This window comes from Actinoallomurus acaciae, assembly GCF_042429965.1.
GTDB classification, from domain to species: domain Bacteria; phylum Actinomycetota; class Actinomycetes; order Streptosporangiales; family Streptosporangiaceae; genus Actinoallomurus; species Actinoallomurus acaciae.
Map to the genome: position 1 here is coordinate 1 of NZ_JBHLZP010000001.1, position 54,922 is coordinate 54,922.

Annotated in this window: 57 protein-coding genes (1 of these 57 cut by a window edge); 25 read left to right on the forward strand and 32 right to left on the reverse strand. The window is 69.6% G+C overall.

Features of this window, described 5'->3' with window-relative positions:
- The 4 genes from ACFFNX_RS00005 to ACFFNX_RS00020 form a co-directional block, all read right to left on the reverse strand.
- On the reverse strand, positions 1-950 hold a 950-nt coding region (locus tag ACFFNX_RS00005), incomplete at its 3' end, for a protein kinase family protein (protein WP_446678494.1).
- Positions 951-1,134: 184 nt separating this feature from the next.
- Positions 1,135-2,901, reverse strand: a complete 1,767-nt coding sequence (murJ, locus tag ACFFNX_RS00010; RefSeq protein WP_378193025.1) for a murein biosynthesis integral membrane protein MurJ — start codon at positions 2,899-2,901, stop codon at positions 1,135-1,137.
- Positions 2,894-4,975 carry a DUF6049 family protein gene (locus ACFFNX_RS00015; protein ID WP_378193028.1) on the reverse strand — a complete coding sequence of 694 codons (2,082 nt, stop codon included), beginning with the start codon at positions 4,973-4,975 and terminating at the stop codon, positions 2,894-2,896. The genes murJ and ACFFNX_RS00015 overlap by 8 nt, the downstream gene beginning before the upstream one ends.
- On the reverse strand, positions 4,972-5,637 hold the full coding sequence (locus tag ACFFNX_RS00020; protein WP_378193031.1) for an NUDIX domain-containing protein: 666 nt from the start codon (positions 5,635-5,637) through the stop codon (positions 4,972-4,974). The genes ACFFNX_RS00015 and ACFFNX_RS00020 overlap by 4 nt, the downstream gene beginning before the upstream one ends.
- A gap of 243 nt (positions 5,638-5,880) precedes the next feature.
- Here ACFFNX_RS00020 and ACFFNX_RS00025 point away from each other — a divergent pair, with 243 nt between their 5' ends.
- Both ACFFNX_RS00025 and ACFFNX_RS00030 read left to right on the forward strand, forming a co-directional pair.
- Complete coding sequence (locus ACFFNX_RS00025) at positions 5,881-7,305, forward strand: CCA tRNA nucleotidyltransferase (RefSeq protein WP_378193034.1); 1,425 nt, start codon at positions 5,881-5,883, stop codon at positions 7,303-7,305.
- A 25-nt stretch (positions 7,306-7,330) separates the two neighbouring features.
- Positions 7,331-8,608: an adenosylmethionine--8-amino-7-oxononanoate transaminase gene (locus ACFFNX_RS00030; RefSeq protein WP_378193037.1), complete on the forward strand. Its 1,278-nt coding sequence runs from the start codon at positions 7,331-7,333 to the stop codon at positions 8,606-8,608.
- Here ACFFNX_RS00030 and ACFFNX_RS00035 read toward each other — a convergent pair.
- From ACFFNX_RS00035 to ACFFNX_RS00070, 8 genes are all read right to left on the reverse strand, one after another.
- Positions 8,605-9,906: an MFS transporter gene (locus ACFFNX_RS00035; protein ID WP_378193040.1), complete on the reverse strand. Its 1,302-nt coding sequence runs from the start codon at positions 9,904-9,906 to the stop codon at positions 8,605-8,607. The two genes, ACFFNX_RS00030 and ACFFNX_RS00035, sit on opposite strands and share 4 nt — an antisense overlap.
- 83 nt (positions 9,907-9,989) lie before the next feature.
- Entirely contained in the window at positions 9,990-10,934 is a 945-nt protein-coding gene (locus tag ACFFNX_RS00040; protein WP_378193043.1) for an ABC transporter permease, read from the reverse strand.
- Positions 10,935-10,945: 11 nt separating this feature from the next.
- Positions 10,946-11,932, reverse strand: coding sequence for an ABC transporter permease (locus ACFFNX_RS00045; RefSeq protein ID WP_378193046.1), 987 nt, complete (start codon positions 11,930-11,932; stop codon positions 10,946-10,948).
- A gap of 9 nt (positions 11,933-11,941) precedes the next feature.
- Complete coding sequence (locus ACFFNX_RS00050; RefSeq protein WP_378193049.1) at positions 11,942-13,012, reverse strand: ABC transporter ATP-binding protein; 1,071 nt, start codon at positions 13,010-13,012, stop codon at positions 11,942-11,944.
- Entirely contained in the window at positions 13,009-14,097 is a 1,089-nt protein-coding gene (locus ACFFNX_RS00055; protein WP_378193052.1) for an ABC transporter ATP-binding protein, read from the reverse strand. Before ACFFNX_RS00055 ends, ACFFNX_RS00050 begins: the two co-directional genes overlap by 4 nt.
- 181 nt (positions 14,098-14,278) lie before the next feature.
- A complete protein-coding gene (locus tag ACFFNX_RS00060; protein WP_378193055.1) occupies positions 14,279-16,087 on the reverse strand; it encodes an ABC transporter substrate-binding protein in 1,809 nt (602 codons plus the stop codon).
- A 530-nt stretch (positions 16,088-16,617) separates the two neighbouring features.
- Positions 16,618-17,697 (reverse strand): inositol-3-phosphate synthase, encoded by a 1,080-nt coding sequence (locus ACFFNX_RS00065; RefSeq protein WP_378193058.1) that lies wholly within the window; start codon positions 17,695-17,697, stop codon positions 16,618-16,620.
- Positions 17,698-17,743: 46 nt separating this feature from the next.
- On the reverse strand, positions 17,744-18,316 hold the full coding sequence (locus tag ACFFNX_RS00070) for a PadR family transcriptional regulator (RefSeq protein WP_329248714.1): 573 nt from the start codon (positions 18,314-18,316) through the stop codon (positions 17,744-17,746).
- 175 nt (positions 18,317-18,491) lie between these two features.
- Between ACFFNX_RS00070 and ACFFNX_RS00075 the strand changes: the two genes are divergently transcribed.
- The 5 genes from ACFFNX_RS00075 (at position 18,492) to ACFFNX_RS00095 (ending at position 24,548) form a co-directional block, all read left to right on the forward strand.
- Positions 18,492-18,890 (forward strand): DUF5318 family protein, encoded by a 399-nt coding sequence (locus ACFFNX_RS00075; RefSeq protein ID WP_378193062.1) that lies wholly within the window; start codon positions 18,492-18,494, stop codon positions 18,888-18,890.
- A 446-nt stretch (positions 18,891-19,336) separates the two neighbouring features.
- The gene (locus ACFFNX_RS00080) at positions 19,337-21,544 is read left to right on the forward strand and encodes a transglycosylase domain-containing protein (protein WP_378193065.1); all 2,208 of its coding nucleotides are present in this window, start codon (positions 19,337-19,339) and stop codon (positions 21,542-21,544) included.
- A gap of 11 nt (positions 21,545-21,555) precedes the next feature.
- Entirely contained in the window at positions 21,556-22,977 is a 1,422-nt protein-coding gene (locus ACFFNX_RS00085; protein WP_378193068.1) for a glycosyltransferase family 87 protein, read from the forward strand.
- Complete coding sequence (locus ACFFNX_RS00090; protein WP_378193071.1) at positions 22,978-24,078, forward strand: glycosyltransferase family protein; 1,101 nt, start codon at positions 22,978-22,980, stop codon at positions 24,076-24,078.
- A gap of 50 nt (positions 24,079-24,128) precedes the next feature.
- Entirely contained in the window at positions 24,129-24,548 is a 420-nt protein-coding gene (locus tag ACFFNX_RS00095; protein ID WP_378193074.1) for a barstar family protein, read from the forward strand.
- 29 nt (positions 24,549-24,577) lie between these two features.
- Here ACFFNX_RS00095 and ACFFNX_RS00100 read toward each other — a convergent pair whose 3' ends face one another.
- Positions 24,578-25,333 carry a deoxyribonuclease IV gene (locus tag ACFFNX_RS00100; protein ID WP_378193077.1) on the reverse strand — a complete coding sequence of 252 codons (756 nt, stop codon included), beginning with the start codon at positions 25,331-25,333 and terminating at the stop codon, positions 24,578-24,580.
- A 57-nt stretch (positions 25,334-25,390) separates the two neighbouring features.
- Positions 25,391-25,768 carry a hypothetical protein gene (locus ACFFNX_RS00105; protein ID WP_378193080.1) on the reverse strand — a complete coding sequence of 126 codons (378 nt, stop codon included), beginning with the start codon at positions 25,766-25,768 and terminating at the stop codon, positions 25,391-25,393.
- A gap of 134 nt (positions 25,769-25,902) precedes the next feature.
- On the opposite strand from ACFFNX_RS00105, the gene ACFFNX_RS00110 reads away from it, so the two are divergent.
- From ACFFNX_RS00110 to ACFFNX_RS00145, 8 genes are all read left to right on the forward strand, one after another.
- Positions 25,903-26,040: a hypothetical protein gene (locus tag ACFFNX_RS00110; RefSeq protein WP_378193082.1), complete on the forward strand. Its 138-nt coding sequence runs from the start codon at positions 25,903-25,905 to the stop codon at positions 26,038-26,040.
- A 139-nt stretch (positions 26,041-26,179) separates the two neighbouring features.
- Positions 26,180-26,470, forward strand: a complete 291-nt coding sequence (rpsF, locus tag ACFFNX_RS00115) for a 30S ribosomal protein S6 (protein WP_378193085.1) — start codon at positions 26,180-26,182, stop codon at positions 26,468-26,470.
- Between the two features lie 47 nt (positions 26,471-26,517).
- A complete protein-coding gene (locus ACFFNX_RS00120) occupies positions 26,518-27,096 on the forward strand; it encodes a single-stranded DNA-binding protein (RefSeq protein ID WP_378193088.1) in 579 nt (192 codons plus the stop codon).
- A 72-nt stretch (positions 27,097-27,168) separates the two neighbouring features.
- Positions 27,169-27,405, forward strand: a complete 237-nt coding sequence (gene rpsR, locus ACFFNX_RS00125; protein ID WP_141956231.1) for a 30S ribosomal protein S18 — start codon at positions 27,169-27,171, stop codon at positions 27,403-27,405.
- Positions 27,406-27,422: 17 nt separating this feature from the next.
- Positions 27,423-27,869, forward strand: a complete 447-nt coding sequence (rplI, locus tag ACFFNX_RS00130; RefSeq protein ID WP_378193091.1) for a 50S ribosomal protein L9 — start codon at positions 27,423-27,425, stop codon at positions 27,867-27,869.
- Positions 27,870-29,946: 2,077 nt separating this feature from the next.
- Positions 29,947-30,612 (forward strand): peptidoglycan recognition protein family protein, encoded by a 666-nt coding sequence (locus ACFFNX_RS00135; protein WP_378193094.1) that lies wholly within the window; start codon positions 29,947-29,949, stop codon positions 30,610-30,612.
- 58 nt (positions 30,613-30,670) lie between these two features.
- Positions 30,671-31,159 (forward strand): GNAT family N-acetyltransferase, encoded by a 489-nt coding sequence (locus ACFFNX_RS00140; protein ID WP_378193097.1) that lies wholly within the window; start codon positions 30,671-30,673, stop codon positions 31,157-31,159.
- A gap of 113 nt (positions 31,160-31,272) precedes the next feature.
- On the forward strand, positions 31,273-31,686 hold the full coding sequence (locus ACFFNX_RS00145) for a GNAT family N-acetyltransferase (protein WP_378193101.1): 414 nt from the start codon (positions 31,273-31,275) through the stop codon (positions 31,684-31,686).
- Between the two features lie 3 nt (positions 31,687-31,689).
- On the opposite strand, the gene ACFFNX_RS00150 is transcribed toward ACFFNX_RS00145, so the two are convergent.
- Complete coding sequence (locus ACFFNX_RS00150; protein WP_378193104.1) at positions 31,690-32,262, reverse strand: TetR/AcrR family transcriptional regulator; 573 nt, start codon at positions 32,260-32,262, stop codon at positions 31,690-31,692.
- Between the two features lie 86 nt (positions 32,263-32,348).
- Between ACFFNX_RS00150 and ACFFNX_RS00155 the strand changes: the two genes are divergently transcribed.
- Positions 32,349-32,720, forward strand: coding sequence for a DUF4267 domain-containing protein (locus tag ACFFNX_RS00155; RefSeq protein WP_378193106.1), 372 nt, complete (start codon positions 32,349-32,351; stop codon positions 32,718-32,720).
- 85 nt (positions 32,721-32,805) lie between these two features.
- On the opposite strand, the gene ACFFNX_RS00160 is transcribed toward ACFFNX_RS00155, so the two are convergent.
- The gene (locus ACFFNX_RS00160) at positions 32,806-32,994 is read right to left on the reverse strand and encodes a hypothetical protein (RefSeq protein ID WP_378193108.1); all 189 of its coding nucleotides are present in this window, start codon (positions 32,992-32,994) and stop codon (positions 32,806-32,808) included.
- Positions 32,995-33,137: 143 nt separating this feature from the next.
- Positions 33,138-34,670: an FAD-dependent monooxygenase gene (locus ACFFNX_RS00165; protein ID WP_378193111.1), complete on the reverse strand. Its 1,533-nt coding sequence runs from the start codon at positions 34,668-34,670 to the stop codon at positions 33,138-33,140.
- Positions 34,671-34,752: 82 nt separating this feature from the next.
- Between ACFFNX_RS00165 and ACFFNX_RS00170 the strand changes: the two genes are divergently transcribed.
- Complete coding sequence (locus tag ACFFNX_RS00170; RefSeq protein WP_378193113.1) at positions 34,753-35,373, forward strand: TetR/AcrR family transcriptional regulator C-terminal domain-containing protein; 621 nt, start codon at positions 34,753-34,755, stop codon at positions 35,371-35,373.
- On the opposite strand, the gene ACFFNX_RS00175 is transcribed toward ACFFNX_RS00170, so the two are convergent.
- Positions 35,351-36,667, reverse strand: a complete 1,317-nt coding sequence (locus ACFFNX_RS00175) for an MATE family efflux transporter (protein WP_378193115.1) — start codon at positions 36,665-36,667, stop codon at positions 35,351-35,353. The genes ACFFNX_RS00170 and ACFFNX_RS00175 overlap by 23 nt on opposite strands.
- Positions 36,668-36,996: 329 nt before the next feature.
- On the opposite strand from ACFFNX_RS00175, the gene dnaB reads away from it, so the two are divergent.
- On the forward strand, positions 36,997-38,334 hold the full coding sequence (gene dnaB, locus ACFFNX_RS00180; protein WP_378193315.1) for a replicative DNA helicase: 1,338 nt from the start codon (positions 36,997-36,999) through the stop codon (positions 38,332-38,334).
- A 37-nt stretch (positions 38,335-38,371) separates the two neighbouring features.
- On the opposite strand, the gene ACFFNX_RS00185 is transcribed toward dnaB, so the two are convergent.
- Together ACFFNX_RS00185 and ACFFNX_RS00190 are read right to left on the reverse strand one after the other, a co-directional pair.
- Positions 38,372-39,286 (reverse strand): CU044_5270 family protein, encoded by a 915-nt coding sequence (locus ACFFNX_RS00185; protein WP_378193118.1) that lies wholly within the window; start codon positions 39,284-39,286, stop codon positions 38,372-38,374.
- On the reverse strand, positions 39,279-39,851 hold the full coding sequence (locus ACFFNX_RS00190; RefSeq protein WP_378193121.1) for an RNA polymerase sigma factor: 573 nt from the start codon (positions 39,849-39,851) through the stop codon (positions 39,279-39,281). Before ACFFNX_RS00190 ends, ACFFNX_RS00185 begins: the two co-directional genes overlap by 8 nt.
- Positions 39,852-40,082: 231 nt before the next feature.
- Between ACFFNX_RS00190 and ACFFNX_RS00195 the strand changes: the two genes are divergently transcribed.
- On the forward strand, positions 40,083-40,682 hold the full coding sequence (locus ACFFNX_RS00195) for an acyl-CoA-like ligand-binding transcription factor (RefSeq protein WP_378193124.1): 600 nt from the start codon (positions 40,083-40,085) through the stop codon (positions 40,680-40,682).
- A gap of 132 nt (positions 40,683-40,814) precedes the next feature.
- Here ACFFNX_RS00195 and ACFFNX_RS00200 read toward each other — a convergent pair whose 3' ends face one another.
- Together ACFFNX_RS00200 and ACFFNX_RS00205 are read right to left on the reverse strand one after the other, a co-directional pair.
- Positions 40,815-41,213 carry a hypothetical protein gene (locus ACFFNX_RS00200; protein WP_378193126.1) on the reverse strand — a complete coding sequence of 133 codons (399 nt, stop codon included), beginning with the start codon at positions 41,211-41,213 and terminating at the stop codon, positions 40,815-40,817.
- Between the two features lie 163 nt (positions 41,214-41,376).
- Entirely contained in the window at positions 41,377-41,868 is a 492-nt protein-coding gene (locus ACFFNX_RS00205; protein WP_378193129.1) for a TetR/AcrR family transcriptional regulator, read from the reverse strand.
- A gap of 85 nt (positions 41,869-41,953) precedes the next feature.
- Here ACFFNX_RS00205 and ACFFNX_RS00210 point away from each other — a divergent pair, with 85 nt between their 5' ends.
- On the forward strand, positions 41,954-43,009 hold the full coding sequence (locus tag ACFFNX_RS00210; RefSeq protein WP_378193132.1) for an FAD-dependent monooxygenase: 1,056 nt from the start codon (positions 41,954-41,956) through the stop codon (positions 43,007-43,009).
- 162 nt (positions 43,010-43,171) lie between these two features.
- On the opposite strand, the gene ACFFNX_RS00215 is transcribed toward ACFFNX_RS00210, so the two are convergent.
- Positions 43,172-43,825 (reverse strand): haloacid dehalogenase type II, encoded by a 654-nt coding sequence (locus tag ACFFNX_RS00215; RefSeq protein WP_446678495.1) that lies wholly within the window; start codon positions 43,823-43,825, stop codon positions 43,172-43,174.
- A gap of 88 nt (positions 43,826-43,913) precedes the next feature.
- Here ACFFNX_RS00215 and ACFFNX_RS00220 point away from each other — a divergent pair, with 88 nt between their 5' ends.
- Positions 43,914-44,234, forward strand: coding sequence for an ArsR/SmtB family transcription factor (locus ACFFNX_RS00220; protein ID WP_378193138.1), 321 nt, complete (start codon positions 43,914-43,916; stop codon positions 44,232-44,234).
- A gap of 35 nt (positions 44,235-44,269) precedes the next feature.
- Here ACFFNX_RS00220 and ACFFNX_RS00225 read toward each other — a convergent pair whose 3' ends face one another.
- On the reverse strand, positions 44,270-44,542 hold the full coding sequence (locus ACFFNX_RS00225) for a hypothetical protein (RefSeq protein WP_378193141.1): 273 nt from the start codon (positions 44,540-44,542) through the stop codon (positions 44,270-44,272).
- Positions 44,543-44,748: 206 nt separating this feature from the next.
- Between ACFFNX_RS00225 and ACFFNX_RS00230 the strand changes: the two genes are divergently transcribed.
- Positions 44,749-46,275: a GNAT family N-acetyltransferase gene (locus tag ACFFNX_RS00230; protein ID WP_378193144.1), complete on the forward strand. Its 1,527-nt coding sequence runs from the start codon at positions 44,749-44,751 to the stop codon at positions 46,273-46,275.
- Here ACFFNX_RS00230 and ACFFNX_RS00235 read toward each other — a convergent pair.
- The 3 genes from ACFFNX_RS00235 to ACFFNX_RS00245 form a co-directional block, all read right to left on the reverse strand.
- On the reverse strand, positions 46,236-47,168 hold the full coding sequence (locus tag ACFFNX_RS00235) for an NAD-dependent epimerase/dehydratase family protein (RefSeq protein WP_378193147.1): 933 nt from the start codon (positions 47,166-47,168) through the stop codon (positions 46,236-46,238). The genes ACFFNX_RS00230 and ACFFNX_RS00235 overlap by 40 nt on opposite strands.
- A 143-nt stretch (positions 47,169-47,311) precedes the next feature.
- Complete coding sequence (locus ACFFNX_RS00240) at positions 47,312-47,668, reverse strand: nuclear transport factor 2 family protein (protein WP_378193150.1); 357 nt, start codon at positions 47,666-47,668, stop codon at positions 47,312-47,314.
- Positions 47,669-47,752: 84 nt separating this feature from the next.
- On the reverse strand, positions 47,753-48,370 hold the full coding sequence (locus ACFFNX_RS00245) for a GrpB family protein (RefSeq protein WP_378193152.1): 618 nt from the start codon (positions 48,368-48,370) through the stop codon (positions 47,753-47,755).
- A 191-nt stretch (positions 48,371-48,561) separates the two neighbouring features.
- On the opposite strand from ACFFNX_RS00245, the gene ACFFNX_RS00250 reads away from it, so the two are divergent.
- The gene (locus ACFFNX_RS00250) at positions 48,562-49,533 is read left to right on the forward strand and encodes an aldo/keto reductase (protein ID WP_378193155.1); all 972 of its coding nucleotides are present in this window, start codon (positions 48,562-48,564) and stop codon (positions 49,531-49,533) included.
- Positions 49,534-49,685: 152 nt separating this feature from the next.
- Positions 49,686-50,192: a hypothetical protein gene (locus ACFFNX_RS00255; RefSeq protein ID WP_378193157.1), complete on the forward strand. Its 507-nt coding sequence runs from the start codon at positions 49,686-49,688 to the stop codon at positions 50,190-50,192.
- Between the two features lie 9 nt (positions 50,193-50,201).
- On the opposite strand, the gene ACFFNX_RS00260 is transcribed toward ACFFNX_RS00255, so the two are convergent.
- The 5 genes from ACFFNX_RS00260 to ACFFNX_RS00280 form a co-directional block, all read right to left on the reverse strand.
- Positions 50,202-51,413, reverse strand: a complete 1,212-nt coding sequence (locus ACFFNX_RS00260; RefSeq protein ID WP_378193160.1) for a HEAT repeat domain-containing protein — start codon at positions 51,411-51,413, stop codon at positions 50,202-50,204.
- Positions 51,414-51,440: 27 nt separating this feature from the next.
- Positions 51,441-52,121, reverse strand: coding sequence for an NAD(P)H-dependent oxidoreductase (locus ACFFNX_RS00265; RefSeq protein WP_378193163.1), 681 nt, complete (start codon positions 52,119-52,121; stop codon positions 51,441-51,443).
- A gap of 34 nt (positions 52,122-52,155) precedes the next feature.
- Positions 52,156-52,488 (reverse strand): ArsR/SmtB family transcription factor, encoded by a 333-nt coding sequence (locus ACFFNX_RS00270; RefSeq protein WP_378193167.1) that lies wholly within the window; start codon positions 52,486-52,488, stop codon positions 52,156-52,158.
- A gap of 73 nt (positions 52,489-52,561) precedes the next feature.
- Positions 52,562-53,698 (reverse strand): serine hydrolase domain-containing protein, encoded by a 1,137-nt coding sequence (locus tag ACFFNX_RS00275; RefSeq protein WP_378193170.1) that lies wholly within the window; start codon positions 53,696-53,698, stop codon positions 52,562-52,564.
- A 100-nt stretch (positions 53,699-53,798) separates the two neighbouring features.
- Positions 53,799-54,353, reverse strand: coding sequence for a helix-turn-helix domain-containing protein (locus ACFFNX_RS00280; protein WP_378193173.1), 555 nt, complete (start codon positions 54,351-54,353; stop codon positions 53,799-53,801).
- A gap of 71 nt (positions 54,354-54,424) precedes the next feature.
- Here ACFFNX_RS00280 and ACFFNX_RS00285 point away from each other — a divergent pair, with 71 nt between their 5' ends.
- Positions 54,425-54,922 carry the 5' portion of a B3/B4 domain-containing protein gene (locus ACFFNX_RS00285; RefSeq protein ID WP_378193175.1) on the forward strand. Its footprint extends 147 nt past the window's final position, so only the first 498 of its 645 coding nucleotides appear in the window; its start codon is at positions 54,425-54,427; its stop codon lies beyond the right edge, outside the window.

Here is a 54,922-nt window from a genome sequence, read left to right on the forward strand (position 1 = left end):
TGGCGCGGCGGCGGCGCGGACCGCAGCGGGTGGTGCGTGGCCTGGGTGCGCGCCTGCGGCGGGTCGGGCACGGTGCGCGAGAGCGGGTCGACCGGAGAGGTCGTCGTGCTCGTCGAGCGTGGCTGGTCGGGCCGGTTGATCACACCGGGTGGCGTGGAGCCCGTCAGCGGCACGAAGGGCAACGGAGAGCGCGGCACCCTGCTCAGGGCGGAGACGAACGCCGACGGGGCGTCCAGCGGCTCCTGACCGGCTCGTGCGGGGATGTGGAGCGCCCGGCAGACGATGTCGTCGAGATCGGGCGGCACGCCGGGCCGGACCTGAGAGGGCGGGACCGGGCGACCGTCCGGGCCGCTCGGCGCGGCCGGCAGCTGGGTGCCCTCCGCGCCGCACCAGTGCCCGGTGAGCGAGGCGTACAGCAGCTCCCCGAGCCCCTGGGTGTCCTCGGCGGCCGGCGTGTCGGAGCTGGAGTCGGCGAGCACGGCCTCGACGCCCAGGCCGGTGACCTTGACGGTGCCACCGCTGGTCCAGACCAGGTTGTGCGGCGTGATGCACAGGTGGGCCAGGCCCGCGCTGTGCGCCGACGCGAGCGCCTCGGCGGCCTCCATGAGGAACGCGGCCGCGCGGCCGGGCTCCATCGGGCCCTCGGCCAGCAGGTCCTCCAGCGTCTCACCGGTGACCCACTCGCTGACGACGTAGGCGTTCTCGCCGCTGTCGTCCGCGTCGAACACCTGGGTGAGACGGGGGTCGGTGAGCCGGCTGGCGGCTCGGGCGGCGGTGACCACATCGTGCACCCGGGGAAAGCCGGGGGCGAAGGTGAGCACCGCGACGGGGCGGGCGAGGATCTCGTCCGTCGCCTTCCAGAACGTGGAACCACCCGCTTCGCTGACGCGGTCGTCCAGACGGTAACGACCGGCGAGGCGGGTGCCGGGTTCGATGACGGACGTGCTCAACGCGGCGTCCGGCGCAGGTAATCGCGTCCCATATGTGCCGTGGCTCCCTTACGCCTTCGACCCTCCCTCGATACCTCGTGGGCGGTGTTGTGCGTGCACCCGCCCGTAGGTAGGACGCTCGAGGAGCGTCTTTGGGTTACTACCCGTAGACGGTTGCGCTCTCCCACCATACGGGCACCCTCTCCTAACTCGAGACACGTCCGGGCAACCTGCGCATCACGGTTCCCGTGAGCGTTTCCACCTCAGAGATCCGCAGTCGGCGCGCAACCAGCACATACAGCACGGCGGCTCCCGCGCCTCCGACGGCCAGCGCGGCTACCGACGTGATCAGCCGATAATAGAAAAGTTTGAAGAACAGTTCGTGGACTCCGAGCGCGAACACGAACGCCGGTATGGTCGCCACCGCGATCTTGATGTGGGTACGCACCATCAGCCGCGCGCCGAGACCGTTGAGCCGCCGGCGCAGGATCAGCCCGGCCACCAGGCACCCGACCGTCCAGGAGATGCCGAGGGCGATCGCGATGCCTTCGACGATCATGTCGGTGGGCAGGATCTTGTAGCCGACGAGACCCAGCGTGATGCTGATGACGATGGTGCCCATCGCCATCAGCGCCGGCGTCCGCGTGTCGGCCAGCGAGTAGAAGACCCGCAGAAACAGCTGCTGCACGGCGAACGGCACCAGGGTCAGCGCGAACGCCTGCACGACGTTGGCGATCATCAGGCCGTCGGCCACGCCGGTCGCGCCGTGCGAGAAGAACGCGGTGACCAGCTCCGGGCTGAGCGCGAACAGCAGCGCCGCCGACGGGACGATGATCACCGAGGTCAGGTTGAGACCCGAGGCCAGGTCGTCGCGGACCAGGTCCGTGCGGTTCTCGGCGGCGTGCCGGCTCATTCGCGGCAGCAGCGCGGTCATCACCGACACGCCGACGATCGCGTACGGGAGCTGGAACAGCAGGTAGGCGTTGTTCCAGGGCGTGAGCCCGACGCCGTAACCGAGATGCTCGTGCTCCCCCCGCACTCCGGCGCGCACCGCGATGTTGGTGTTCACCACGAAGCCGATCTGCATGATCGCGACGTACAGCAGGGTCCACAGGGCCATGCCGCCGACCGGGGCGAGCTCCTCGCGGCGGAAGTCGAACCGCGGCCGGAACCGGAAGCCGACCTTGCGCAGCGAGGGCCACATCGCGATGGTCTGCACGATGATGCCCAGCGTGGTGCCGCCCGCCAGGAGGACGACCTCGTTGTTGCCGATGCTGGACGGCGTGACGCCGGGGCCCGCGACGAGCAGGAACGCGCCGCCGATGACGATCACGACGATGCTGTTGAGGACCGGTGTCCACATCGGCGCGGCGAAGCTGCCACGGGCGTTCAGCGAGGCGCCGGCCAGTGCCCCGACGCCGTAGAAGAAGATCTGCGGCAGGAAGAACAGCGCGAAGATCACCGCGAGCTTGTGCTGCGTGGGCGTGAAGCCGCTGGCGTACAGGTCGACGAGCAGCGGCGCGCAGAGCATCGCGATCGCGGTCAGGGCCAGCAGGCCGCCGAGCACGATCGTCAGCAGCCGCGCCTCGTACTCCTCGCCGTACGCGCGGTCCTTCTCCAGCGCGCGGACCAGCATCGGGACGTGCACCGCGGTGAGGATGCCGCCCAGCAGCAGGTCGTAGACGACGTTGGGGAAGGTGTTCGCGACGTTGTAGACGTCGCCGAGCGGCCCGGTGCCCAGCGCGATCACGATGACGGCGTTGCGGATGAAGCCGAGTGCCCGTGACGCCACGGTGCCCAGCGCCATGACGGCGCTGGACTTCAGCAGGCCGCCGACACGAGAGCCCGAGGACTCGGCCTGCTCCGCCCGGACCTCCTCGGCGGTCTCCATGATCTGTGTGCTCGGGTCGACGATCGGGATGTCAGGCAGCGTGCTCGCTGCCTCCGATCGGCCCGGCTCCAGGTCACTCAACGGACTCCTCCGCTCGCTCGGCTCTGCGGCGTACGACGCGTATGGCGACGCCGACGAAGAGTACGGCAAGTGAGACGCCGGTGATGAGCAACGCGGTTCGGCCGTACGCGGTCGTCCGTACGTGCAGCACGTGCGGACCGGTGCCGAGCGGGTGGCCGTCCGGGGTCAGAAGATCGAGATTGATGTAGGCGATGCCGTTGGCGGACGCCTTCATGTCGAGGGTGACCTGGTCCTTGTGGCCGTGTTCGAGCGTCAGGACCCGGTCGACGGAGTCCACCCGCAGACGTGACTTGTTCTGGGAGTAGGCGCGCAGCCTGACGACCACGGTGCCGTAGTCGAGCCCGTTGGAGATGGTGATCGCGGTGCGGCCCGACTTGCCGGCCATCGTGATGCCGTCATTCAGCACCTTGATCTTTCCGATGTCGCGGTCGAGCTCGTCCGTGAGCGTGTCGCGCAGTCGCGTGCCCTTCCGCGACTGGCCGTTCCACGCCGAGGACTCGGTGCGGGCGACGCCGAGGGTGAAGCCGCTGGTGGGCGGGGTGAAGATCGAGGTGAACTGCTGGATCCGCGAGCGGAGGTCCCGGACCTGGTGCAGGTAGTTCTTGCCCAGCCCGGAGCCCTTCTGCGCCTGGAAGACACGGCCGGCGGGCGGGGTGTTGGCCGCCGCGGCCAGCGGGACGGCCTGCAACCAGGGCGCCTTGGCGGTGTAGTTCAGCACCGCCTTGGCAAAGGTCGGGCTGGGATTCCAGCGACGCGGCGGAGTGATGACGATCGTGCGGGACTTCTGGGGCGCCTCGCTGGTGATCATGGCGGTCTCGGCCAGGAACCGCTGCTCGGCGATGATCGTGCCGCCGGGCTCGGTCGTGGAGGTGCCCAGGATCTTGCGCAGGGTGTCGTCGTAGGCGACGAGCTTGACGTTCGTGCCCGAGACGGTCTTGTGGGCGACCGGGTCGACGGTGTAGGTCGTGGCGCGGGAGTCCGGCAGCACCGAGCTGCTCAGCAGGATCGTGCGGGAACCGCCGGCCACGAGCGAGGAGAGCGTGGCCTGGTCGGCGAGGCCGTCCGGAGGCATCGCCACGACCGGCGTCGCGCCACTCAGCTTGGCCGCCGCCAGCGTGCGCGTGCCCTCCTGAGCGGCGAGCTTGACGTCGCCGCTCATGCCGCGCTGCGCGAGGGCCATCACGTCGGGGTCGGCGTACGGCGTGGCGATGAGCTGGTCACCGGGGGCGAGCGCCGTGTGCAGCGACCGCAGCCAGTCGTTCGCCGCCACGCTCTGGGGCCGGGCCGTGCCCTTGATGGAGTAGCCCTCGGTGTCGCCCATGCGGGTCGCGTCGTCGACCAGGCTCGGGTCGATGAGCCAGCTCACCGGGGTGGTCGTACGCCCTGCGGCGGTGACCAGATTCGACAGGCGGCCGCCGGCGCCGAGCTGACGTTCGAGGCCGTCGTCGACGAACGTGGAGTCGTCGGCGCGGTGCGGCTGGTCGATGACCGGCCAGACCCAGGAGACCTTGGTCTTCTGCGGGGCGCTGCCCGTGGGGTAGTAGGTGACGAACGTGCGCACGTGGCCGAGCACCGTGCCCGCGGCGCCGAGCACCTCCACCGAGATCGGGTAGACGCCGAACGTGGTCAGGCCCATCTGCCGCACCGGCAGGGACACCGACCAGGGCTGCTGGCCGCCGACCGGCAGGGTCGCCGTGGCGAGCCGTGGCTGCCCGGCCCGTTGCGGGTCCAGGCCCTTGCCGTCGGCGTACGACTCCAGTTCGCCGCGGTTCGTCATCGGCTGGGAGCTGAACCGCAGCCGTACCGAGACCCGCTGGTAGCCGCTCTCGGACTGGTTGACCATCCGGCCCTTCACGCGCAGAGTCGAGTTCGCCTGGAGGTACCCGCCGGGACTGATCGAGGACAGCTTCACGTCCACGGGAGCCTTGGGCGTGGGCTCGCGGTCACGTGAGGCCCGGGAGACGTGGGATGAGGCGTGGGGGTGCGCTGAGGACGGCGGGGGCTTCGGCGTCGCGGCGAACGCCGGTGCTCCGCCGAGCAGCAGAGGCAGGACCAGGGCGATGAGTCGTCTCACGTGATGGCCGCGAGGAGTTCGGGTACGTGGGCGACGAGCCGGCGCTCGTCGGCGTGGGCGAGGCGGCCGACCACCTCGGCGAGCGGGACCCAGGCGACCTTCGCGACCTCCGGGTCGGCGTCGGACAGGATCCCGCCGGTGGCCAGCAACAGGTGGTGGTGCACGGTCTTGTGCACCCGCCCCCGGCCAGGGGAATGCCAGGGAGGTCGGTCGGGGTCGGTTGGTTGGGGGAAGGCGCGAGGTCGGTCGGGGTCGGTTGGTTGGGGGAAGGCGCGAGGCCGGTCGGGATCGGCTGGTCGGGTCAAAGCGCGAGGCCGATCGGAGTCGGTTGGCTGAGGGAAGGCGCGGGGCCGGTCGGGGCCAGACGACCGGGTATGGCGTACGAAGAACCAGTAGTCGATGGCGCCCAGGGGAGCGACGATCCGGCCGCGGATGCCGGTCTCCTCCTCCACCTCGCGCACCGCCGCCTCCTCGATCGTCTCTGCGCCTTCGATGTGTCCTTTGGGCAGTGACCACCGCAGCCGGCCATCACGGTCGTACCGGGCGATCAGTGCAGCTCGCGCCGCGCCCGCGATGTCGACGACCAGGCCGCCCGCCGACGTCTCCTCGCGATGAGGACCGGGCGGACCGGCGAGCCGTCGACGATTACGCGGGCGGGGCACGGCGTTATGGTAGTAGCCAGGCATGCGTAATCGGTCATTGCTCGGGGGGATTTCGCCGGGCCCGTCGCAGAGCCGTCTGCCGGGCAGCCGGTCGGGGCCGGTCGGTCGGGGGAGATACGACGGTAGGCCGACCCTGTCACCTGACATCTCATCGCCTAGCCTCCCGTACCGGAACAAATGAGGATCGGCAGGTAGGCGATTCTCGTTTTGCCTGCCACCTGCGAGGATCTACGCTCGATTGCCGTGTCGAACGAACTGACCTCCAATCCGGCCGCCGCGATCAGCGAACTGCTGAACCGCGTGGCCCCACTCGCCAACGACCTGGGCCGGGTCTTCGCCACGGCCGGCCACGAGTTGGCGCTGGTCGGGGGGCCCGTACGCGACGCCCTGCTCGGGCGTACGGTCAGCGACCTCGACTTCACCACCGATGCCCACCCGGAGCGCATCCTGGAGATCGTCGACGGCTGGGCCGACGCGGTCTGGACGATCGGCATCGAGTTCGGCACGATCGGCCTGCGCAAGGGCGATCACCAGATCGAGATCACGACGTACCGCAGCGAGTCCTACGACCCGAAGTCGCGCAAGCCGGAGGTCGCGTACGGCACGTCGCTCACCGATGACCTCGCGCGCCGCGACTTCGCCGTGAACGCCATGGCCGCACGGCTGCCCGGGCACGAGTTCGTCGACCCGTACGGCGGGCTGGCGGACCTGCGGGCCAAGACGATCCGGACGCCCGGCCGTCCGGAGGACTCCTTCGGCGACGACCCGCTGCGGATGCTGCGCGCCGCCCGGTTCGCCTCCCAGCTCGGCTTCACCGTCGACCCCGCGGTCCTGGCGGCCATGACGGAGATGGCCGGCCGGATCGAGATCATCTCGGCCGAGCGAGTTCGCGACGAGCTGTCCAAGCTGCTGACCGGCACGTATCCGCGCCAGGGCCTGACGCTCCTGGTCGACACGGGCCTGGCCGCGCGAGTGCTGCCGGAGCTGCCCAAGCTCCGGCTGGAGATCGACGAGCACCACCGGCACAAGGACGTGTACGAGCACTCGCTCATCGTCTTGGAGCAGGCGATCGCGCAGGAGGAGGACGGCCCGGACCTGATCCTGCGGCTGGCCGCGCTGCTGCACGACATCGGCAAGCCGAAGACCCGCTCGTTCGTCGACGGCGGCCGGGTCACCTTCCACCATCACGAGGTGGTCGGCGCCTCGATGAGCAAGGCGCGGCTCATCGCCCTGCGCTACCCCAAGGACGTCGTCGCGGACGTTTCCCGGCTGGTCGAGCTGCACCTGCGGTTCCACGGGTACGGCACGGGCGAGTGGACCGACGCCGCGGTGCGGCGCTACGTACGCGACGCGGGGTCCCTCCTGCCCCGGCTGCACAAGCTGACCCGCGCCGACTGCACGACGCGCAACAAGCGCAAGGCGGCGGCGCTGGCCCGCACCTACGACAACCTCGAACGGCGGATCGCGCGGCTGGAGCAGGAAGAGGAGCTGGCCAAGATCCGTCCCGAGCTCGACGGGCACGAGATCCAGCAGATCCTCGGCCTGGCGCCGGGACCGGCCGTCGGCCGGGCCTACAAGTTCCTGCTCGACCTGCGCCTGGACCAGGGGCCGATCGGCAAGGAGGCGGCCACGAAGGCGCTGCGCGAGTGGTGGCGTGACCAGGGCTGACCCGCCCCTGCCATCATTGGGACGCATGTCCGCCGACGAACTCCTCGCCTTCGACCGCGAGCACATCTGGCATCCGTACGCCCCCATGCCGGCCACCACGCCGGTCCATCCGGTGGTCTCGGCCCAGGGCGTACGCCTGACGCTGGCCGACGGCCGTGAGCTGGTGGACGGGATGGCGTCGTGGTGGGCGGCGATCCACGGCTACCGGCATCCCGCCCTCGACGCGGCGGTGTCCGGGCAACTGCGGGACATGGCGCACGTGATGTTCGGCGGGCTGACGCATCCGTCCGCGGTACACCTGGCGCGGCTGCTGGTATCGCTCACGCCGGAGCCGCTCACGAAGGTGTTCTTCGCCGATTCCGGATCCGTGTCGGTGGAAGTCGCGATCAAGATGGCGTTGCAGTACCAGCGTTCGCGCGGCCGCGCGTCGAAGTCACGGCTGATGACGGTGCGCGGCGGCTATCACGGCGACACGTTCGGGGCGATGGCGGTGTGCGACCCGGTCGGCGGGATGCACCACCTGTTCGCGGACCTGCTGCCGCGCCACGTGTTCGCGCCCCCGCCGCCGAGCGCGTACGAGCCGGAGTACGCCGCTGAGCTGTCGAGTCTGGTGGCGACACACGCGGACGAACTGGCCGCGATCATCGTGGAGCCGGTCGTGCAGGGCGCCGGAGGCATGCGGTTCTACGATCCGGCGTGGCTGGGGCTGCTGCGCTCGCTCGCGGACGAGCACGACGTGCTGCTGATCCTGGACGAGATCGCCACCGGCTTCGGCCGGACGGGAACGTTCTTCGCCTGCGAGCACGCGGGCGTGTCGCCCGACATCATGTGCGTGGGCAAGGCGTTGACCGGCGGATACCTCACTCTGGCGGCGGCTCTGTGCACCGACCGGGTGGCGCGCGGGATCAGCGACGGCGAGGCGGGCGTGCTCATGCACGGACCGACCTACATGGCCAACCCGCTCGCGTGCGCGGCCGCGGTGGCATCGATCGAGCTGCTGCTGGAGCGCGACTGGCGGACCGAGGTCGCCGCCATCGAGAAGGGCCTCACCCAGGGCCTCGAACCGGCCCGCGCCCTCCCGGGCGTGCGCGACGTACGGGTGCTGGGCGCGATCGGGGTGCTCGAGATGGTCGAGGAGGTGGACGTGGCGGCCGTCCAGGAGACGGTGATGCGCGAGGGCGTGTGGCTCCGTCCGTTCCGCAACCTGATCTACACGATGCCCCCGTACGTCACCGACGCCGACGACGTGGACCGCATCACCACCGCGATGCTCGCCGCCGCCCGCGTCCGGCCCGCGCCCTAGACGTCTGCCCGGGCGGTGGCAGCATCTCTTCTCTGGTTCTTGGCCCCCAGCCAGTACACCCCCGCGGCCAGGGCGTAGCCGCAGCCGATCAGCATCAGGGCCGCGTAGGACTTGCCGGTCGGCGGGAGGATGATCGCGGCGATCGCGAAGCCGGCCACGTACAGGCCGTTGAAGATCATGTCGTAGAACGAGAACACGCGGCCTCGGTAGGCGTCCGAGATGATCGTCTGGACGATCGTGTCCACGCACAGCTTCACGCCCTGGGCGGCGAGGCCCAGCAGGAAGCCGCCGACGATGAACGGGAACGCCGCGAACGGCGCGCCGAGCACCACCTCGGCCACGGCCGCGAAGGCCAGCTGCACGGCGATCCACACTTCCTTGCTGATCCGCTCGGTGACCAGCGGCGTGACCACGGCGGCCAGGAAGTAGCCCGCGCCGGAGACGACCAGAGCCAGCGCGAAGCCGCCCATGCCCGCCTCGGCGCTGCCGGTGAAGTAGTTCCGGAACAGCAGCACCGTCATGATCGTCGTGATGCCGTACAGGAAGCGATGCGCCCCGATCGCGCCGAGGGCGAACGCGGCGGGACGGCGTTCGCGTACGTGCCGTGCCCCGTCGAGCAGGCCGCGCAGCACCTGTCGCACCGCCTCGCGGGTCTCCGGGCGCGCCGTCCGCAGCTCGGGGCCGAGCAGGTCGCGGCCGAGCGTCGTGGCGATGGCCGACGTCGCGACGTACGCCGCGGCGGCGGAGAGGAGGATCAGCGCCGTGCCGTGCCGGTCGGCGCCGAACATCAGCCGCAGCAGATAGCCCAGGCCCGCGCCGACGAACGAGGCCATCGTCCCAGAGGTGACCGAAACGGCGTTCGCGGTGATCAGCTCTTGGCGGCCCACGACGTGCGGCAGCGCGGCCGAGAGCGCGGACAGGAAGAACCGGTTGACCCCCAGCACCAGGAGCGCCGCGAACAGGAACGGCACGTCGCCGCGCGCGTACACCAGCAGCGCCGCGGTGGCGCCCAGCAGGAGCGCCCGGATCAGCGGCGCGTAGACGAGGATCTGCCGGCGCCGCCAGCGGTCGATGAAGACGCCGGCGAACGGTCCGAGCACGGAGTAGGGCAGCAGCAGCACGGCCGCCGTGGCGGCCGCCTCCGCGGCCGTCGCCTCCTGCTCCGGGGAGAACAGGACGTATCCCGCGATGCCCACCTGGAACACGCCGTCGGAGACCGCGGAGACGATCCGCGTCGCGAAAAGGCGGCGAAAGTCCCGGCCTTTGAGGACCAGCCGCAGATCCGACGCGTATGACACCAGCACAGCTTAGGGGAGGGGGCCGAACGCGAAGCGGCCGGTCGCCCCGCACGGGGAGACCGGCCACTTCGGGCGAAACGGCGTCAGGAGAGCCGGACGCGCGGGTCGAGGAAGGAGTAGACGACGTCGACGACCAGGTTGCCGAGCACCACGAAGAACGAGGCGATCAGCACGACGCCCATGATGACCGGCAGGTCGCCGGTGGTCAGCGACTGGACGGTCAACTGGCCGATGCCCTGCAGGCCGAAGACGGTCTCGGTGACGAGCGTGCCGCCGATCAGGACGCCGATGTCGACACCCGCCTGGGTGACGACCGGCGTCAGAGCCGACCGCAACCCGTGCCGGTAGATGACACGCCGCTCGGGCAGGCCCTTGGCGCGGGCGGTGCGGATGTAGTCCTCGCCGAGCACGTCCAGCAGCGAACCGCGGGTCAGCCGGGTGTAGATGGCCGACTGCAGCAGCGCCAGCGTGATCCAGGGCAGCACCATGTGCTCGAACCACTGCAACGGGTTGTTCTGGATCGGGATGTACTGGGTCTGCGGGAAGATCTGCAGCTTGACCGCGAAGACGTACGACAGCGTCAGACCGACGATGAACGCCGGCATCGAGATGCCGATCAGCACCGCGAAGGTGATGCCCCGGTCGAGGAGCGTACGCGCCCGCGTGGCGCTGATGACACCGGCGATGAGGCCCACCGCCAGCCACAGCACGGCCGCACCCAGGATCAGCGAGAGGCTGGCGGGCAGCGCCTGCTTGATCATGCCGGTGACCGGGCTCTGCGTCGCGAAGGAGTAGCCGAGGTCGCCGCGGAGCAGCCGTGTGAGGAAGTGCCAGTACTGCACCGGCAGCGGGTCGTCCAGGCCCAGCCGGTGGCGGACGAGGGCGAGCGTGGCCGGGGTCGCGGACTTGCCGGCGAAACGGGCGGCCGGGTCCTTCGAGGTGGCGAAGAACAGGAGGAAGACGCCCAGCGTGACGATCCACAGGACCAGAATTCCGAAGAGGATCCGCCGGATCAGGAAACGAAACATATCGGTGTTCCCTACTTCCTCTTCTTCTTCCGGTTGGCCTTCTGAGCGGCGAACAGCCGCTCGGCCCTCGGGTCGAGAGCATCCCGGACGGCGTCCCCGAGGATGTTGAACGCCAGCGTGGTGACGAGCAGGAACAGCGCCGGTACGAACAGCGTCCACCACGCGACCGTGTACGTCTCTGTCGCGTCGGAGAGCATGTTGCCCCAGGTCGGCGTGCGGGGGTCGGTGCCCGCGCCGAGGAAGGACAGCGTCGACTCGAAGATGATCGCGGTCGGGATGGTCATGGACGCGAGCACGGTCACCGGGGCGACGAGGTTGGGGATGATGTCGACGAACATCGTCCGTACCCGGCTCGCGCCCAGCGACTTGGCCGCCTCGATGAACTCCCGTTCCTTGATCTGCAGGACCTGTCCTCGGACGATCCGGCCGATCGATGCGAACTGGAAGAACGTGATGACGAAGATCGTCAGTGGCACGCTGGCGCCGAACGCCGCCGCGAGCGCGAGGGCGAACAGCAGATACGGGAACGACAGCGTCACGTCCATGAACCGGGCCAGAACGGTGTCGATCGCGCCGCCGTAGAAACCAGCGGACACGCCGACGACGAGGCCGATGATCACTGCGAGTGCCGTCGAGACCAGGCCGACGAGCAGCGAGACGCGTGCTCCGTAGACGCTGCGGACGAGGATGTCGCGGCCGAATCGGTCGGTGCCGAGGACGTGGTGACCGTTGGGTCCGACCGGCAGGCCGTCGGCGGTCTGGCCCAGTTTCCGGTCGCCGAACTCGGGCTCGTAGCCCACCCATTTGGCGATGAGCGGCGCCATCAGCGCCATGACGATGAACAGGATGATCACCGCGAGGGAGATCATCGCGGCCTTGTCCTTGCGGAGGCGGGCCCAGGCTAGCTGCCAGGGGCTGCGGCCCTCGATCTTGCGTCCGCCGGGCACCTCGCTCGCGGGCGGGACCGAGGCCTCGGCTTCGAGATCAGTGAGGCTCATGATCGATACCTATGCACTCGGGAGCGTGGGCTCGGTGGACAACTGCTCGATCGCCGCGTGCTCGGTCGCGAGGTTCTCGGCGGAATCGACGGGATAGTGGCACGCGGTCACGTGCCCGGCGGGGTCGCCGTCCCGGACGGTGAGCTCGGGGACGAGCTCGACGCAGTTCTCCTGCGCCTTCGGGCAGCGCGGGTGGAACCGGCAGCCGGACGGCGGCCGGATCGGCGAGGGCACGTCGCCGGTGAGGACGATGCGCTCCCGGCTCTCGGCGGCGTCGGGGTCGGCGATCGAGGCCGCGGACAGCAACGCGTTGGTGTACGGGTGGCGCGGCTTCTCGTACAGGTCCTCGCCCTCGGAGTACTCGGCGATCTTGCCGAGGTACATCACCGCGACCCGGTCGCTCACATATCGCACGACCGACAGGTCGTGGGCGATGAACACGTAGGTCAGGCCGAGCTCTTCCTGCAGGTCCTTCAGCAGGTTGATGACCTGGGCCTGGATCGACACGTCGAGCGCGGAGACCGGCTCGTCGCAGACGATCAGTCTCGGCTTGAGCGCCAGCGCTCGCGCGATGCCGATGCGCTGCCGCTGTCCGCCGGAGAACTCCGCCGGGAACCGGTTGTAGTGCTCGGGGTTCAGGCCGACGAGCTCCATCAGCTCCTGGACGCGCTTCTTGCGGTCGGCGCCGGAGGCGATGCCGTGGATGTCGAACGGGTCACCGATGATCGCGCCGACCCGGCGGCGCGGGTTCAGCGAGCCGTACGGGTCCTGGAAGATCATCTGCACGTCGCGGCGGAACGGCTTGAGCTGCCGTCCGCGCAGCCGCGAGATGTCCTGGCCGTCGAAGACGATCCGGCCCTTGGTGATGGGGTGCAGGCCGGTGATGCAGCGGGCGAGAGTCGACTTGCCGCAGCCGCTCTCGCCCACGATGCCGATCGTCTCGCCGCGTCGGATCTGCAGGCTGACGCCGTCGACCGCGTGCACGCGGGCGACCTCGTGCTTGAAGATGATCCCCTGCTTGATCGGAAAGTGCTTGTAGACGTCGTCGATCTCAACGAGGACGTCAGCGTCCTGGCTCACTGCGCCTCCCCGGCGTCCACGACGGTAGCTGCGGGCGAATCTGCCGACCGGCCGAGCGCGGCGGCCTCCTGCCGCACGTGATCGGCCTCCGCGTCGAGACCGGCGGCCTCCTTGGGCAGCCAGCACGCGGAGGTGTGCCCGAGGTCCGGGAAGCCGTCCTTGTCACCCACGGCCGCCAGCGGCGGCTCCTCCTGGACGCAACGGTCCATGACGTACTCGCACCGGGGGTGGAAGGCGCATCCCGTCGGGAGGTTGATGAGCGAGGGCGGCTGCCCGGCGATGGGCTTGAGCCGCGTCTTGGCGCCGGTCGACCCGGGGATCGACTCCAGCAGGCCCTTGGTGTACGGGTGGTGGGGACGGTAGTAGAGCGAGCGCCGGTCCGCGTGCTCGACCGGCTTGCCGCCGTACATCACCAACACCTCGTCGGCGAGGTCGGCGATCACACCGAGGTCGTGCGTGATCATGATGAGCGCGGTGTCGAACTCACGCTGCAGCCGCAGCATGAGGTCGAGGATCTGGGCCTGGACGGTCGCGTCAAGCGCGGTGGTCGGCTCGTCCGCGACGATGAGCTTCGGGTTGAGCGCGAGGGCCATGGCGATCATTGCGCGTTGCCGCATACCCCCGGAGAACTGGTGGGGGTAGTCGTCGACGCGCTGGCCGGGCTCGGGAATGCCGACCGTGCCGAGAAGTTCGATCGCCCGCTTGCGGGCCTGGGCCTTGGTGACGTCCGGCTCGTGCTGCCGGATCATCTCGACGATCTGCTTGCCCACTTTGTAGAGCGGGTGCAGGCTCGACAGGGGATCCTGGAAGATCATCGCGATCTCCTTGCCACGGACGCGACGAAGCTGCTCGTCGGTCATGGCCAGAAGATCCTGGCCCTCGAAGAGGGCCTCCCCATCGATCAGAGCGCCTGCCGTCAGGCCGAGGAGCGTCTGGGTGGAGACGCTTTTCCCGGATCCGGACTCACCGACGATCCCAAGTGTCTTTCCTCGCTCGACGGTGAACGACACTCCACGAACGGCCTGGACCAATCCGTCAGATGTGTCGAAAGAGACCTTTAGGTCTCGAACCTCGAGAAGGCTCATGTCCTCCCCTTCGAAAAACTAGCGCCTCATCTAAGAGCCACAGCATGTCTACCTGATAACGGCTCTGCCTGCGACATCACCGTCTCGCGAGTACGAGGCCCGCCTCATTGGAGCCGTCGTACAGCACTGCGGCCGGGCTCGCCGTCACCGACGCGCCCGGCCGCCATATCGCTGTGGTGCGTCAGCTACCGCTTCCGCTGAGCCACAGGTTGGTGTAATCGAACTGCTGAGCGATCGGCAGCCACGTGGCGCCCTTGACCCGCGAGGAGTGGTACCACGGGGTCTTCTGCGCCATGAAGGGCACGATGGCCGCGTCCTTCATGATCTGCATGTCGGCCTGGTGCCAGTAGTTCTGCGCCTCATCGAGGGTCTTGGCCGTGAGGGCCTTGTCGATGAGACCGTTGGTGATGGGGCTGTCGTAGTCACCGTAGTTCGAGGTGCCGTCGGCCCAGTTGCGGCCGTCGAACAGCGGGGAGACGACCGAACGGCCGTTGTTGCCGAACCAGTCCGGCACCCAGCCCGGGGCGGCGACGTCCCACTTGCCGGCGGTCGTGTTGTCCGTCTTCTGCAGGAACTGCGTGTAGAAGTCGGCCTGCGGAACCGGCACGCCCTCGACGGTGATGCCACACGCCTTCAGGTCCTGCGCGTAGCTCTGGAAGATCGCCGGGTGGTTGCCCGCCTGGCGGTAGGCGGCCTTGATCTTCAGGCCGTTCGCGTAGCCGGCCTCGGAGAGCATCTGCTTGCACTTGGCCGGGTCACCCTGGCTGCCGTTCGTCGGGTACAGGTTGTAGTCCTGGTAGCCGACGCTGTCCGGCGGGATGACGGTGTTCAGCGGCGTGTTGTACTTCGGGCCACCGTAGATGCGGGCCAGCGCCACCTTGTTGATGGCGTACTCGATCGCCTGACGCACCTTGAGCTTCGACATCGCCTTGTTGGCGTTCGGGCTCTTGAAGTTGAACACCAGGTACGGGTTGGAGATCGGCGGACCGTTGACCGTCAGGTTCGGGTCGTTCTTGGCCGCGAGGCGGCCGAGCGCCGACGCCGGCACCGGCTGGTCCAGGGAGATGTCGGCGCTGCCGCCCTCGAGCTGCTGCTGGACGGTCTCGGGCGACTCCTGGCCCTCGGTGACCTCGATGCGGTCCACGTACTGGTGGCGCAGCGGGTCGGTGTCCTGCTTCCAGTTCGGGTTCTTCTCCAGCACGATCTGCTTGCCGGGGTTGAACACCGTGACCTTGTACGGACCGGCCGACACCAGGTGACGGAACTGGTCAGGGCTGCCCGGCACGTACTTGTAGTACTCGACCGGCACGGCCGAGGCGAAGGTCATGCCCAGCAGGCTGATGAAGTCCGAGGCGGGCTTGGTCAGCGTGAACTGGATGGTGTAGTCGTCGAGCGCCTTGACACCGGAGATGTCGTGGCCGTTCTCGTAATTCTCGATGCCCTTGGGGTCCTGCTGGAGCTTCTTGTCCTTCAGGAACGGGTCGCAGTAGGCCTGCATCCCCTTGATGTTGGGCACGTAGTAGTTCGGCGCGCCGACCGGGGAGGCCGGGTTGCACATGTGCTTGAAGGCCCGCACGAAGTCGCCGGCGACCATCGGCCGCGGCGGCTGCGAGTCCCACATGACGCCCTGCCGGACCTTGATCTTGTAGGTCAGGCCGTCCTTGCTGATGCCGCCGTTGTCCATGGTCGGCATCTCGGCCGCGGCGTCCGGCACGGGGGTGCTGGCGGCCTTGGCGTCCTTCGACGCCGGGTAGGCGAACAGCTGGCGCGAGTAAGTCCGCTGGAGGGCGCTGGAAGTCGTGCTGTAGGCACTGGTCGGGTCCAGGTTGTCCTGACCGCCGGCACCGACGAGCTTCAGCGTGCCGCCCTTCTTGGGCTTGCCGTCGTCCGAGCCGCCGCTGCCGCCGCTCCCGCCGCCACACGCGGCAAGGCCGACAGCGAGCACGCCGATGGCGGCCGCTGCCTTGAGCCCCGTCGTTCTACCAGTCATGTACGCCCTCCTCCGGCCTTGCGGCCGTCTTACGCTATGGGGTCAAAGCATGCCGGGGCAGGCACGCCTCAAGGTGCGAGAACACCCTGAGCCGGAGTCACTGTCCAGCTCAGATTGGTAAAGAGTGGGACTGGTTACTCAACCGTTCAGATCGCGAGACAAGCCCGTGACAACGTGACGACATACCGTTAATGGGGCATCGCGCTACGTGTCGCAAATAGCTGGGGGAGTCCTGGCCGGCGTATCCGCTCTGATCGAGCCCTTTCCTCTCTCGCATTCCCGTCGCGACGGACGGCCGACGCCGAGGCGCCTGGGGTATGACCATTGCGTTGTAGCAGGTCACGGCCGTCCATCAAAGGGATTGTAGGCCGGTCCTCCCAGAACGCGGACACCAGGAGGCCCGTACGCGAATCGCGTACGGGCCTCCTCGTGTGTCGCGGCGCCACCGCGCACCTCTCCGGCGACGGTGACTCTCCGCTTCCTCGCTTCGCTACCGTTCGTGTCCTCGGACGCGGGTAGCCGTTCGCTCGTTAGCGCTCCACCTTGCCGGCGATGAAGTCCTCGACCGCCTGGTTGGCCTGGTCGTCGTTGTACTGCACGGGCGGCGACTTCATGAAGTAGGAGCTCGCCGACAGGATCGGGCCGCCGATGCCGCGGTCCTTGGCGATCTTCGCGGCGCGCACCGCGTCGATGATGACGCCGGCGGAGTTCGGGGAGTCCCAGACCTCGAGCTTGTACTCCAGGTTCAGCGGCGTGTCACCGAAGGACTTGCCCTCCAGGCGGACGTAGGCCCACTTGCGGTCGTCGAGCCACGGCACGTGGTCGGACGGGCCGATGTGCACGTCGGCCTTTGCCATCTCGTGCGGGATCTGCGAGGTGACCGACTGGGTCTTGGAGATCTTCTTGGACTGGAGGCGCTTGCGCTCCAGCATGTTCATGAAGTCCATGTTGCCGCCGAAGTTGAGCTGGTACGTGCGCAGCAGCTCGACCCCGCGCTCCTCGAACAGGCGGGCCATCACGCGGTGCGTGATGGTGGCGCCCACCTGGGACTTGATGTCGTCGCCGACGATCGGGACACCGGCGTCGGTGAATTTCTGAGCCCAGGTGGGGTCGCTGGCGATGAACACCGGCAGGGCGTTGACGAACGCGACCTTGGCGTCGATGGCGGCCTGCGCGTAGAAGCGGTCGGCGTCCTCGGACCCCACCGGCAGGTACGACACGAGCACGTCGGCCCGGGTGTCCTTGAGCACCTGCACGACGTCCACCGGGGTCTCGTCGGACTCCTGGATGATCTCGCGGTAGTACTCGCCGAGACCGTCGAAGGTGTGGCCGCGCTGCACGGTCACGCCGGACGGCGGGACGTCGCAGATCTTGATCGTGTTGTTCTCGCTCGCCACGATCGCCTCGGAGAGGTCACGGCCGACCTTCTTGGCGTCCACGTCGAACGCCGCGACGAACTCCACGTCACCGACGTGGTAGTCGCCGAACTGGACGTGCATCAGGCCGGGGACGCGAATGTCGGGCGAGGCGTCCTTGTAGTACTCGACTCCCTGGACGAGCGAGCTCGCGCAGTTGCCGACACCGACAATGGCGACGCGCACTGAACCCATGCGGGGTGCTCCTTTTTCTCTTGATGCCGGGACGCGCTCGCGTCTCTCAGCGGTTCTCTTCCTCTTGTTGCTGTGCGCGCTCGCGCCCGATCAGCTCGTTGAGCCACCGGACCTCGCGCTCGACCGACTCCAGCCCGTGCTGCTGCAGCTCGAGCGTGTAGTTGTCGACTCGCTCGCGAGTCCGGGCCAGCGCGGCGCGTACGCCCTCCAGCCGTTCCTCGAGGCGGCTGCGCCGGCCTTCGAGGATCCGCAGCCGCACGTCGGCGCGGGTGTGGGCGAAGAAGGCGAAATGAACTCCGAAGCCCTCGTCCTCCCAGGAGGCGGGGCCCGCCTCGGAGAGGAGCTCCTGCAGGCGCTCCTTTCCTTCGGCGGTGAGCTTGTACACGATCTTTGAGCGGCGGGTCGCGGCCGGCCGGACCACGGCGGGCTCCTGGTCGTCCTCGGTGATCAACCCCTGCTCGAGCAGTTGCTTCAGGCAGGGGTAGAGCGAGCCGTAGGAGAAGGCGCGGAACATGCCGAGCAGGGCGTTGAGCCGCTTGCGCAGCTCGTAGCCGTGCATCGGGGACTCGTGGAGCAGCCCGAGCACCGCGAGCTCGAGCTCGCCACCCTTGCCTCTCATGCGCCCCTCCGTCCGCGACCAGTCGCCTCGATGTATCGCTCGAATGTATCGAACCGATACATCAGAACGATACGGCGACGCGTAGACGGCCGCAAGCGCTTGCGCGCCGGGGCTTCCGGCCGGAGTGGCGTCCAGAGACTGGGGGGAGCCTTGCGGGGCGTCGTACTCTGCTGGCATGTGGTCGCAGCGAATGGTCGTCGACTACGGGCTCGCCCGGCGGGCCACCCTGTCCGACCTGTTCTCCGGCGGGCTGACCGTCGACGATGCCTGCGACGCGCACCCGTACCTGCTCAGGGCCGCCAAGTACCACGGGGAGCCGACCGACAAGGTGTGCCCCGTCTGCCAGAAAGAGCGGCTCACCCATGTGACGTACGTCTACGGTGACCAGCTGGGTCGCTACGCCGGACGCGTCAAGGCCACTCCGGAGCTCCTGGAGATGGCCCGTGAATTTGGGGAGTTCCGGGCGTATGTGGTCGAAGTGTGTCAAAGTTGTGGCTGGAACCACTTGACTCTGTCGTACGTACTTGGACATGGGGAGGCCAGTTCCGGCAAGGGCAGGACCGCACGTACGTGACCGCGTCTCGGCGCGGAACCCCGACAGACGGTCTCGATCAACTGCCCGCCCCAGTACTGTCGGACGGATAGCCGTACCCCAGTGAACGAGGTCGCGTGAGTTACGGAAGCGATTACGGGCCAGAGTACGGGCAACGGGGAAACCAGAGGCCCTCCCCGCCGACCCGGCCGCAGACGCCGGTCGGACGGTCGGATCGACCGTCGCTGCCCAGCGGCTCGCCGCAGGGCGGCGTCGAACGCTACGGGGGTCCGCCGCGTCGCCCTGGCGACCCGCCGCGACGCCCCGGTGGGCCCGGTGGCCCCGGAGGACGTTCCGGCGGGCCCGGTGGGCCTGGTGGACCCGGTGAGCCCGGTGGTCCGGGACGGCGGCGCGCCGGCAACGGCAGCACCGGAGGCGGACGCGGCCCGCGTGGTGGCGAACCCCCCCAGACCGGCTGGCGGCGCTTCATGCCGTCCTGGAAGCTCGTGCTCGCCACGATGGGGATCGGGACTCTCGCCAGCATCTGCGGGGTCGGGGTCGCCTACGCGATGGTGAAGGTGCCCACGGTCAACCAGGACAGCACTGAGCAGGGCGCCACCGTCTACTGGAACGACGGCTCGCAGATGATGAAGATCGGCAGTTCTCGTACTGTCGTTCAGCTCAACGACATCTCCAAGCCGATGCAGCAGGCCGTGGTCGCCGTGGAAGACCGGAACTTCTACCACGAGTCGGCGGTCTCACCGACCGGCATCACCCGGGCGTTCCTCAACGACCTCAAGGGCGGCTCCACCCAGGGTGGCTCCACCATCACCCAGCAGTACGTCAAGAACGCCTACCTGAACCAGGAACAGACGGTCACCCGGAAGTTCAAAGAGATCTTCATCGCGGTCAAGGTCGGTAAGCAGCAGGACAAGAACATGATCCTGCAGAACTACCTCAACACCATCTTCTTCGGCCGTGGGGCGAACGGTGTCGAGGCGGCGGCGCAGGCGTACTTCGGCGAGAAGGCCAGCGCGCTCACCGTGCCGCAGGCCGCGATCCTCGCCTCGCAGGCCAAGCAGCCCGGCTACTACGACCCGGCGATCAAGTCGCACCTGCAGGACACGGTCAACCGGTACGACATCGTCCTCCAGGCCATGGTGCGGTCCGGCTCGATCTCCCAGACGGACTACCTGAAGTACAAGGACCACCTGCCGAAGGTCAAGAAGCTGGCGAAGGGCAACGCGCTGGGGGGCCAGAAGGGCTTCCTGTACGAGCGTGTGAAGAACGCCCTCAGCGGCATGGGCTACTCCGAGCAGCAGATCGAGAACGGCGGCCTGAAGGTCTACACGACCTGGGACAAGACGCTGCAGTCAAAGGCGCAGCAGACCGTCGAGGCCGACCTGAGGGCCCATCACATGCCCAGGGACACCCGTGTGGGCCTGGTCACGATGGATCCGACCAAGGGTGAGGTCCTGGCCGCCTACGGCGGTGCGGACTTCGTCAAACGCCAGGTCGACGACGCCTACTACTCGACGGCGCAGGTCGGATCGTCCTTCAAGCCGTACGTGCTCGCGACCGCCCTGAAGAAGGGCATCAGCCTCAAGACGGTGATGAACGGCAAGTCGCCGCAGTACTTCAACACCGACGGCGACAGCGTCGCGGCCGGCACGCCCGGCGCGACGAGGTTCATCAACGACGAGGCCAACGCGCCCAACCCGTACGTCACCCTCGTCCAGGCGACGGCGGACTCGCTCAACACCGTCTACGTGCCACTGGGCTTCAAGGCGGGCTACCAGGACGTCTACGCCCTCGCGAAGGCGTCCGGACTGCCACAGCAAGGGCTACGAGACGGACATCCCGGTGAAGGTGGCTTCTTCCTCGGCCAGTCCGACATCGCGCCGGTCTACCAGGCGAGCGGCTACTCCACCATCGCCAACGACGGCAACTACATCACGCCGCACAGCATCAGATCGGTCATCGAGCCGAGCGGCAAGACCAACCACCCGAAGATCGAGCGTCACTCTGCCTTCAGCGGGGACGTCGCGCATGACGTGCAGTACGCCATGCAGTCGGTCGTGACCCGCGGAACGGGCAAGAACGCCGCCATCCCCGGGCGTGAGGTGGCCGGCAAGACCGGCACCACCAACGACAACGTCGCCGCCTGGTTCTCCGGCTTCACCCCCAAGCAGCTGGTGACGACGATCGGCATGTGGCGGTTCCAGGACCGCACCAAGAAGCACGCGGCCAAGACGATCCCGCTGCAGAACGTCGGGGGCTATCCGGCGATCAACGGTGGTGACCTCCCGGCGACGATCTGGCACGACTACATGTCGCAGGCGCTGAGCCTCGACAAGTACAAGGACGTCACGCACTTCCCGCCGCCGGCGTACGTGGGTGACACCAGCGAGTCGCAGACACCGCCGCCGAGCGTGGCGCCGACGCCGCAGGACACCCCGACGCCGACCTGCCTGCCGAACCAGAACCCGATGACCGACCACTGCAAGCCCAGCGACAACCAAGGGCAGCCGGACTGCACCCTGCACCCGCGGAATCCGCAGTGTCAGGACACCTCGCCGCCGGCATCGCCGACCTGTAAGCACATCGTCGGCTGTGAGTCGCCGCCGGGCGGGAACAACGACGGCGGCGGAGGACAGGATCCGAACGCCCGCGCCGCGAGGCCGATCGACGAATAGCCTGACCATCGATGCAGGAGCCCCAGATCACCGACGGGGCCGGAGGAGCCGTACGCTCCTCCGGCCCCGCCGCCGTACGCACCGGACCGTGGCACGCCGTGCCCGCGCTGTTCGCCACCACCGTCGTCGTCTCGGTCCTGGGGTATCTGCAGAAGCTGCCCTGCCGTGGCGTCGGCTTCGACTTCGTGCCGACGGTGCGCAACGCCTGTTACACCGACATCTATCCGCTCTATTTCGGGCGCGGCCTCGCCGACGGCAAGATCCCCTATCTCGACAAGATCCCTGAGCCGGTCGAGTACCCCGTGCTCACCGGCGGGTTCATGCACGTCATGGCGGTGATCTCCCGCTGGTTCGGCGGCCCGGACGCCGTCTCGCGCGGCATGTGGTTCTACGACCTGACGGCCGTGGCGCTCATGCTCTGCGCCGTCGTCACCGTCATCGCCACCGCGTACTCCTCGGGCCGGCACGGCCTGCGCGCCGGCCTGCTCGTCGCCGCGTCGCCCGCACTGCTGCTGTCGGCGTACATCAACTGGGACCTGCTCGCCGTCGCGCTGTCCGCGCTCGCGCTCGCGGCCTGGGCGCGCCGCCACCACGCCACCGCCGGCGTGCTGCTCGGCCTCGGCGTGGCCGCCAAGTTCTATCCGCTGCTGTTCCTCGGACCGCTGTTCCTGCTGTGCCTGCGGGCCGGCCGCTGGCGGGAGTTCGGCCGCATGCTCGTGGGGGCCGTCGTCGCGTGGCTCGTCGTGAACGTGCCGATCATGCTGGCGGCCTTCGACAGCTGGAGCCGCTTCTACACCTTCAACCAGGAGCGTCCGGTCGACTGGGGCTCGATCTTCTTCATGGCCGGGCGCGAGGGCATGTCCTCCGTCGACAAGGTGCCGACGCTGAACCTCATGGGCGAGGCGGGGTTCGCGGTGCTGGCGCTGCTCATCGCCCTGCTCGTGCTGCTCGCGCCGCGGCGCCCCCGGCTGCCGCAGGTGCTGTTCCTGGTGCTCGCGGCGTTCCTGCTCACCAACAAGGTGTGGTCGCCGCAGTACGTCCTCTGGCTGCTGCCCGTGATCGCGCTGGCCCGGCCCAAGCTGCCCGCCTACCTGCTGTGGCAGGCCGGAGAGATCGTCTACTTCTTCGGCATCTGGTGGTACCTGATGGCCGGATCGCTGCAACAGCCGGGAATGGGCCTGTCGGACACGCTGTCGGCCGTGCTGTCCGGGCACGCGCCCGCCGGCGGCATCAACGACAGCGTCTACTACATCGCCCTGCTCGCCAGGTTCCTCACCGTGCTGATGCTGGCCGCGCTCATCGTCGTCGACATCCTGGTGCCGCGGCTCGACCTCGTCCGCCGTGACGGCGTCGACGACCCGGCCGGCGGTGTCCTCGACGGCGCCGAGGACCGGTTCGTCCTGCTCCGGCGCCCGGCACCCCAGGCAGCATGAGTGGCCGTTCGCACGGGTAAGGGCGTCGGCCTCGCCCCCGGTGTCGACACCGACCGGGCCGTGCTGGGGGCCTGGGCCGGCACCCGCCTGGGCGTGCTCGTCCTCTCCGTCGCGGTCGCGGCCGTCTGGTCGTACGGAGACCTGAAGGACTCGTTCCTCGACCGGTGGACGCAGTGGGACGTCGACCTGTTCATCGAGATCGCCAAGTACGGCTACCGGGGCGATCCGAGCCAGCCGCAGGACGCCGGGCTGCCGGCGTTCTTCCCGGGCCTGCCGATCCTGATCCGCGGCGTGCACTACGTGATCCCGAGCTGGGAGCTGTCGGCGCTGCTGATCAGCCTCGTGGCCGGGGCGGTCGCCATGGTCGCCCTGGCGCGGCTCACGGACACGGGCGTGAAGGCCGTCGTGGCCCTGCTGCTCAGCCCGTACGCGGTGTTCCTGTTCGCCGGGTACTCCGAGTCGCTGTTCCTGGCCTTCGCGATACCCGCCTGGCTGTTGGCCCGGCAGCGCCGCTGGGAGCCGGCCGCCCTGTGCGCGATGGGGGCGGCGTGCGTACGGATCACCGGGATCTTCCTCGCGGTGGCGCTGATCGTGGAGTTCCTGATGGTGGATCGGCGGTGGCGGTCGGCGCCGTGGCTGGTGCTGCCGTTCGCGCCCGTGGCCGCCTACTCGCTGTACCAGTGGCGGCGTACGGGTGACTGGCTGGCGTGGCAGCATGCGCAGCAGGAGGGCTGGGGCCGGTCGCTGGCGTGGCCGTGGGACGCGTTCCGTACGACGTGGCAGGCGGCGTTCGGGGAGCATAACGAGTTCTCCGGGGCGTTCCGGGTGGAGATCGTCGCGGCGATCGTCGGGGTCGCGCTGACCTGCTGGCTGCTGGCCCGGCGTCGCTGGTCCGAGGCCGTGTACGTGGGGCTGCCGCTCGCCTCGCTGCTGACCTCGGCGTTCTATCTGTCGATCGGGCGGGCGGCGCTGCTGTGGTGGCCGCTCTGGCTGGGCATCGGCAGGCTGCGGTGGCCCGCGTACATCCTGGTGCTCGTGGTGTTCGTGCCGCTGCTCACCGAAGAGGTCATCCTCTTCACCTCCGGCCACTGGGCCGGCTGAGGCTTCCGAACCGGCGTCTTCGGGCGCATGATCGGGGTAGGGAGCTGCGAATGATCGAGGAACTGCTGACCGGGAGCCGGGAGCCGGGCGTGCACTCGTGGGTCGCCGACCGGCGTGAGGCGGCTCGCGGCGCCACCGAGGCCGAGCGCGCGGGCTGGCGGGTGTTCTGGCTCGACGGAGCCGGCGTGCGCGACAAGCGGACGCTGCTGGCGCGGTGTGCCGAGGAGTTCGCGCTGCCGTCGTACTTCGGGCACAACTGGGACGCGCTTCAGGACTCTCTGCGCGACCTGTCCTGGACGCCGGCCAACTGCGGATACCTCGTGGTGTACGACCACTGGGGCGAACTCGCGGACGCCGATCCGGCCACGCACCGCATGCTCGTGGACGTCTTCGAGACCGCCGTCGACTACTGGCGGCGGACCCCGACGCCGATGGCCGTGCTGCTGCTGTCGCCTCCCGAGTCCGCCTGAGGCCACGGGCTCGGTCGGCCCCATCGGCCCTAGAGGTTGTCGCGGAGCCAGGCGATGTCGGCGGCCTGCCCGTCGCCGGGCGTCTCGACGATGACCGGCGCGCCCGCCTCGCGGACGACCTTCAGGATCAGCTCGGGGTCGATCTTGCCGTCGCCGAGGTTCGCGTGCCGGTCGGCGCCGGAGCCGAACGCGTCACGGCTGTCGTTGCAGTGCACCAGGTCGATCCGGCCGGTGATCGCACGAACCCGGTCGACGATGTCCGCCAGATCCTCGCCCGCCGCGTGCGCGTGGCAGGTGTCGAGGCAGAATCCCACGTCGAAGCCGTCGAGTGAGTCCCAAAGACGCGCGATCCGCTCCAGCATGCGCGCCATGGCGTTGTCGCCGCCCGCGGTGTTCTCGATGAGCACCGGGATGGGGCACTCCATGCGCTCGAAGACCTTGCGCCAGTTGTCGAAGCCGGTCTGCGGATCGTCGTTCTTCAGCACATGGCCGCCGTGCACGATCAGGCCCTTGGCGCCGATCTCGGCCGCGCCGTCGAGCTGCTGGGCAAGGATCTTGCGGCTCGGGATGCGGATGCGGTTGTTCGAGGTCGCGACGTTGACGACGTACGGGGCGTGGATGTAGACGTCCACGTCGGAGTCGCGGATCGCCTCGTGTTTCTCCGGGAGCACGGGGGCCTTCCACCCCTGCGGGTCGCCAAGGAAGAACTGCACGGCCTCCGCCTTCTTGGCGGCGGCCGAGGCGAGAGGGTCGGTCTGGTCCACGTGGGCTCCGATACGCACCATGGCGACGAGCCTACGCGCAAGAGCCCGCCCGGAGCCCCCTGCTCACCAGGAGCCTCCTCAGATCATGAACCCGCCGTGCCTGAGCCCGAGTCCGAGGCCCAGGAACGCCAGTCCGAGGCCGATGACGTTGACCCAGCGCTCCGCCGTGGTCGCCGACACCAGCTGGGAGTAGAGGCCGAACAGCACGGTCACGATGCCCACGCAGACCGCGATGAAGTGCAAGGGCTGTATGGCGCCGCACACGAACGCGATCACCCCGCCGACGATGGTGACGAACGCGAGCGACGTCTCGCGCGGATGCTCGGACGCGTGGGCCCGGTGGTGCACCGGCCGCTCGTGAGGGGCCTGGACGTCGGCGGCGCCGCGGTCGGCCCGGTCCTCGGCGGTGTGGTGGTCGGGTCGCCGATGGTGACGCCTGGCGAGAACGTTCCGCATGGTTCCTGTCCCCCGTGATTCGTCCGTTTCCGGGGTGATTCCCGCGCTGGCCTGGGCCCATGTCGGTGCGGGAGGGCCCGATTCTGTCCGACCCACCCGATACCCTCGAACGTGGTTTCGAACGGAGGCCTGAGATGATGACCCGCGACCTGACGGCCGTCGACGACGTCGAGCTGATCGAGGAGCTGTCCCTGCTGACCACCCAGACCGCGCGCATGCGGTCGCGGATGGCCGACATCATGTCCGAGCTCGACCGGCGCAGGGAGAGCTGAGTCCTCGCGTCTCGGACGATTGAGCTGCTGGTTGTTGATAGCCTGTGTCGATCGCGCGGAGCCGATCCGCACGAGACGCAAGGCCCTCCTGTCACGGAGAGACCGTGACCGCACCAGTCCAAAGGAGGTTGGGATCCGCATGCGTCGTTACGAGCTTATGGTCATCCTCGACCCGAACATCGAAGAGCGCACCGTCGCTCCGTCGCTCGACCAGTTCCTCACCGTCGTGAAGACCGACGGCGGCAGTGTCGAGAAGGTCGACGTCTGGGGCCGCCGGCGCCTTTCGTACGACATCGACAAGAAGTCCGAGGGCGTCTACGCGGTGATCGACCTGACGGCCAACCCCGCCACGGTCAAAGAACTCGACCGGCAGCTGAACCTTCAGGACTCCATCCTGCGCACGAAGGTCATCCGGCCCGAGGCTCGCTGAGCCCCCCGGCCGCCCAAGTAATCCGAATCTGTTAGCTGGAGAGCCGCATGGCAGCAGGCGATACCCAGATCACGATCGTCGGCAATCTCGTCGAGGATCCGGAACTGCGCTTCACCCCCAACGGCCAGGCGGTCGCGCGCTTCCGCGTGGCCTCCACCCCCCGTTTCCGCGACCAGCAGTCCGGTGAGTGGAAGGACGGCGAGAGCCTCTTCCTCACCTGCAACGTCTGGCGGCAGGCGGCCGAAAACGTCGCCGAGAGCCTCCAGCGTGGCATGCGGGTGATCGTGCAGGGCCGGCTTCGGCAGCGGTCGTACGAGACCCGCGAGGGTGAGAAGCGCACCGTGTACGAGGTCGAGGCCGACGAGGTCGGTCCGTCTCTGAAGAACGCCACCGCGAAGGTCAACAAGACCCAGCGGCAGGGCGGCGGAGGCGGCGGCTTCGGCGGTGGCGGCAACCAGGGCGGCGGCTTCGGAGGCGGAGGCGGCGGCGGCCAAGGCGGCGGCTTCAGCGGAGGCGGCGGCGGCCAGGGTGGCGGCGGCGGCTTCGGCGGGGGCAACCAGCCCGCCGACGACCCGTGGGCCACCGGAGGCGGAGGCGGCGGATTCTCCGACGACCCGCCGTTCTAACCTCTGCAAGATCACTCTTCATCCAACCGACCATTCCCGCGCGAGCGGGGCTCTCCTAAGAGGAGCACCACGATGGCGAAACCTCCACCGCGCAAGCCGAAGAAGAAGGTTTGCCTGTTCTGCCAGGAGAAACTCTCCTACGTCGACTACAAGGACACGGCGCTGCTGCGCAAGTTCATCTCCGACCGCGGCAAGATCCGCGCTCGCCGGGTGACGGGCAACTGCACCCAGCACCAGCGCGACGTCGCCACCGCGATCAAGAACGCCCGCGAGATGGCGCTGCTGCCGTACACCAGCACGGCTCGCTGAGAAAGGAGACCCTGATCATGAAGCTCATCCTGACTCAGCAGGTCTCCGGGCTCGGCGCCCCGGGCGAGGTCGTCGAGGTCAAGGACGGCTACGGCCGCAACTACCTGATCCCGCGCGGCTTCGCCATGCAGTGGACCCGCGGCGCGGAGAAGCAGATCGCCTCGATCCGCAAGGCCCGCGCCGCCCGCGAGATCGCCAGCATCGAGCAGGCGGAGTCCATCCGCGGCGAGCTGGAGCGTCTCAAGGTCCGCCTGCGCACCCGCGCCGGCGAGAGCGGCCGCCTGTTCGGCGCCGTAACCCCGGCCGACATCGCGGGCGCGGTGAAGGCCGCGGGCGGCCCGGAGCTGGACAAGCGCCGCATCGAGGTCGTCAACCCGATTAAGACGGTCGGCGCCCACTCGGTCGCCGTCCGCCTGCACTCCGAGGTCAGCGCCAAAATCAACATCGAGGTCCTCGCCGGCTGACCGCCGACAGCACCTGATCGAAGGGCCGGGTCCCCGAGGACCCGGCCCTTTGGCTGTACCCTCGTCGTCCGGCGGGGTCCCTGCTGACGGAGATTTCCCTGGGCCACGGACCTCGGGGACGCGCCCCGCCCGCCATTCGCTGGCCGGGCGAGGCTCCGCGGACCCGTTCAACGAACTCCGGTTTCGCGGCGGCGGCGAGCTTGAAGGCAGTTCCAGGGCGCGTGGTGGTGGTGAGGCTTCGCGGTCTGGTCCAGCGCGTTGGGGATCCGTGGTCGCGGCGGGGCTTCGTGGACCTGTTCAGCACGTCCCGGGTTCGCGGCGGCGGCCGGGCTTCGTGGAGCGTCCGGGTTCGTGGCGGTGGCGGACTTCGAGGTACGTCCAAGGTGCGTGGCAGTGGTGAGGCTTCACGGTCTCGTCCATGGCGTTCGGGAGTCATGGTCGCGGGGAGGTCTCGCGGACACGTTCAGCGTGGTCGAGGCTCCGGTCCTCGCTCGCACGGCGATGGCGCCTGCTCGCCGCCGGCAGGCTGGCCGACGACTCCGGCTGCCGACGGGGGTTCGCCGTCGGCTCGGCAGAGCCGGCCGTCGCGAGAGGGCTGCGCGCTCGTCCGGACCGCCGACGGCACCACCGCTCGCGGTCCGCTCGGTCGTGATGGACAGCGGCGGCGGGACTTCGCGGACGCGTTCAGGGGGTCCGGGCTTGATGATGGCGGGCGAAGTTCGGCCGCATGCCCAACGCGTCTCGGGGTTCGTGGTCGCGGCGGGATTTTGCGGGTGGTTCCAGTTCGGCTGGGGGCGGCGGTGTGTGGGTTCCGTGGGTGCGTCTACGTGCCCGGGGTTCGTGGTGGCGGGCAGAGCTTCGGCCGCATGTCCAGCGCGTCCCGGGATTCGTGGTCGCGGCGGGGCCTTCGCGGGTACCTCCAGTTCACCTGGGGCGTGGCGGCGTGTGGGTCTTACGGGTGCGCCTACGTGCCCCGGATTCGTGGTGGCGGGTGGAACTGCGGCCGTACGTCTAACGTGTCCTGGGATTCGTGGTCGGCGGGTACCTCCATTTCGTTCGGGGGCGTGGCGTGTGGATCTCACGGGTACGTCTACGAGCCCCGGATTTGGGGTCGCGGCGGAGGTTCGCGGGCATCGGCTGTGCGTTCGACGTTCGTTCTCCACAGACTGTGGAAAACTTTTTCGGGAGTGGTGACGCGAGATGTGTGGGACATCGCGGCGTGGTGTCCTTGCTGTCCGGGGCCGGGGAGCCTGTCGTAGCCCGGGCGGTGTCTTGTGGTTCCCGTCTCGCCCAGGTGCATTCGCGAAGTTGATCGCCTCTAGGAAATAAGTCGCGGACTACGCGAAATATCCTGCTCTCGGCTGCCCCGATTCCTCCCGTTCGGCCCCTGCTCCGCCTCGCGCGGCCTGTCGGCCTTCTCATCTCACCGGGGCACCAGCCATGGCGAGGCACGCCTATTCCCGCTGGTGAAGACGCCCATGGCAAGGTTTACGGCAAGCGTCTGACGAGGAGAAGACCTCCCTTCCGCGCCGATCGACGAATCACCTGCCACGAGCCTCTCGGAAGGGACGCGCGATCTCTTCGACAGGCTCGGCGGCTGACAGGTCATCGCCGCGCGCTGTCCGCCGAGCACCCATGCCAGTGGGCCACGGCGAAGACGGGAAAGACGATCACCGGGCGATGACTTGGGGACGGCGGCTCCTCGAGCCAGAGGAGCACAAGGACCATCGAACAGGATCCTGAAGGGCTGTGGGTAACTCCACCGCAGACTGTGGATAACTCCGCAGATGCTGCTCGAGGGCCTCTCAACCCTCCCACCACCCGCGTCCGACCGGCGTGGGGTCGCTCCCATTCCCCCTGGATGAAGTTTGCGTGGGGGTGTTTTCGGGTTTATCCGTCGTTCCACGTGAAACGCCCGCGCTGGATGTGCTCGCAATTTGTGATCACGCGGTTACGCTGGCGGTCCAGTCGCGGACCGGGGGTGATCGCGATCGGCGCCGAGGGGATACTCCGCCGGCATCTGCTGCGTACGGCTATCGGAGTCGCCGCTGCGGATGTGATGCTTGCCGGGGGTTCCATGCAAGCGAACGCGGACGGTATGCCGAAGCTCTACACGCGCAAGGACTGGGGTGCGGTCGCGCCGAAGCGGCCGCCCCGTGTGCTCGAGCGGCCGCCGGACCACATCATCGTCCATCACACCGCCTCTCCGAACGTGAGCGACACCTCGCGGGCGCACGCGTTCGCGTTGTCGCGGCAGATTCAGCGGTTTCACATGGAGACGCGAAACTGGGACGACATCGGGGAACAGCTGACGATCAGCCGTGGCGGCTTCGTCATGGAGGGCCGGGCGGGCACCCTGCAGGCGATCGCGCGGAACGAACTCGTCGTCGGCGCGCAGTCGCTGCACCACAACCAGCACACCCTCGGAATCGAGAACGAAGGCACGTACGTCAAGGACGAGGTACCCGCGAAACTGTGGCGGTCACTGGTCGAGACGTGCGCCTGGCTGTGCACGGCCCACAACCTCGATCCCGCCACCGCGATCGTCGGCCACCGCGACTACAACGACACCGACTGCCCCGGTGACGTGCTCTATCGCAAACTGCCCCGCCTCCGCAGGGAGGTCGCCCGCAAGATCGGCTCCGACGCCCGCCCCCCGGAGGACGACGACGTCGACTCGGAGGCCAGCAGGCGATCCTTCCTCGCTCGGCATCGGCATCGAGGTGGCAGACACCGGCCCTAGATGGGCACGGTTCGTAACCCGGTTGCGGCCCCTGACCGGCTGACCCATGCTGGCGGCCATGCTGATCCGAGAGGCGACGCCGGACGACTGGCCCGGGATGTGGGCGTTCATGGAGGGCATCGTCCGGGCCGGTGAGACGTTCTCGTGGGATCGGGACACCACCGAATCCCAGGCCAGGCAGATGTGGTTCCCAAAACCCCCGGGTCGCACCTTCGTCGCGGTGGACGCGGACGGAGGCATCCTGGGCACGGCCGACAGCGTTCGCAACCACAGCGGCGGCGCCGCGCACATCTCCAGCGCGAGCTTCATGGTCGATCCGCGTCACTCCGGCCGGGGCGTCGGCCGGGCGCTGGGTGAGCACGTCTTGGCGCAGGCGCGCGAGGACGGCTTTCGAGCGATGCAGTTCAACGCCGTCGTGGAGACCAACACCCGGGCGGTGGCGCTGTGGAGGTCACTGGGCTTCGAGGTGATGACCACCCTCCCGGAGGGCTTCCGCCATCCGGCTCACGGCTACGTCGGACTGCACATCATGTACCGGCGGCTCTGATGGACCGCGCGCCATCACGACACGACGGCGGTCCGGCCGTACGACCGCTCACCGGGACGCACCTCGCATGGGTACGGCAACTGTTCACCCGGCGGTGGGGAGGAACCCTCTCGGTGAGCCGAGGCGTCGCCCACGAGACGACCGTCCTTCCCGGATTCGTCGCCTACCTCGACGAGGAACCCGTGGGCGTGGCCACCTACCGGGTCACCGGCCGAGAGTGCGAACTCATCACGCTCGACTCCGTACGGGAAGGGGCGGGTGTGGGCACCGCCCTCGTCGACGCGGTGGTCGAGGCGGCACGCGCCGCCGGCGCGGGGCGGCTGTGGCTGGTCACCACGAACGACAACCTTCGGGCGTTGCGGTTCTACCAGCGGTACGGCTTCGACCTCGTCGGCGTACACCGTGACGCCGTCGCCGCGTCCCGAGCGCTCAAGCCGTCGATTCCCGAGATCGGCCTCGATGGCATCCCGATCCGCCACGAGCTCGAACTGGAACTCTCCCTGCCGTCGTCCACCGAGCCCACCTGACCGCTACCGGGTGAAGCGGGCCAGGAGGATCGCCAGCCTGCGGTCGTGCTGCTCGCGGGGGAGCCTGCCGGCGCGCGTGAGGGTCACCAGGCCGTGCAGGGCCGCCCAGAAGGTCTCGGTCAGCAGGCCGAGGTCGTCGTCGCCCGCGTGCGGACGGATGGCCTCCGCGAACTCGGCGAACCCCGCCTGCAGGGCGGCCGGGGCCTGCGGTGTGGCGAATGGCAGGTCGACGGCCTGGCTGAACATCGCGTCGTAGAGCGCCGGACGCCGGTCGGCGAACGCGGTGTAGGCCTTGCCCACCTCGGCGAGGGCGCAGGCCGCGTCCGGCGCCGAGGTGCGGGCGGTGCGCAGATCGGCGGCCAGGTCGGCGAAGCCCTCCACCGCGACAGCCGCCATGATCGCGTCTTTGCCCTTGAAATGGCTGTAGAGCACGGGCTGGCTGTATTCGATCCGCTCGGCCAGCCGCCGGGTCGTCACCGCCTCCCAGCCCTCGGCCTCGGCCAGGTCCCGGGCCGCCGCAATGATCATCCGCTCCCGTTCCGCACGTTCGCGCTGTCGGCGCGTCTGGATCGACATGCGCCAACTCTAGCAGCGCTAGCGTTCTTGTCGACGCTCTGCTAGCGTCGGCCACGTTCCTAGCGGTGCTAGATACGGAGAGAAACGTGCTCACTCCCCTCGCCTACGGCCTTGCGATCGTCCTCAACCTGCTGATCCTGTTCATCGGAGCCCGCTTCCTGTTCGTGCCACGCCCTGCGGCCGCCGGCTACGGCGTCCCGGCCAAGAAGGACGGTGACGCCGCCTATCTCACGATCAAGGGCTTGCGTGACGGCGGCTACGGCCTGCTCGGCCTGGCGCTGCTGGCCTTCGCCGGCGCTACCGCCGAGGCGTGGTTCATGCTGGTCGTCGCCCTGGTCCCCCTGGGCGACACCGTGATCGTGCTGCGCAACGGCGGCACCAAGGCGGTCGCGTTCGGCATCCACTTCGCCACCGCCGTGATCGTCCTCGTGAACGCCGTCCTGCTCTTCGCCCTCTGACGTCCCCCGACCCCGCCTTCGGGCGAGAGCGGGGTGCCGTAAGGCCCGGGGGTGGGCCTTACGGCCGCCGCGTCGGCGAGGGCTGTCAGGAGTCGACGGTCGTGTAGCGGGCGCGCCGCCGGGCGACGTCGGGATCGAGGCCTTCGACGAGAGCCCAGATGCCCGCGACCCGCTCGGCCCAGGCGTCGGGTGGGAGACCGCCGAGGCCCTCGGCCGCGAGGTCGTCGATCGCTCGGGTGAGGCTGGCCAGCCGCTCGCCATGAGTAGAACACATGTTCGAAGTCTAGCGTGGTTCACCGACATCTGAGTGGCTTTACGAGACTGGTGAAGCGACGTTCAGCGCGGACGCGAGGTGCCCAGATGGTCGAGAACAGCCTGCCGTCAGGCACCGACAGATCCCACCGGCCACGGGCCTGATCACCTGGCCGGAGTCGTCGGCTCGCCGAACCACCGGCGTACGGCTTCACCGAGCTCGGCCACATCGGCGCCCGCCCAGGCGACATGGCCGTCGGGCCGTACGAGCAGGGCGTCCGGAAGGTCCCCGGGCTCGGGATCCTCCGAAGACGCGACCCCCGTGACGACCTCGACCCGATCCGCCCACGGGCGTACCGCATCGCGGACGTCCCCGCGGTCGGACAGGTCGAGCAGCAGCGCCCTCGCACCGCGCGACAGGTCGGCGACCCGTGTGTCCCCGGAAGCGGTCTTCAGCGCGAGATCAGGGCAGTACAGGCCGGTGAGCGGATGGTCACCCGTCCCCGCGTACCGTACGTCCAGCTCGCCCATCAGGTCCGTGAGCAGGCGGTTCGCCTCCGGCGTCTCCGCCAGCATCGTGAAGATGTCCCGCAGTGCGTCCACGCGCGGCCCCGGCTGTAGCAGCGCCACCTGGGCCCGCGTGTTGTGCAGGACCCGCTCGGCGACCGGGTGGCGTTCGGTGGAGTAGGTGTCCAGCAGGTCCGGCGGCGCCCATCCTCGTACGGTGGCGGCGAGCTTCCAGCCGAGGTTGATCGCGTCCCCGAGGCCAAGGTGGAGGCCCTGGCCGCCGAAGGGCGGATGGATGTGCGCCGCGTCGCCCGCCAGCAGCACCCGCCCCCGCCGGTACGCCGAGGCCTGCCGCGTGTTGTCGGTGAACCTCGTCACCGAGTGCACCGCCGTGATCGTCACCGACGTCTCCGACACGCGTCGTACGGCGGCCTCCAGCTCCGCGCGGGTGATCGGGGCGTTCCGGTCGGTCGGCGGCCCGTCGAACTCCGCGACGAGGACCCGCTGGGGGTGCGGCCCGTGGACCATGAGGCCGCGGGGCATCCGGTGCCAGCCCATGGGCGCGAACTCCGGGTCGTCGAAGTCGGCCATCGCCTGGTACGCGGTCATGACGCCGTCGAGGCCCGGGAAGTCGAAGCCCGCGGCCTTGCGCACCGCGCTGCGTCCGCCGTCGCAGCCCACGAGCCACCGCGCCCGCAGGTCGTACGGGCCGTCCGGCCCCGAGACGGACACCGTGACGCCGGAGTCGTCCTCGTCGAACGCCTCGACGGCGTGGCCGCGCCGGATGTCCGCCCCCGTCGACCGCGCCTGAGCCTCCAGCGCCTCCTCGATGCGCTGTTGCGGCGCGAACACGAGCGCGCTCGGCGTGGATGAGCCGCCGCGCAGGATCCACAGGCCCGCGAAGTGGCCGCGCGGCGCCCCGCCGGCCGGGGCGGTCTTCGACTGCAGGCTGCCCGCGCCGGGCTTGCGGCCGCCCATGAGGTCGGCGATCGAGGGCAGGTCGCCGAGCAGGTCGACGACGCCTCTGCGGGTGAGGATGTCGGCTCCGCGGCCGCTCACCGCGCCCGCCTTGAGCGTGGGATCGATCGCCTCCCGGCGTTCGATTACGACCGTACGGATCCCGTACGCGCGCAGCTCGCAGGCGAGGAAGAGCCCGATGGGGCCGGCCCCCGAAATGATCACGTCGTACATCAGTGCCCCCTTAACGCTGTTAAGGACTTAACGCCGTTAAGGATCCCTGAACGGTGTTAAGTTGTCAACGAGGGAGGTGGCGATGGCGCTCGACCGCGAGAAGGTGCTGGACACGGCCCTGCGACTCATCGACGAGGTGGGGCTGGACGGCCTTTCACTGCGCCGGCTCGCCAAGGAGCTGGGCGTCCAGGCACCGGCGCTCTACTGGCACTTCTCCAGCAAGCAGGACCTGCTCGACCACCTCGTCGCCCTCGCCAACGAACGCGCCGAGAAGGGCACGACCGGCCGCCCCGCGCCCGGTCAGACCTGGGACGACTGGCTCGCCGAGGGCATGCGGGTGCGGCGGCGCGCGATGCTGGCCCACCGCGACGGGGCGCGCCTCGCGTCCGGCAACCGGCCCACGCCCGACAGCTTCTCGCGCATCGAGCGCACGCTCGCCGTGCTGGTCGAGGCCGGGTTCACCCCCGATGACGCGATAAGCGCCGTCCTCGTCCTCGGCCACTACGTGAGCGGATTCGTCCTGGACGAGCAGGGCGACGCCGAGCGTGCGGACGACGAACCACTCACTCTCGACCCCGAGGAGTTCCCCCTCCTCGCCTCCGGAGGCAGCGTCGCCCTCGACCGCGACAGGCTGTTCGAGTACGGCCTGCAGCGCCTGCTCGACGGGATGCGCGCCCAGGTCAACGGCGTACGGCACCCATGACGAGCCATGAGTCGTCGCGGGCCCGCAGGCCCAGCGTGACCAGCCGCGCGGCCATCCACACCCCGATCGCCAGCCACAGCGCCACGAGCCCGCCACCGTAGGCGTGCACGAGCCAGGCGGCCGGCAGGAACGCCACGGTCTGGATCACGCCCGCCACCGCCAGATAGCCCTGGTCACCCGCGCCGATCAGCACGCCGTCCAGCACGAACACCACGCCCGCGATCGGCTCCAGCAGCGCCACCACCACGAGCGCGGCGAGCAGCTGGGACCGTACGGACGGGTCCGAGGTGAACAGGTTCGGCAGCCAGGGGCGGAAGGCCAGCACGAGCAGCGCGAACAGCACACCGGCGACGATGCCCCACTGGATCATTCGCCGGGTCGCCGCGCGTGCTCCGGCGGCGTCCGAGGCGCCCAGGTATCGGCCGGTGATGGCCTGCCCGGCGATCGCGATGGCGTCGAGCGCGAAGGACAGCAGGTTCCAGACGTTCGAGGCGATCTGGTGGGCGGCGATCTCGACGTCGCCCATCCGCGCGGCCACCGCCGTGCCGAGGATGAGCACGACCCGCAGGCTCAGCGTGCGGATCATCAGGTTGACCCCGGCGCTCGCCGACGCGCGTACGCCACGCGAGTCCGGCCGGAGCGGCGCGCCGTGCCGCCGGGCGCCGCGTGCGACCGCCCCGGCGTACAGGATCGCGCCGCCCGTCTGCGCCAGCACCGTCCCCCAGGCCGACCCCGCGATGCCCCAGCCGAGTACGAGCACGAAGACCGCGCCGAGCGCGGCGTTGACCGCGAACATGCCCACGGACACGTACAGCGGCGTTCGGGTGTCCTGCATCCCGCGCAGGACGCCGGTGCCGGCCAGGACGATCAGCATCCCGGGCGTCCCGAACAGGCTGATATGCAGGTACGTCACCGCCTGCGGCGTCACCGCGGCCGACGCTCCGAACGCGTCGACGACGGCCGGTGCCAGCGGCCAGCCGACCGCGATGACGACGGCGCCGATGAGCGCGGCGAGCCAGATGCCGTCGACCCCCTGGCGGATCGCCGCGGTCAGGTTCCCGGCGCCGATCTGCCGCGCGACCGAGGCCGTCGTCCCGTACGCGAGGAAGACGCACACGCTCACGAACGTGGACAGGACCTGGCCGGCCACGCCGAGCGCCCCGAGCGGAACGGTGCCGAGATGCCCGACGATCGCCGAGTCGGTGAGCAGGAACAGCGGCTCGGCCACCAGCGCGCCGAACGCGGGCAGCGCGAGCCGCAGGATCTCCGCGTCGTGCGGGTGCCGAAATGCCACGATTCGCCACCGTAACCCACAAAGACCTGTTGTCGCTTACCGGGTGCTGTGGGCAGCCTGTGGATGACGCGGCTTGACGGTTTCTTCAACTCACAGGCGGTGGACGGTGTTTCCGCAGCTCACAACGGCTGTTCGCAGGGGCGGTGCGGAAATCCACAAGTTGTCCACAGGTGCTGTGCACAGCCGCTTCGGCGTGTATGCACAGGCCGTCCACAGGCCCCTCCACAACCGCCTTTGCGTAAGGACGAGACAGCGCCCAAACTGTCGGAGCGGTGAGATAGATGTGAACACGGGGGCGACAGGGGGGTGTGGATGTGAGTGTCTCCGACATGTCGACGCGCGAGAGCGAGTTCGAGCGCACGCCACCGCACGACCTGGCGGCGGAGCAGTGCGTGCTCGGCAGCATGCTGCTCTCCCAGACCGCCATCGCCGAGGTCATCGAGATGGTCCAGACTCGTGACTTCTACCGTCCCGCCCACCAGACCGTCTACGACCGCATCCTCGACCTGTACGGCCGCGGCGACCCGGTCGACGCGATCACCATCAAGGACGAGCTGCTCAAACGCGGCGAGCTGAGCCGCATCGGCGACGCGCCCTACCTCCACACCCTCGTCGCGTCGGTGCCCACGGCCGCCAACGCCGGCTACTACGCCAAGATCGTCCAGGAGAAGGCCGTCCTGCGGCGGCTGGTCGAGGTCGGCACGCGCATCGCGCAACTCGGCTACAGCACCGACGGTGCCGACGCCGACGACCTGCTCGACCGCGCCCAGGCCGAGGTGTACGCCATCGCCGACAAGCGGTCCGGCGAGGACTACGCGCCGCTGAGCGACATCATGCCGGGCGCCCTCGACGAGATCGAGGCCATCGGCAGCCGCGGCGGCCAGATGGTCGGCGTCCCGACGGGCTTCACCGACCTCGACGCCCTCACCAACGGCCTCCACTCCGGCCAAATGGTCATCATCGCCGCCCGTCCGGCCATCGGGAAGAGCACGCTCGCCCTGGACCTCGCACGGGCCGCGGCGATCAAGCACCAGCTGGCCACGGTGGTCTTCAGCCTCGAAATGGGGCGCAACGAGATCACCATGCGCCTGCTGTCCGCCGAGGCCAGGGTCGCCCTGCACGCGATGCGGTCGGGCTCGATGAACGACGAGGACTGGACCCGCCTGGCCCGCCGCATGAGCGAGGTCGCCGAGGCGCCGCTGTTCATCGACGACTCGCCGAACATGTCGATGATGGAGATCCGCGCCAAGTGCCGGCGCCTCAAACAACAGCACGACCTGCGCCTGGTCATCATCGACTATCTGCAACTCATGCAGTCGGGCAAGCGCGTCGAGAGCCGCCAGGTCGAGGTGTCGGAGTTCTCCCGGTCACTGAAGCTTCTGGCGAAGGAGCTGGAAGTGCCGGTCATCGCGCTCTCCCAGCTCAACCGAGGCCCTGAGCAGCGAACAGACAAAAAGCCCATGGTGTCCGACCTACGCGAATCCGGATCGATCGAACAGGACGCCGACATGGTGATCCTGCTCCACCGCGAGGACGCGTACGAGAAGGAGTCGCCGCGCGCCGGCGAGGCCGACCTGATCGTGGCCAAGCACCGTAACGGCCCGACCGCGACCGTCACCGTCGCCTTCCAGGGGCACTACAGCCGCTTCGTCGACATGGCCCACTGACCGTCTTCCCGAGATACCTGCGGTCCTGTCTCGGTCTTCAGGGGTTCTGTCCGGCTTCCTGCTGGTTCTGCTGCTCGATGTAGGGTTCCTGCTCTTTCCAGGGGACGATCCGGCCGGGCAGCCGGTCGGTCCACTCGGAGGTCGTCCGCGACGGGCCGACCGGAAGCGCCCCGTCGCCGAACCCGGCCCATCCCTCGACGCGCAGGCGTGTGGATTTCGGGTCGACGACGAGCGTCTCGGTGCCGTCGACGCGTGAACCGGTCTCGTTCAGGTACGAGATCCTCAGCCGGTAGCCGTCCTTCGTCCTGCCGAGGTTGGCGATATGGGGCAGTGCCGCGAGCGCGCGGTACGCCGCGGCGCGGACCTTCGGCGGCGCGGGCGCCTCGGACAGCACACTTTGGAGCAGACCAATGACGGCGATCGGCCGCTGGTCGCGGGCGGGCCGGATCTCATAGCTCTTGAGCAGCGCGGACTTGAGCTTCTCGGGGTCGGTCGGCAGCCGCTGGATGTGGGCGTAGTCGAGTGAGGTGAACTCGATCATCGGCCGTGGCTTCACCGGGCTGACCAGGCCGGGCTCGGCGCTCAGCCACGTACGGCCGTCGCGTCGGATCCACGTCTCGGTGACGTCGGTGTGTTCGCCCGTGCGCAGGACCAGCTTGGTGTGCCAGTACGTGCCCGTGCCCGCGGGCTTGGACGCCGCCGAGTCCGCGGCCGTGAGCATGACCTGCTGCCCGGACGGGAGTGGCCCGTCATCCGGCGCGTACTCGACGTAGGCGACCGCGGCCGCGGCGGCCGTGACCACGACTCCAGCAGCGATCCAGCGCCTGGTGCGCCTCGGCTTCGCCCGGCCGCCGCGCATGACGTTCTGTAGTCGGTGCCTGCTGCGGTCGACGGCCTCCGGCGACGGCTCGGGACCGGCGAGCGCCGTACCGAGGATCTTCAGTTCATCCATGGAACGCCTCCGGGCGGATCGTCTTGTGCAGTTTCTTCCGTGCGCGGGAGAGCCGGGAGCCCACGGTGCCGGTGGAGATCCCGAGTGCGTGGGCGACCTCCTCGTAGCTGAGCCCGGCGAGCGCGATGAGGAGCACGACGTCGCGTTCGCCGCGGGACAGCGTGGTGAGTGCCCTGGCGAGCCGGGGCCGCATGAGTTCGGCGGTCACGTCGGTGACGACGTGTTCCTCGTGGCTGCCGACCGTGTGCTCGGCCGGCAGCCGCGCCAGCGCCCGGTAGCGGCGCGCCTCGGAGCGCCGGTGCTGTGCGATGAGGTTCGTGGCGATGCCGAACAGCCAGGCTCGCAGGCCGCCCCGCCCGGCATCGAACCGGTCACGCTGCCCGAACGCACGGCAGAACGTCTCGGCCGCGATGTCCTCTGCGACGTCCAGGTCCAGTCGCCCCGCGACGTAGCGGTAGATGTCACGGAAGTACCGGTCATGGACGGCGGTGAACAGCTCCGGGTCCCGCCGGAAACCGGCCGCGAGGTCGGTGTCGGTCAACGAGTCGCTCACGTCGATGACCACGCCTCTGTCTCTTTCATGGGGAAGGAGCTCCTCGATTCTCGGACGGCGATCACCCATACTTCGCCGGACGGCGCGTTCTTCTTCCACGGCGACGAAGGAGGTAATCCGCATATGGAGAACGGTCGGCGCAGAGAGACGGAGGCCGGCGACCTGCCTGGTCAACCACCACCACGCCGACGGGCCGTCGCCGATGAGCTCGTGACACTGGCATCCTTGTCGCGGAGGACCACAGTGACCGACTCAACCACCGGCCGGCCAGGGCTGCGCGAGCGCAAGAAGGCCAGGACCCGCGCCACGATCCAGGCCTGCGCCATGCGCCTGTTCCGCGAGCAGGGCTACGACGCCACCACCATCGAGCAGATCATCGAGGCCGCCGAGGTCTCCGAGACGACCTTCTTCCGGTACTTCCCGGCCAAGGAAGACCTGGTACTGCGCGACGACTACGACCCGAAGCTCATCGAGGCGTTCCAGTCGCAGCCGCCCGAGATGCCGCTGATCCCGGCCCTGCGCGCCTCGTTCGCCGCGGCCTTCGCCGGCATGACCGCCCGGCAGCGAGCCGAGCAGAACGAGCGGATCGCGCTCAGCTTCGCCGTCCCCAGACTGCGCGCCGCCATGCTCGACCAGATCGCCCAGGCCATGCAGCTCCTCGCCCACGCCATGGCCGAACGCGCCGGTCGCCGGCCCGACGATTTCACCGTCCGTACGGTCGCCGGCGCCATCGTCGGCGCCGTCATGGCGGTCTCCGCCGCCGTCGCCGACGACCCGGACGCCGACCTCCCCACTCTCATCGACCAGGCCATTGCTCACCTGGAATCCGGCCTCGGCCTGTAGGCGCGAAAGACCCCCAGGCGCCGGATCCGGATTGGTCGCGGGAGCTGTACGGAGCATTCGCCGTCGACCGGGCAGCGGGTCCGGCGTGCGGTGTACGGGCCGGACCACGCCGAGCCGTACGGCCATCGGAACTCAGCCGGTGGCCAGGCGAAGAATCGCGGTCCCGCCGGTCACGGCCACCAGTTGTATCGCGAAGTCCCCGGCCTGCGGCTCGGGCGGTCCGGACGGCTTCACCGGACACGAGAGGCCGCCGCCGGCGCTCTGGACATGGAACGTGGACGTGCAGTGTCCCTTGATGGAGCCCTTGCCGCCGCCACCGGGCAGGGTGAGGTCGATCTTCACCCCGTCCGGCAGCACCTTCTTCACCGAGAGGACGCCCGGCCCGACGCGGCCGCCGAGCCGGATCTTGACCGGCTTGGACACGGCCACCTCGCAGTCGCCGTCCTCGCAGGCCGAGTATCTGGTGCCGTCCGCGGCCGTGGGTGCCGGAGATGCCGTCTTCGTGGCCGCCGGGACAGGGCGCGCGCTCACGGTGGAGCCGGGGCCGGACTCGCCGCCGCAGCCCGTCGCAGCCAGTGCCGCGAGCGAAGCGCAGACGAGGAGACCCGCTCGCCGGGGATGCCCTGGAATCATGCGGCGAAGGTAAGGCCCGATGCCCGGGAGGGGTCCCGGCCCCTGGCGGTGCGGAAGACGCTCAGAGCTCCGTGACGAGCGATCGAAGTTCGGAGATCACGTCCGCGCCGGTGGGCGCGTGATCCGGGTCCACCAGCCACTGCAACATCAGGCCGGTCAGCAGGGCGAGCGGCACCGAGCCGCCGAGCCCCTCCCGCCCTTCGCGTTGTCCCTCGGCGAGGTGCCGGCGTACCTCGGGTGACCGCGTGGCGTGCACGGCGGCCTCGAGCTGGGCGATCCACAACGCCCGGTGGGCGGTGAAGCTGTCGATCAGTGCCTGCCAGCGCTGCTCCGGCCGGTCGGACGGCGCGTCGCGGGCGAGTTCGTCGCCGAGTTCGTCGACCGCTTCCACGAGGGCCTGGGTGAGCAGGGCGTCCTTGGAGCCGAAGTGATAGCCGATGGCGGCGTGGCTGACGCCGGCGGCCGAGGCGATGTCCCGGACGGTCGTGTGCGCCCAGCCGCGTTCGATCAAGCAACGCTTGGCTCCGGCCAGCAACTGCTCTCGGTTTCCCATGCGCCGCAGCATATCGAACGTGTTGCCCATTTGGTTCATCCATATGGTTTGACCAAGTGGACAAGTCGTGGCTACGGTCGTGCCCATGACCAAGGTTCTGATCTCAGGTGCGAGCGTCGCCGGTCCGGCCCTCGCCTACTTCCTGCACCGTGACGGCTACGACGTGACCGTGGTCGAGCGCGCGACGGAGCTACGTGACAGCGGGTACGCGGTCGACTTTCGCGGCGCGGCGTTCGATGTGCTGGAGGAGATGGGCGTCCTCGCCGAGGTACGCGAGCACGACACGAAGATGCGCGGCACGACGCTGGTGGACGAGAAAGGCGTCGAGACCGGGCAGTTGCCCGCCGAGGCGTTCGCCGGCGAACTCGAGGTGCCGAAGCGGGAGCTGACCCGCATCCTGCACCGCATCACCGCAGGCGACGTGGAGTACGTCTTCGACGACTCGATCAGCGCGATGAGCCGGCACGAGTCCGGCGTGACGGTCCGGTTCGAACGCGGCGCCACCCGGGAGTTCGACCTGGTGTTCGGGGCCGATGGCGTGTTCTCGAAGGTTCGAGAGCTGGCCTTCGGGCCGCACGCGGACGCCGTACGGCACCTGGGCCTGTCCGGTGTCGGCTTCAGCACCGCCAACCACGTCGGCCTCGACCACAGTGGGCTGTTGCAGCATCTCGACGACACGGCGATCTACATGTTCAGCGCCGATGAGGCGGATCGGCTCACGGTCAGCCTCTCCTTCGCCACCGCCTCACCGGCCCTGGACCGACGCGGTCGCCATGAGCAGGAGCAGGCGGTACGCGCCGCCTTCGCCGGGCACGGCTGGCAGGTGCCCTGGCTGCTGGAGGCGATGAGCCAGGCCGACGACTTCTACTTCTCCTCGGCGTGCCAGGTCCGGTTGGACCGCTGGTCACACGGCCGGGTCGCACTGGTCGGCGACGCGGGGTACTGCGCCGCGCCGACCAGCGGCATGGGCACCTCCCAGGCGCTGATCGGCGCCTGGACGCTGGCCCGAAACCTGACCTCTTCGGGCGGCGACCACGCGACGGCGTTCAGCGCGTACGAGGCGGAGCTGCGTCCCTACGTCGCAGAGAACCAGACGAAGGGCCGACAGGCGGCGGCGACGTTCGGCGGCGGAACCGACTAGGGCCCGTGTCGGTTGGGTCGTGGGTTTTCCACAGCCGTGTGTGCGGTCTTCCTTTGGTGCGTGGGGTGGCTTGACGATGGAAGTGGGGTCGGCGCCCCCTGGGAGGGCGGAGAGCGTCCCAGCCAGCGGAGTGTCCCGGACGGCGGGACGTCGAAACATGCCCTAGGGCTGTTCGATGAGGCGGGTGGCGATCGTGTCCAGGTCGGGGGCCGAGATCGTCGGTGCGGCGTCGGCGGGCAGCGGGGTGGCGCCGTTGCGGGAGACGAAGGCCGTCTTCAGACCGGCATGGTGGGCGCCGGTGATGTCCCAGCCGTGCGCCGCGATGAGTACCGCGTCCGATGGTGCCACGCCCTGGTCCTCCAGCACGAGGCGGTACGGCTCGGGGGCGGGCTTCAGCCGGCCGGCCTGGTCCGCCGAGTACGCCGTGTCGACCAGGTCGCGCAGACCGGAGTTGCGTAGTTGGTCCTCGGCGAACTCACCGACCGAGTTGGTCAGCGTCACCACCCGGTGCCCGGCGTCGCGCAGCCGTCGCAATGCCTCCGCGACGTCGGGATGGGCCGGCAACCGGCGCATCCGCCGGCCTAGTTCCCGCTGGTCGTCCTCGGTGGCGCTGCGGCCGTACCGCTCGGCGATCGGTGGCAGGCACGCCGCCGCGATCTCGCCGAACGGGCGGTACGCGCCCGCCGCGGTCAGCGCCAGCGCGTTGTGGATCACCAGGTCGAACCACTCGCGCCGGGCGTCCGGGTGGCCGGTGACCGACCCGAACAGGTCGTCGAGGCCCGCCAGGTCCAGCAGAGTCTCGTTCACGTCGAACACGCACAGCATCACAGGCCTCCAAGAGGTACGATAGGTCTCGTACCGCAAAGGTACGAGAAGTCTCGTACCTTGTCGAGGAGAAACCGCCATGGCCTTCCCCGTGCCGCCGATCGACGAGGTCGATCTCGGTCAGGTGTTCCGCGCGCTCGCCGACCCGCTGCGGCGCGCCGTGGTCGCCGAGTTGGTGGCCGATGACGACGACGGCGAACGCGCCTGTGCCTCGTTCGTCATGCCGGTGACCAAGTCGACCAAGACCCACCACTGGCGCGCGCTTCGCGAGGCCGGGCTCATCGTGCAACGAGACGCCGGCAACGGCACGTTCGTACGGCTCCGCCGCGAGGAGTTCGAGAGGCGCTTCCCCGGCCTGCTCGGCATCGTGGCGAAACTCAGCACACCGGCGCACGGCTGACGCGGCGGCTCACCCGACCTGGTCAGATCGGCGCGTCACCATCCATGGCCCCAGCTGTGCCAGCTGCTGTACCAGCCCTCATCCCAGTCGCCGCTCCAGCCCCAGCCATTATCATCGTCCCAGCCCCAGCAGTCGTCCCCCCAGCATCCCTGGGCGGCTGTGGCCTGCTGTGGAGCGACGCTCGCCGCCTGAACGGCGGGCCTCGCCTGCTGTGCGCCGGCGGGAGCCGCGGTGCCGACGGCGAATGCGGTCATGCCCGCGATGGCGGCGCCACCGACGATCGTCGCCACACGTGTCCGGATTCTCATGAGACCCTCCGGTCCTTCCACGGCGCGCCCCGGCCGACTGTCCCGGAGCGCGGACCCTGCTCGTGAAAGTCACCTGATCGCTCTCAGGCTATGCCGCGGCGCGGGGACGGCACGGTTCCCCCAGGTGGACATCTGGCCGTACGCCGCCGGGTGACATGCGAAAGATAGGCTCCGGGCGAGCCATCCGGACATAAAGGGGGATACCGGTGTCGCAGATCGCGGTCGTGGAGGTGCCTCAGTGGCAAGGGTCGGGCGCGGCGACCGCGCGGCGCCTGCGTGATGGCGCCCGCCTGCTGGCCGGCCTCGTGCCGGCGGCGGAGCATCTGCGCGTGGACGTCCCGGACGAGCCCGGTGACGTGCTGGCGACCAACGCCGAAAAGGTCCGTACCGCGCTCGACCGCGCCCGTGGACGTCTGACGGTCACGGTCGGCGGCGACTGCGGCGTCGAGCTGGCGCCGATCGCCGCGGCCGTACGGCGGCACGGCGAGCGGCTGGCGGTGGTCTGGTTCGACGCGCACGGGGACCTCAACACGCCCGAGTCCTCACCGTCCGGTGCCTTCCACGGCATGGTGCTTCGCACCCTCCTCGGTGAGGGGCCGTCCGCGCTGGTGCCCGACCGGCCGTTGCGGCGTGACCAGGTCGTGCTCGCGGGCGTACGCGCGCTCGACCCGGCCGAGCGCGCGTACGCCGAGGGGCTGCCCGTCGTGACCGACGCCGCGTCTCTGCCGGCGGCGGTCGGCGACGCGGACGCGGTGTACGTCCACATCGACCTGGACGTGCTCGACCCCGACGTGTTCGCCTCGGTGGGCACGCCCGAGGCGGGCGGACTGACGCCCGGCCAGGTCGTCGGCATGGTCACCGCCCTCGCCGAGCGCTTTGAGATCGCCGGGCTCGGCATCACCGAGTACGAGCCCGCCCGGCCACAGGACCAGGAGACGCTCGCCGGCCTCGTCGGCCCGGTCGCGGATGCGTGCGCGGCCTCGGTCGTACGGGAGGTCGAGCGACGAGCCTTCGCCGCCTGGCCCGCGAGCACGGTGACGGAAGAGGGCGGCTGGCTGCTGCGGCACACCCCGGGCGTCGGCCGGCGGCGCTCGAACTCGGCAGTGCCGGTCGCCGAGCCGTCCATCGACCACCTCGAGGCGTTCTACCGCGCTCGCGGCCTGCCCGCGATGGTGCAACTCGGCCCGGCGCACCAGGACCTGGACGCGGCACTGGCCGAGCGCGGTTACCGGATGGACGCGCCCACGTCCGTCATGACGGCCGTGACGTCGCACGTCGTGGACGCCTCCGGCACCGCCTCGACGGTCGTCGACGTCGCCGAGACCCCCGATGCGTGGCTGAAGATCTTCGTCGAGCTGAACGCGCGTGGCGACAGCGCGGAGGTCGGAGAAAAGGTGATCTCCCGTATCGCGGCGCCCGCGGCCTTCCTGAGCGTGACTCGCGACGGGCTCCCGGCGGGAATGGGCCTGGTCGCGGCCGACTCGGGCTGGGCGGGGATGTTTTCGATGGCGACCCGGCCGGACCTGCGCGGGCAGGGCATCGCGACCGCCGTCCTCGGCGCCGGGGCGCGCTGGGCCGCCCACCAGGGGGCGACCCGGCTCTACCTCCAGGTCGAGGACGACAACGACACCGCGCGGCGGCTCTACTCCCGGGCCGGTTTCACCCGGTCATACGGGTACCACTACCGGATCGATCAGGCCCGGTCGGGTGAGCCGGCCTCGATCCAGCGGTAGACCTCGCGTACGCCGTCGGCCAGGGCGGTACGAGGGCTCCAGCCGAGGTCGGCGCGGACACGTTCGGCGTTGAGGGCGCTGCGCAGCACCTCGCCGGGCCGGGCCGGCCGGAACTCTGGTTCGAGGGTCCGTCCGGCCGCCTGCCCGACGACGTCGATGAGCTCCAGCACGCTGGTCTCGCGCCCGGTGCCGATGTTCCAGACGCCGGGGGTCTCGGCGCGGGCGGCGGCCAGGAACGCCTCGGCGACGTCGCCGACGTAGACGTAGTCGCGGGTCTGCCGCCCGTCGCCGAAGACCGTCGGCCGCTCGCCGCGCAGCGCCTTGCCGCAGAAGATGCCGACGACCCCCGCCTCACCGGTGGGGTCCTGACGCGGGCCGTAGACGTTGGCGAGCCGCAGCGCCGCGTGTGTGGTGCCGTGGAGGCGGTTGTAGAGGGCGAAGTACTGCTCGGCGCAGTACTTCGCGGTGCCGTACGGCGCCTCCGGTGCCGGCGGCTCGTCCTCCGAGGTGGGGACGGGCACGCCGCCGCCGTAGATGGCCCCGCCCGTGCTGGCGAACAGCACGCGCGCTCCGACGGCCCGCGCGGCCTCCAGCACGTTCACCGTGCCGACGACGTTGACCGCCGCGTCGGCCGCGGGCGCGTCGACCGACACCCGTACGTCGATCTGGGCGGCGAGGTGGCAGATCACCTGCGGCTTGGCCTGCTCGACCGCCTCGGTCAGCGCGTCGGCGTCGGTGATCGCGGCGGTGAAGACCGTGACCGAGGGGTCGACACGCCCCGGCCGCCCACGGGAGAGGTCGTCGAGCACGGCGACCTCGTCTCCGCCGGCGACGAAGGCGTCCGTCACATGAGAGCCGATGAACCCGGCACCGCCGGTCACAAGAGTCCGCATGTCAGGCAAGCCTAGGCGGTCTCCTCCGGCGCCGCCGCGCGCCCGGCCGCAATTAGCCGGGACCTTACCTTTAGGTCGTGGTTTGTCCGGCTCTCCCGGCGGAGGCCGAGGGGAAGGCGGCGACCGCCTTCCCCAGGGCGGCACTACTGGGCAGGAACCTTGTCCAGGAAGCCGTGGACGTTCTGGATCCGGCCGTCGGCGGCGAGCACCGCCACGTCGAAGCCGATGACGATGGCCTCTCCGTCCTTGGGGCCCAGTTCCCAGGTGAACCGGGCGAGGTCGTGGTGCGCGTCCACCGACGGCCCGAGCCGGAAGACGAACTCCGGAAACTGTTGCTGGACGGCACCGATGACGGCGTCGATCCCGTCGTGCCCGGTGACGTCGGCGAGCGGATCGACGTACCGGCCGTCGGCGGCGAAGAGCGCCTCGACCTGTGCGCGCCGCGCGGCGGGGTCCTTCTCGTTCCAGACGTCGATGTAGCGGTTGACCAGCTCGTTCATGGTATTTCCTCCTGTTCGGAACACCCATGACGATGCCAGCGCGCCGGCGGAGGATCGATTACGTGCGAGGTAAGCGAAGCCGTTTCACCGCGGCTCACAGCGCGAGAAGGGCGGAGAACGCCGCGGGGTCCAGGCGGTCGCGGCGGCCCAGGGCTCGGCGACCGCGATGACGAGGTCGACTACCGGGTCCTTGACGTCGGAGTACGTGCCGGTGTCGCCGACGGTGCCCGCGAGGACGCTCTTGAAGCGGGCGTAGGCGGGGACGGCCTCGGGGTGGGCCCGGAACCAGTCGCGGAACAGCAGGGCGAGCCGCTCGTTGGGAGAGCCGAGGCGCCGGACGTGCAGGTTGATGTCCGCGCCCGAGTGCCCGCGCCGTGCCCACAGTCTCTTCGTCCAGCGCTCCGGATCGTCGTCGCATCCGGCGGGGACATGGTCGTGCTGATGGACGGAGCGCCGGAATCCGCGCTCGGCCAGCGGCCGGTCGAACGCACGCTCGGCCGCCGGAAGGTCCTCGACGCTGATCTGCAGGTCGAATACCGGCTTGGCCGCCATGCCGGGAATGGAGGTGCTGCCGATGTGCTCGACGTGCAGCGCCAGCGGTGCGAGCGCGGCCAGTAGCTCATCGGCGAGGGCGATCCCTCGTGCCCCCCAACCGAGATCGTGGCCGACCAGGACGGGCGCGAGCATCGGGTCCTCGGGCATTCGAGCAGTGTACGGAATGGGGACATCACTCCTGTCCACCGCGATTTCGGAGCGCGGTCTGTCTCGGCGGGATCCGGCCGCTCTCGGCCTTGTCCACAACCCGCGTTTCCCGGTCCCCCTCCGCGTTGCCCGGCCGTAGGCTGCCCTCGACGCCGTTCGGGTCGGCGACGTGTCCGGAAGGGACCCCCGCCATGAGGAAGTCAACGGACCGCTACGTGGGTGCCGTAGGCCTCGGCTGCATGGGCATGAGCTGGGCCTACACCGAGTCCGAGCGTGACGACGACGCGTCGGTCGCGCTGATACGAGAGGCCGTCGACCTCGGTGTGACGTTCCTCGACACGAGCGATGTGTACGGCGCCGGGCACAACGAGCGGCTGCTCGGCAGGGCGCTGGCCGGCGACGGCGTGCGCGACCGGGCCGTGCTCGCCACGAAGGTCGGGCTCGTCGGTTCCCCGGACCGGCGCACGGCCCACGACGGCTCGCCGGAGCACGTGCGCGAGGCGGTCGAGGCCAGCCTCGGCCGGCTCGGCACCGACGTGATCGACCTGTACTACCTGCATCGCGTCGACCCCAAGGTGCCGCTCGCCGAGACGTGGGGCGCGATGTCCGAGCTGGTCACCGAGGGCAAGGTCCGCCACCTGGGCCTGTCGGAGGTGACCGTCGAGCAGGCCGAGGAGGCGCACGCCGTCTACCCGGTCGCGGCGATCCAGTCGGAGCTGTCCCTGTGGACCCGCGACCCGCTCGGTGTGAGCGCCGACGGCGACACCAAGACCGGCGACGTCGTGGGCTGGTGCGCCGACAACGACGCGGTCTTCGTGCCGTTCTCCCCGCTCGGCCGCGGCTTCCTCACCGGCAGGGTTACCACGGCGAGCTTCGAGGACAACGACTGGCGCGGGTCGATGCCGCGCTTCCAGGAGGACGCCCTGAAACACAACCTCCGCATCGTCGACGTCGCCCGTACGGTCGCGGAGCGCCACGGCGCCACCCCGGCCCAGGTCGCCATCGCCTGGACCCTCGCCCAGGGCGAGCACGTCATCCCCATCCCGGGCACGAAGAAGCGCAAATACCTCCACGAGAACACCACGGCGGCCGGCGTCGACCTCACCGACGACGACCTCGCCGAGCTCGACACCGTCCCCCCACCGGTCGGCGCCCGCTACTGACGAACCAACGGCCCCCGCTCGCCGCTCCGATCGCGACCGCTCACCGAACGCGGGTGACCATGGCCACCGCGCTCCTGGTACGCGGGGCATGACACCGGTGCGGATCGCGGCGGCGGGATGACGTCGTGGGATCTTTGGCGCAGGATTGACGCGTGATCGGTGACCGCTGGGGCGTGAGCGACAGCGAGACCTCGCGCCCGTATCCCTGCGACGACTTCGTCGCCTCACCCACGCTGCAGGCGTGGCGGGGCGTCGGAGTCGAGGCGCCCGCCGAAGCGGTGTGGCCGTGGGTCGTGCAGGTGCGGCTCGCCCCCTACTCCTACGACTGGATCGACAACCTCGGGCGTCGCTCACCCCGGGAGCTCGTAGGCCTCCCAGAGCCCCGGGTCGGCGACAGGTTCACCACCGCGGGCGGGCGCGAGCTGGGCCGGATCGTCTCGGTCGATCCCGGAGAGCAGCTGACGAGCACCATCATGGGCGCCTTCATGTCCTACGTCCTCGTGCCCCAGGAGCACGACACGACGCGTCTGCTGCTCAAGGTCGTCATGCGCACCACCCGCTGGGCCGCCCCCGCACTGTCCGTCGGCGACCTGATCATGGCGCGACGGCAGTTGCTGAACCTCAAGCGACTCGCCGAACGCCACCAGGGTCCGGCCTAAAGCGTCGCCTCAGGTACGGACGAGTGCCCGGCACAGGTCTTGGTCGAGGGGCAGCTGCGGGTGCCAGTTGGCCAGTAGCGCGCCGAGGAAGGCCCGCTGGGCGCTGGTCAGCACGCTCCGTTCGGTGAGCGGCTCCGGAAAGGCCAGCCGGACCCATGGGCCGACCTCGTGTTCGTAGGTGGCGTGGGAGGACATCGCGGTCAGCCTCAGTGCGACCGGCAGGATCGTCTCCAGGTCGTCGACCCGATCGGCGAGTGCCCGCGCGAGATCGAACCGGAGCCAGCCCTGCTGACCGGGAAGGTGGTCTTCGAACCATCGGTCGGCGGTTTCAGGATCCTCCAGGGCGGCCAGCAGCTCGGCGGTGGCGCGTTCGTCACCCGCGAACACGGGCGCGAGCGCGGCGCAGGCGCGTACGCCCGGATGCGGGTCGTGGAGCAGGGATTCGGGGCGGCGGCCGAGGATTCCGAGCAGCCGGGCGACGGTCGCGCGTTCCCTGGGTTCGGACGAACCCGCGGCGGCGTCCTCCAGCAACTCGACCAGGGCCGCTTCGTGGCCGCCGAGCGACGCGTGCCGCAGGCAGTACACGGCCGCGATCATGGCGGGAGTGCGAACGGCCGCATCGGCGTCGCGGATCAGCGGAAGGACCCCGCCGAACACATCGGGGACGAACTTCCTGCAGGCGAGGAGGCCACGGGCCCTCATGGCGCGGCCGTACTGTTCGTCATTGGCGGCCTCCACCAGGGCCGGCGGGGGCGGCGTTCGCGTCGCGGGGTTGGGGTCGAGCCGCCAGTCGCAGGCGCGAGCGGCGTCGCGGATCCGTCGCAGGTCCGCTTCGTCGCGGTCGGCGGGGTAGGCGTCGCGGATGAGTTCCTCGTCGGGGATTTCAAGCCGGCATGCCTCGGCGAACAGGACGAGGTAGGTCAGCAGTGCCGTCCGCAGCGATCTGGGTTCTGGATCCCACGGCAGGACGTCGGCGACGGACACATCGGTTCGGGGGTCGGCGAGGAGCCCGGCGACGATCCTGACGAACGGCCCGGTCGCGGAGCAGACGCTGCCCTGGTGCAGCATCGCGGCGTCGAGATATTCGACCGCGTCACTGCGGGCCTCCGGATCGTCGCCGACCAGGGCGAGAAGCCGCGCCGGTGCGTCCGATGCCGGGCCGTAGGCGTGCTCGAGATCGTCCCAGTCGACCTGGAGCACTGCCGCACGCAGAGAGTCCATCGGGAGATTCTGGGGCCTGGCAGGTCCTCACGCCAGTACGGGTCCGCCGACCAGGCCCTTGCCGATCGCCGTGAAGGACTCTCGTACGGTCTCCAGCGCGCTCCGGCGTTCGGCGTCGGTCATGTGGGCCGGCCCGTAGGTGACGACTGGGGGGAGTACCTCATAGCCGACGAACTCCAACATGCCCCGGTGGATGTGGACCAGGAAGTCGTCCATCGCCCCGAACGCCCCGCCCGGGGTGAAGGACTCCGCGGAGCCGCCGGTGGTCACGAGGACCATCGCCCGCCTCCCCCGCAGGGCGGCCCGGTCGAACAGGCCGAAGTCGCCACCGAAGAGCGCCCCCATGACGAAGGTGCGGTCGATCCAGCCCTTGAGGATCGCCGGCATCGAGAACCACCACAGCGGGAAGGACAGGACCAGCAGATCGGCGGCCAGCACCGAGTCCAGGTGAGTTCGCACGTCGCCGGTCAAGGTCCCTTCCCGGACGGCCCTCATCTGCTCTGCCTGCGGTTTGAACGGCCCGCGGACCGGCTCGAACTCGTGGCGGTCGAGGACCGGGCTCCACCCGTCGGCGTAGAGGTCCACGACCTCCACGACGTGGCCTGAGCGTCGCAGTTCCTCGGCGGCGGCCCGCATCTGCGCCGTGGCGAAGGCGCCGGGCTCGGGGTGGGCATGAACGATCAGCGCGGTCTTGCTCGGCGTGTCCATGGGACCATCATATCGCAATATCGCGATTCTTCGATTAGAGCAGTGCGGCGACCGCGGCCGACAGCTGCCGCAGGCGCTCCTCGTCTCGCCGGTAGTGCGTCCACTTGCCGACGCGGGTGGAGCGAACGAGCCCCGCACGCTCAAGGGCCGCCATGTACGAAGAGACGGTCGACTGCGCCAGCCCGCTCTTGGCCTGGATGTGACTGACGCACACGCCGACGACCCGGCGATCCGCGATCGGCTCGTAGGCCGCGAACTCCTCGTCCGCGTTCCTGAGCCACTGCATGATCTGGAGGCGGACCGGGTTGGCCAGCGCCTTGAACGCCTCGAGCATCTCCTCCGGCCGCGACACGACCTCATCATCCACGGGCGGGCCCCTCTCATTCATTTCGACATACCACGGTATCTCGATGAAAAGGCCCCGCACCGCGGCGATGTCCTCAGGAGCACAGGGCGGTCGTCACGGCGGCCTCCACGTCGGCGTCCTGGGCGTCGGAGCCACCCGGGTCGAGGTTCACCATGACCGTGGCCTGCCGGCCGTCCATGGTGTTGCCGCTCATCGTCTCGAACCCGAAGATGTCGCCGCCGTGCCCCCAGTAGAAACCGCCGCACGGCAGCGGATGGCGTTCCAGGCCCAGCCCGTACGCGCGGCCGTCCGAGCCGCCGGTCGCCCGCACCCGTGTCATCTCGGCCAGCTCCGCCGGGCGCAGCAGCCGCCCGTGCAGGAGCGCGTCGAAGAACCGTGACACGTCGGAGGCGCTGGAGATCATGTTGCCGTCTCCGGCGGCGATCGACGGGTTGAACTCCGTCACGTCGATCGGCTCGGCGTCGGCGCCGGGCCGTACGTATCCGCGCGGGTGCGGCCCGGGGATCACGGTCGCGTCGCCGGGCACGAACGTGGATCGGAGCCCGAGCGGTCCCAGGACGCGCCGCTCGATCTCCGTGGCGTACGGATGGCCGGTCACCTTCTCGATCAGCATCGAGGCCAGCAGGTAGTTGGTGTTGCTGTAACTCCACTTCGTGCCCGGCGCGAACAGCGGCGGGTGCGCCAGCGCGATTCGGAGCATCTCCTCACGGTCGTGGTGGGCGAACCGGTCGGCCAGGACGTCCTGCGGCGTGTAGTACGTCAGGTAGTCGGGCAGCCCGCTCGTGTGCTGGAGCAACTCCCGTACGGTGATGCGCCGGCCGTCGTTGCCGCTCCCGCGCACGACGCCGGGCAGGTAGCGCTCCACCGGCGCGTCGAGCGCGACGCGGTGTTCGCCCACGAGTTGCAGCACGACCGTCGCGACGTACGGCTTGGTCATGCTGCCGATGCGGAACCTGTCGTCGGCGCGCATCGGATCCTTCGTGCGCAGGTCCGCGACGCCGCTGGTCAGCACGGTGACACCGCGACGGTCCCGCACTTGGACGAGGGCTCCGGGCGCCCCATCCTCGGTGGTCAGCCGGTGCAGCACCTTCTGGACGGCGGTGTGGCCGGCGGGCTCGGCGGCGGCTCGCGGTCCGCTCAGCGCCGCGGACGACGCGAGGCCCATGGCCAGGGTGAGTGCGGCGCCCAGCGCTCGCGCGTGAGTGAACACGTGATCCTCCAGTAGAGATCGACTGGGAAATCACGCTAGGAATCGCGCGCCGTGGTCCGCGTCACCCGCCGGAGCCATCGCGAGAGTCATACCGCAGGGCTCAGTCCATCACCGTAAGGATGAAGCGGACGTCCTCGTCGGACTCGTTCGCGTACGCGTGGGCGCGGTCGCCGTGGAACAAGGCCGCGTCGCCGGCCGCCACCTCCCTACGACTCTCGCCCACGACCAGGGACAGCACGCCCGACTCGACACTGATGATCTCCCGGGTGCCCGCGCTGTGCGGCTCGCTGTCGCGGCGCTCGCCGGGCCGCAGCTCCCACCGCCACAGTTCGAGCGAGGGGCGCGGGTCGCTGCCGGCCAGCAGCGTGCCGGTGCCGCCTGACGGGCCGTTCCACAGCACCACGTGGCGGCTCGTGGGGAACAGCTGGATCGGCGGCTCCTCCTCGACCTGGACGAGCCGGGTCAACGGCACGCCGAGGGTGTCGGCGACGCGGATCAGCGTGCTGAGGTTGGGGTTGCCGCGCGCCTGCTCCAGCGCGACGAGCACGCCCTTGCTGAGCCCGGCGCGCGCGGCGAGCTGGTCGAGGCTCCAGCCGTGCGCGGCGCGCAGGGCGCGGACGGTGCGGGCGACCGCATCGCCGACCGTGTCTGTCATGGATCACCCTCGATGGTCGTTATAGTGAACTGCTCGGTACTATATTCCGACCGACTCCCGGGAGAGGCGCCATGCTCGAACGAATCACCGTCGATGACACGGTACGCGCGCTGCGTCCCGACTTCGCCGTCCTCCTGATGACCGCCGAGGGCCTGGTCAACGGCCCGTCCGCCGGCACCGAGAGCACGGACGGCCTCGCCGAGGTCGCCGCCCCTCACGTGGCCGCCTGGCGCGAGGCGTACCGCGGGTTCGGCGTGAACCCCAAGCGCGCCCGCCCGTCCGTGGACGCCCTGCTGCGCCGCCCCGAGCTGCCCGCCATCAACGGGGTCGTCGACGCCTACAATCTGATCAGCGTGCGCCACGGTCTGCCCATCGGCGGCGAGGACCTCGACACGTACGCCGGCCCGGCCCGCCTGACCCGGGCGGTGGGCGATGAGGACTTCGCGACGGTCAAGGACGGCGAACCGGTCGTCGAGCACCCCGAGCCGGGCGAGGTGGTCTGGCGCGACGACGCGGGCGTCACCTGCCGGCGTTGGAACTGGCGCCAGTGCATGCGCACGCACATCACC

Excerpts from the sequence above, each read along its gene's own strand:
- ACFFNX_RS00105 (WP_378193080.1), bottom strand. The coding sequence starts at position 25,768 with ATGCGGAACGTTCTCGCCAGGCGTCACCATCGGCGACCCGACCACCAC.
- ACFFNX_RS00235 (WP_378193147.1), bottom strand. The coding sequence starts at position 47,168 with ATGCGGACTCTTGTGACCGGCGGTGCCGGGTTCATCGGCTCTCATGTG.
- ACFFNX_RS00260 (WP_378193160.1), bottom strand. The coding sequence starts at position 51,413 with ATGGACTCTCTGCGTGCGGCAGTGCTCCAGGTCGACTGGGACGATCTC.
- ACFFNX_RS00150 (WP_378193104.1), bottom strand. The coding sequence starts at position 32,262 with ATGTCGATCCAGACGCGCCGACAGCGCGAACGTGCGGAACGGGAGCGG.
- ACFFNX_RS00140 (WP_378193097.1), top strand. The coding sequence starts at position 30,671 with ATGCTGATCCGAGAGGCGACGCCGGACGACTGGCCCGGGATGTGGGCG.
- ACFFNX_RS00100 (WP_378193077.1), bottom strand. The coding sequence starts at position 25,333 with ATGGTGCGTATCGGAGCCCACGTGGACCAGACCGACCCTCTCGCCTCG.
- ACFFNX_RS00070 (WP_329248714.1), bottom strand. The coding sequence starts at position 18,316 with ATGAGAGGCAAGGGTGGCGAGCTCGAGCTCGCGGTGCTCGGGCTGCTC.
- ACFFNX_RS00080 (WP_378193065.1), top strand. The coding sequence starts at position 19,337 with ATGCCGTCCTGGAAGCTCGTGCTCGCCACGATGGGGATCGGGACTCTC.
- ACFFNX_RS00265 (WP_378193163.1), bottom strand. The coding sequence starts at position 52,121 with ATGGACACGCCGAGCAAGACCGCGCTGATCGTTCATGCCCACCCCGAG.
- ACFFNX_RS00245 (WP_378193152.1), bottom strand. The coding sequence starts at position 48,370 with ATGCCCGAGGACCCGATGCTCGCGCCCGTCCTGGTCGGCCACGATCTC.
- ACFFNX_RS00085 (WP_378193068.1), top strand. The coding sequence starts at position 21,556 with ATGCAGGAGCCCCAGATCACCGACGGGGCCGGAGGAGCCGTACGCTCC.
- ACFFNX_RS00045 (WP_378193046.1), bottom strand. The coding sequence starts at position 11,932 with ATGAGCCTCACTGATCTCGAAGCCGAGGCCTCGGTCCCGCCCGCGAGC.
- ACFFNX_RS00135 (WP_378193094.1), top strand. The coding sequence starts at position 29,947 with ATGCAAGCGAACGCGGACGGTATGCCGAAGCTCTACACGCGCAAGGAC.
- ACFFNX_RS00185 (WP_378193118.1), bottom strand. The coding sequence starts at position 39,286 with ATGGATGAACTGAAGATCCTCGGTACGGCGCTCGCCGGTCCCGAGCCG.
- ACFFNX_RS00225 (WP_378193141.1), bottom strand. The coding sequence starts at position 44,542 with ATGAGAATCCGGACACGTGTGGCGACGATCGTCGGTGGCGCCGCCATC.
- ACFFNX_RS00040 (WP_378193043.1), bottom strand. The coding sequence starts at position 10,934 with ATGTTTCGTTTCCTGATCCGGCGGATCCTCTTCGGAATTCTGGTCCTG.
- ACFFNX_RS00110 (WP_378193082.1), top strand. The coding sequence starts at position 25,903 with ATGATGACCCGCGACCTGACGGCCGTCGACGACGTCGAGCTGATCGAG.
- ACFFNX_RS00240 (WP_378193150.1), bottom strand. The coding sequence starts at position 47,668 with ATGAACGAGCTGGTCAACCGCTACATCGACGTCTGGAACGAGAAGGAC.
- ACFFNX_RS00055 (WP_378193052.1), bottom strand. The coding sequence starts at position 14,097 with ATGAGCCTTCTCGAGGTTCGAGACCTAAAGGTCTCTTTCGACACATCT.
- dnaB (WP_378193315.1), top strand. The coding sequence starts at position 36,997 with ATGTCGACGCGCGAGAGCGAGTTCGAGCGCACGCCACCGCACGACCTG.
- ACFFNX_RS00205 (WP_378193129.1), bottom strand. The coding sequence starts at position 41,868 with ATGGGAAACCGAGAGCAGTTGCTGGCCGGAGCCAAGCGTTGCTTGATC.
- ACFFNX_RS00065 (WP_378193058.1), bottom strand. The coding sequence starts at position 17,697 with ATGGGTTCAGTGCGCGTCGCCATTGTCGGTGTCGGCAACTGCGCGAGC.
- ACFFNX_RS00095 (WP_378193074.1), top strand. The coding sequence starts at position 24,129 with ATGATCGAGGAACTGCTGACCGGGAGCCGGGAGCCGGGCGTGCACTCG.
- rplI (WP_378193091.1), top strand. The coding sequence starts at position 27,423 with ATGAAGCTCATCCTGACTCAGCAGGTCTCCGGGCTCGGCGCCCCGGGC.
- ACFFNX_RS00250 (WP_378193155.1), top strand. The coding sequence starts at position 48,562 with ATGAGGAAGTCAACGGACCGCTACGTGGGTGCCGTAGGCCTCGGCTGC.
- ACFFNX_RS00170 (WP_378193113.1), top strand. The coding sequence starts at position 34,753 with ATGGCGCTCGACCGCGAGAAGGTGCTGGACACGGCCCTGCGACTCATC.
- ACFFNX_RS00075 (WP_378193062.1), top strand. The coding sequence starts at position 18,492 with ATGTGGTCGCAGCGAATGGTCGTCGACTACGGGCTCGCCCGGCGGGCC.
- ACFFNX_RS00220 (WP_378193138.1), top strand. The coding sequence starts at position 43,914 with ATGGCCTTCCCCGTGCCGCCGATCGACGAGGTCGATCTCGGTCAGGTG.
- rpsR (WP_141956231.1), top strand. The coding sequence starts at position 27,169 with ATGGCGAAACCTCCACCGCGCAAGCCGAAGAAGAAGGTTTGCCTGTTC.
- rpsF (WP_378193085.1), top strand. The coding sequence starts at position 26,180 with ATGCGTCGTTACGAGCTTATGGTCATCCTCGACCCGAACATCGAAGAG.
- ACFFNX_RS00120 (WP_378193088.1), top strand. The coding sequence starts at position 26,518 with ATGGCAGCAGGCGATACCCAGATCACGATCGTCGGCAATCTCGTCGAG.
- ACFFNX_RS00030 (WP_378193037.1), top strand. The coding sequence starts at position 7,331 with ATGTCCGCCGACGAACTCCTCGCCTTCGACCGCGAGCACATCTGGCAT.
- ACFFNX_RS00060 (WP_378193055.1), bottom strand. The coding sequence starts at position 16,087 with ATGACTGGTAGAACGACGGGGCTCAAGGCAGCGGCCGCCATCGGCGTG.
- ACFFNX_RS00280 (WP_378193173.1), bottom strand. The coding sequence starts at position 54,353 with ATGACAGACACGGTCGGCGATGCGGTCGCCCGCACCGTCCGCGCCCTG.
- ACFFNX_RS00160 (WP_378193108.1), bottom strand. The coding sequence starts at position 32,994 with ATGTGTTCTACTCATGGCGAGCGGCTGGCCAGCCTCACCCGAGCGATC.
- ACFFNX_RS00210 (WP_378193132.1), top strand. The coding sequence starts at position 41,954 with ATGACCAAGGTTCTGATCTCAGGTGCGAGCGTCGCCGGTCCGGCCCTC.
- ACFFNX_RS00165 (WP_378193111.1), bottom strand. The coding sequence starts at position 34,670 with ATGTACGACGTGATCATTTCGGGGGCCGGCCCCATCGGGCTCTTCCTC.